Here is a 56749-nt window from a genome sequence, read left to right as displayed (position 1 = left end):
TGCTCCTGCGCAGCGGCGATCAGCGCCGTGCCCACGCCAATGTAAGCCTGGCGGGCGGCGTGCTGGTAATTGGTTTCCGCGTCGCGCTGCGGATAGCTGTTCAGCAGCTGCTGGCGGTAGGCTTCCCAGCCCTCGTTCCGGATGCCGCGTTCTTCGTTCACCAGGTCGAACATCTGGTTGATGCGCTCGGCGGTGTAATTGTCCCAGGCGGCAAACACCAACAGGTGCGAGCAGTCGGTGACCTGGGCCTGGTTCCACGCGTGCGGCTTGATCTGCTCGCGCAGCTCGGGGTTGGTCACCACGAACACTTCATACGGCTGCAGGCCGCTGGAGCTGGCCGTCAGGCGCACCGCTTCCAGGATGCGGTCGACTTTCTCTTGCGGAACCGCCTTCGATGGTTCCATCTTCTTGGTGGCGTAACGCCATTTCAGCACTTCCAGCAGATCGGACATGGGGACTCACTTTCTTGTAGGTTGATCTAGCCCCTATATCTAGGCGGCCACAGCCATTTCAAGTCTATTCATTAATGAAGTTTTCGGCTCACTGGCATGCATCCTGCTGTACCACTAACGGCGCTGTTGCCAATGTCTGTAACCGGGGTTGGAAATGAACACTGAAATTGTACGAAAGACCGTCTCCACCGCACTGGTGGCCGCATCGATCCTCGCTCTGGCGCCTGCTGCCCACGCAGCCGCCACCAACGCCAACAAGGACGACCGCCCGTCCTGGCTGCTGGGTGCGCTGAGTATCGTCGTGGCCATCGCCGTACGGCGCAAGACTGTCAACACTGACATGTAAAAAAACCGCCGAAAGGCGGTTTTACATGCAAATTTGACACGTGACTTACATAATGATTCCCTAGGCACAATATTTCACTGGCGGATGCGCGTCCGCTATGCGAGACTCACCATATCTGCTATTGAAAGGCGGTTCGGCAACGCAAGCGCCGTTCCGTCCCCGGAAAGATATGGAAAACCACGCCGCCGAAGTCACCAGCCCGCCGCAAGACGTCCCGCAGTTCAAGCATTACCAAATTCTCGCGCGCCTGGGCGCCGGCGGACACGGCGAAGTGTACGAAGGCTGGGACAGCCGGCTGCGCCGCAAGGTGGCCATCAAGCGCCACCGCGCCCTCGACCCGCTGCGCGACCCCGCCAGCCTGGTGAAAGAAGCGCGCATGACCGCCTCGCTGCACCACCCGGCGTTCGCGCAGATCTACTCGATTGAGCAGGACGACGAAGGCTGGGCCATCGTCATGGAGCTGATCGCCGGCCAGACCTGGCGCCAGCTCGCGCAGGACAAGGAACACCCGCTCGACCTGGCCACCGTGCTGGGCTGGATGGTCCAACTGGCCGAAGCCATGGAAGCGGCGCACGAATCCGGCCTGGTGCACGGCGACCTGAAGCCCTCCAACCTGATGCTGGACCCGGCCGGCAAAGTCCGCATCCTCGACCTCGGCCTGGCCTTCCACGACGATGCGCAAGCCACCACCTCGGTCATGCAGCTGGAGCAGCAAGGCACCATTGCCTACATGGCGCCGGAAGTGCTGCTGGGCGCCCAGCCGGGGCGGCAGTCGGACATCTACGCCATGGGCGTGATCCTGTTTGAATTGGCCACTGGTGCCCGGCCCTTCGGCACCATGAGCGGCTTGGCATTGGCTGCGGCGCAGATGCAGTCCTCGTCTGCAGACTGGACTTTTCCCGATACGCTGCCTGACGAAGTGGTCCAGTTGATTCGCGCCATGACGGCCCGCCGCATTGATCACCGCTTATCAGCTATGCGACAAGTGGGGCAACGCATCATTACGTGCATCCATCAGCTGGAACTCAACTCAACCGGCACTGCGGTAACAGGGCGCACTCAAGGCAGCGGCAATAACAGCTGGGCCAAGTTTCGAGACAAGATCAGCGTCAGGCAGCGCATGGCGCACTTGCTGCCTCGTCGCCGCAGGATTATTGCCGCTGCGGTGTTGGCGATAGGCGCAGGCGTGGGGGGATGGCAGTTGATGACCAAGACTCCGCTACTCGGGACAACCGTTCCAACCTTTTCCAAGGCCCAAGCTATCTCGCGTGCACTGACGGCCCTGCAGCAGTACGAACAGCCTGAGCAACTGGAAGCGGCTGCGCGTGACTTCAGCGCCATTTTGGAAGCAGACCCTGAAAATGCCGCTGCCGTGGCTGGCATGTCCATGGTACATAGCTTTCGCTATGCCAACGATACGCAAGATGAAACCTGGTTGCAACGTGCGGCGGCCAGCGCCCAGCAGGCACTAAAACTGGACAGTCAACTGGCGCTTAGCCATGCCGCTCAATGTTGGGTGCTGGCCAAGCAAGGTCAACAGGAGGAATCGCTGGCTGAGTGTGAGCGCGCGCTGGCATTGGAGCCCGGACATTTTTTTGGCACTTTTGGAAAATCCCAAGCTTTAACCCGACTGCGACGCTACGACGAAGCCCGCCAATGGATCGAACAGGCGATCAAACGCAATCCCGGTCAACGCATTTTTGCGGATTCCCTTGGGGCGGTCTTTTTCGAGCAAGGCAACTACGCAGAGGCAGAACGTGCATTTCGACACAGCATTCAATTGCAGCCGGATTCTGCGTTCGCTTATGCCAGCCTGAATGCCGCCCTCCTGCGCCTAAACCGCAGTGACGAAGGCCTGCGCGTGTTGCAGCAAGGCTTACAGATCCGCCCAAATGGCGTGCTTTACACGAGCTTAGGAAACGCCTTGTTCGCTCGCGGCGACTATGTTGGGGCGGCCGACGCATTCGAACGCGCAGTTACCCCTCCGACCGGCAATCCCAATAGCTACTTACGCTGGGCCAATCTCGGCGATACATTACTCTGGATACCCGGCCGCGCATCACAGGCGCGAGAAGCCTATCAAAAGGCACTTAAACTACTTGAACCTCGCCTGCAGCGCACTCCCAAAGACGCAACCTTGATGTCACGCATGGGATTGTATTCTATACGAGCTGGGGATGCCGAGCGGGGCGTGGGATTGCTAGAAAAAGCTACTTCCGCAGCTCCGACCAGCCCGGATATCCACTTCCGAGCGGGCTTGGCATACGAATTGCTTAAAAAAAGAGAACCTGCGCTTGCCGCACTAGCGCAAGCTAAAAAGAACGGCTACCCGGCCAGTGCAATCGAGTCCGAGCCAGACTTGGTAGAACTGAGACGGGACCCCCGCTACCTGTCCCAATCAACAAATGGAGCCCAACCATGAGCAACAAGAGAAAACCAGGGGACGTTGTCCTCACCGTCATCTTTGATATTGACCAAGATAGCCAGTTGCTGCAGTGGTCTTTCACGATTGACGGCGAACCTATCTCTGGCAAAGGCGTAGAAACTGGGCTGCTAGCCTTCGTCACAGGAGATACGCTCAAACTCGTAGCCATTGCAAAGAGCAAGAACGGAAAGCTGAACCGTGTCACCATTGACGACTGCTTCATTATCACAACGCCGCGCGTGATCACCCGCCGCGAGGACATGGAAAACGCAGGCCAGTTCGCTCCACCATCACCTTTTGCTCGTCAAAATGCGGTAGTCAACTTTGGCACTGGCGCATTTGAGGGGAGTAATGAGGAAGCAGTATGGGTGCCGCCCGTGCAGTTTGATTGCTCAAATCTGGGCCGATGGGAACTGTCCTTCATCATGACCACAACGATCCACCGTACTGGCGATATGCTCGGTCACGAAGAGCGCCGTGTGTTCGGATTTGATCCAGAGTGTGAAGTAGGACCGGGCGGCTAAATGTCGGCCATAGCCGGTACGAAGCAGGCCTTAGCGCCTCGGCACCTATTCTGAGCTGCGCGGCGCAGCGGTCGACAGCGCGGTGGCTTGGCCCATGCACTTTCACAGCAGCGCTCGCCGCACCACCTGCACGCAGCACCTCGGTGCCTGCTTTAAGCTGCAAAGCGCAACGCCCTTTAACTATTCCAAGGAATTAGGTATGCAACACGCACAACAAGAACCAATCTTCTCCAGCATCCGCAAAATTTTTGCTGGCGAAACGCCAGTGCAGAAGCCGGTGGCTGAAATGCGCCCATTGACCCAAGACGAACTGCGTGCAGTGGCTGGCGGCCCAGAATGTGAAGTCGGCAGCGGCCTCTAAGCCATCAACTAATGCCCAACGCCCCTAGGTAACGCCTTAGCGCCTCGGCAGGTGTTCTGAGCTGCGCGGCGCAGCGGTCGACGGCGCCGTCGCAGGCCGCGAGCGCGGTGCGCAGCTCTTCTTCGGCGATCCGCTCGGGTCGCCGGATCTGCGGATGTTCATCCAGCAGCTTGTACATGGTCGGACGGGAAATCCCCAGCGACTGCGCGGCGCTCAGTATGCGCCAGCCGTTGCCGTCCATCGCGGCCAACACCTCTTCATGATCCGGCATCGTCCGCCGCCCGCGCCGCGCTTCCGCCGGCACCGGCGCACCGCTTCCTGCCGTGCTGGCGCCTGCCTGGCCTGCCCCGCCGTAGCCAGCGCGGGCCTGTCCGGCACTGTATGCCGCACCATCCGCCCCGCCCTCGTCATGCTGCGCCGCTGAAGCAGCCAGCCTGGCCGCGCTGCCCTGCGGCGCCGACACGCTGCGCGTGAGCGCCGTCAGCAGCGGCACTTCCCCCATCCGCACCGACAGCAGCGCGCGCCGCACCACCTGCGCCAGCTGGCGCACGTTGCCCGGCCAGTCGTAGCAGGCGCAGTCGCTCACCAGTGCGAACGGGAATTCCTCCGCCGTCGCCCCGCCCTCGGCCAGGAAGTGCTGGATCAGCACGCCGATATCCTCACGCCGCTCGCGCAGCGGGGTCATGGGGATCACATAGCTTTCCAGGCGCCGCAGCAGCGCGTGGTTAAACGAGCCGCCGTACAGGTCCTGGTCGGTGGCGGCGATCAGGCGCGCGCTGCTGTGGCGGTCTGCCGGCGCGCCCACGGGACGGTAGTCGCCGCTTTCCAGCACGCGCAGCAGCATGGGCTGCACCACGGCCGGGGTGTTGCCGATTTCGTCCAGGAACAGGGTGGCGCCGTCAGCCTCGCCGAACAGGCCGATGCGCACGGTCTGCGCGCCGGTGTAGGCGCCCTTGGCGGCGCCGAACAGTTCCACCGCCGCCAGCGATTCGTTCAGGGTGGCCATGTTCACCGCCACCAGCGGCGCGCCAGAACGCGGCCCCATGGCGTGGATGGCGCGCGCGGCCACTTCCTTGCCGCTGCCGGTTTCGCCCAGCAGCAGCACCGGCATATTGGTCTGCGCGGCGGCGCGGATCTGCTCGCGCATCATGATGGCGGCGCTGCCCACGCCCAGCAGCCCGGCCACCGGGTTGTGGCGCGGCAGCGAGGTGGCCCAGTGCAGGCACAGCAGCACGGCGCGGCCCAGGCCCAGCACGGTCCCTTCAGCCACGCGCTCCGGTCCCAGGTGCTGCACGGCGCGCACTTCCTCGCCGTCCAGCTCGAAGATCATGCGGCTGTCCGGCGGCGTCACTTCCACGCCGCCGTCCGGCGTGCGGGCGATGCGCAGCGGCTGGCGCGAGATGCCGCCGTAGCCCAGCGGCAGCCGGTCCTTGCCGGGCCGGCTGAACATGGGCATGAAGCGGCCCAGCTCGATCACGCCGTCGCCGCTGCCGTCCAGGTACTGTTCGCCGATGCGTGCGGCGTCGGGATGCCACAGCACCGTGAGCGCCAGCACCGGCCCGCCGTTGACTTCGGCGTCGCGCAGCGGGGAGGTCAGCGTGTAATCGGTATCGTTCAAGCCTGCAACCAAAGTCTTCTCCTAGTGTAAATGGCAATGTAAAGCCCGCCGCTTGACATGTCAATTAATGAAACGGAATGGTTGCAATATGCAAATCACGCGGTTTCCCCACTCTTGCGCGCAGGCATGGGGATTGCTATTGACATTCAGTAACGATGAATTGCAGGAGCAACAAGATGAAAACACGCAGTGAACTGACCAGTATCCCCATGAACAGCACCTACCAGGACGGCCTGTGCACCGAGGTCGCCGTGGTCGGCGCCGGCGCGGCCGGATTGTACAGCGCCTGGCGCCTGGTGACCGACGGCGGCCTGCCCGGCTCCCAGGTGCAGCTGTTCGAAATGGACGACCGCATCGGCGGGCGGCTGGAGTCGGTCGTCTTGCCGGGCATGGACGTGGTGGGCGAACTGGGCGGCATGCGCTACATGTCCTCGCAGGCCATCGTCGCCACCCTGATCGAGCAGGTGTTCAGCCACGCGCTGGAAAGCGTGCCCTTCCCCATGGGCGACAACGCCCACCTGTTCGCCTTCCTGCGCAAGCAGTACCTGCGCGCCGACGCGTGGAAGCGCGCCCAGGCCCGCGGCGACCGCCAACTCACCCGCTACATGCTGAGCGAGGCCGACATCGGCTACAGCGCCGACCAGCTGTTCAACAAGGTGGTGTACGAAGTCCTGACCGCCGACCCGTGGTTCAACGCGCGCTACGCCGACAAGGTGAAGCACTACGGCGCCTACGACTACACTTTCGAGCTGACCGCCGAGGACTGGAGCCGCATCAAGCCGCAGCTGCGCTACTGCTTCGCCGGTCCCTACCAGGACGCGCTGGTGAACGAGCTGGGTTTCTGGAACATGCTGAAGGACCGCGTGGGCCAGGAGGGCTACAACTACCTGGCCGACGCCGGCGGCTACTACTCCAACACCATCAACTGGAACGCGGCCGAAGCCCTGCCCTACATGGTGGGCGACCTCTCCAACGCCGGCACCGAGTACAAGACCATCGCCGGCGGCTACGACGGCCTCGCCTACGCCCTGGCGGACGCCTACCTGGCCGAGCCGGGCGGCTGCATCTGGCGCGAGAACCAGCTGCTGGGCTTCACGCGTTCGAGCAAGCCGGGCTACCGCTACACGCTGCATTTCCTGAACCGCCCCGGCCGCGCGCCGTGGGCCGTGCACGCCAACAGCGTGGTGCTGGCCATGCCGCGCCGTGCGCTGGAACTGCTGGCGCAGGACAGCTTCTTCTTCCGCAACGAGGAATTGCAGCGCAACCTGGCGGCCGTGATCCCCGAACCGGCCTACAAGATCCTGATGGGCTTCGAGCAGCCGTGGTGGCAGCAGAGCTTCGGCGCGCAGTCCGGCCACTCCATCACCGATCTGCCGCTGCGCCAGTGCTATTACTTCGGCACCGATCCTTCCAACAGCCACTCGCTGCTGCTGGGCAGCTACAACGACATGCGCGCCACGCCGTTCTGGCAGGTGCTGGCGCGCCATCCCGAGCCGTTCAAGCCGCGCGCCACGGCGCTGGTGGCGCCCGCGCAGCTGGAGGGCCTGCAGAACATGCAGGCTTCGCAGCGCATGGTGAACGAGGTGATGAAGGAGCTGCGCGAACTGCACGGCAGCGGCGTGAGCATTCCCGATCCCTACGTCACCTGGTTCAAGGACTGGTCGGCCGATCCCTACGGCGGCGGCTACCACGCCTGGCAGGCCGGCTACGCGGTGGACCGCGTGATGCCCTTCATGCGCAAGCCGGACCGCGCGGAAGCCATCCACATCGTGGGCGAGGCCTATTCGGACCAGCAGGGCTGGGTCGAGGGCGCGTTCTGCGTGGCCGAGCGCATGCTGGAAGAGCACTACGGGCTGCGCCGTCCGCTCTGGCTGGACCCGCGCTATCACCTCGGTTACTAAGGAGTGGACATGCAGGTAGCTTATCAGGTTGAACTGGACCCGCAGCAACTGGAGCTGCGCGTGCAGCTGCACATCTCCGGGCTCACGCCGCGCGAAACCACGCTGCTGGCGCCCGCCCTGGCGCAGGGCGATTATGACTTTGAACAGTTCTGCCGTGCCGTGGCCGACGTGCGCGCGTTCGACCCGGGCACGGACCGGGATATCGAAATGCAGCGCCACGGCTGGTCCTGCTATACGGTGCAGCAGCGCTCGGACAAGCTGGGAATTGCCTACCGCCTGTCCGCGCTGCCGCTGGGCACGGGCGGCGCACCAGCCGTAGCCGGCCGCGAGCGCGGTTTGGGCCGCATCGCGCCGGCCGGCTGCTATCTGCGGCTGGCGCCGCACACCGGACCTTGCCGGGTGCTCTACTCGGTGCCGCGCGGCTGGGCCGTGCGCCATCCTGCCGGTGCATTGGCGCTGGGAAAAAACTACTGGGAATATGCGAACTACGAGCAGCTGCTGGCCGCCCCGGTGTCGTTCGCGGAGGAACGCCACGTGCAACTGGCGCACGCGGCCGGATAGTACTTATTTATAGGCCGGATAGTACTTATTTATAGAAAGCTTCGACCTTGCCGCTCAGCTTGATCAGCATGGGGCGGCCCTTGCGGTCCAGCGATTTGCCGGCGGCAACCTTGATCCAGCCTTCGCTGATGCAGTATTCCTCGACATCCAGACGCTCTTTGTCGTTGAACTTGATGCCGATGTCGTGCTGCAGCACTGGCAGGTGGTGATGCGGGCTTTTCGGGTCGACCGACAGGCGGTCCGGCAGTGGTGGTGGGGTGGTGGTATCGTTCATAGGCCCTAATTATCCACTAAAAAAAGTTTCCCGCCTAGTTGATCCAGATCAAGTTCCCCCGCTGCAATGCGCGGCGCGCTCCGCTATCGTGAAGGTCAGGTCCGGCGCGCGGCCACCGCCGCCCGGCGCCTGCGGGAGACAGCAATGAAACTGACATTTCTGGGCGCCACCGGTACCGTTACCGGCTCGCGCTACGTGCTCACCAGCGGCAGCGAGCGCATCATGGTCGACTGCGGGCTGTTCCAGGGTTACAAGGCGTTGCGCCTGCGCAACCGCGAACCGCTGCCGGTGGCCCCGGGCCAGCTGAGCGCCGTGGTGCTGACGCACGCCCACCTGGACCACAGCGGCGGCCTGCCGCTGCTGGTGCGCGACGGTTTCAAGGGCCCCATCTACTGCAGCGAGGCGACGCGCGACCTGTGCCGCATCCTGCTGCCCGACAGCGGCCGCCTGCTGGAGGAGGAAGCAGCCTTTGCCAACCGGCGCGGCTACAGCAAGCACAATCCGGCGTTGCCGCTGTACACCGAAGCGGACGCGCTGGCGGCGCTGGAGCGCCTCACCCCGGTGCCCTTTGGCCACACTTTCCGCGCCGGCAGCGCCTTCCAGGCCACCTTGCGGCACGCCGGCCACATCCTGGGTGCGGCCATGGTCCGCATCGAAGCGGACGGCGCCAGCGTGGTCTTTTCCGGCGACCTGGGACGCCAGCACGATCCGCTGATGGCCCCGCCCGAACATTTCGAGCAAAGCGACTACCTGGTCATGGAATCGACCTACGGCGACCGGGTGCACAATCCGGAGGATCCAGCCGTGCTGCTGGCGGCCACCATCAAGGCCACGGCCGCGCGCGGCGGCGTCACCGTCATTCCGTCCTTCGCCGTGGGCCGCGCGCAAACGCTGCTGTACTACATGCAGCGGCTGAAGGCGGCTGGCGAACTGCCGCCGCTGCCGGTCTACCTGAACAGCCCGATGGCGGCCGACGTGACCGCGCTGTACCGCCGCCACCGGCACGACCACCGGCTCAGCGTGCACGACTGCGAAGCCATGAGCCACGCCGCCACGATTGTGAACAGCGTGGAGCAATCCATCGATCTGAACCGCCGCCGGCTGCCGATGGTGATCATCGCCGCCAGCGGCATGGCCACCGGCGGGCGCGTGCTGCATCACCTGAAGGCGTTCGCGCCGGACCGCCGCAACACCGTCCTGTTTGCCGGCTTCCAGGCCGGCGGCACGCGCGGCGCGGCCATGGTGGACGGCACCGACGCCGTCAAGATCCATGGCGAATATGTGCCAGTGCGGGCCCAGGTGCTACAGATCGACAACCTGTCGGCGCATGCGGACCAGGGTGAACTGCTGACCTGGCTGGGCGGCTTCCGCGCAGCGCCACGCCGCATCTTCCTCACCCACGGCGAACCGCCGGCGGCCGAAGCGCTGCGCCAGCAGATCGCGCGCCACCTGCACTGGCAGGCAGAGGTGCCCGGATACGGCGACGAGGTCGAACTGCCGCCGCTGCCACGCGACAATGGGGCACCGCCAACCTCGCCGCGTACAACTGTCGGCTTGGGGCGCTCACGGCCCTCTTGAATCGCGCACCAAGGCCCGTCTGCATAGGCCAGAAGACTCGTTCGGCAAGGCTTAGCGGCTCCGCAACAGACGCTCGGCCGCCCGCGCCAGCTGCGGCGCCACGTCGATGCCGTTGCTGACGTGTGCCACGGTGTTGCAGCTGATGATGCGCGCCGGCCCTGCACGGCGCAGCGTGGCCAGCGCGTCGCTCCCGAACAGGGCGTGCACCACCACGCACACCGGTGCGGCCAGGCCGGCCTGCTTCAGCAAGCGCACCGCCGCGGCCATGGTGCGGCCGCTGGAGGCCATGTCGTCGATCAGCACCGGCGTGGCGGCGCCGATGTCGCCCAGCTTGGCGGCGGTGTCGGCCACGCTCACGTCGCGGTCGCCGTGCCGCTGCTTCTCCAGCGCCGTCCAGGGGCACCCTGCCAGGCGCGCCACTTCGCCCACCCACTGCGCGCTTTCGCTGTCCGGCCCCACCAGGTAGGGCCGCGTCACATTGGCCGCCAGCCACAGTGCGATGGCCGGCGCCGACGGCACCGCCTCGGCCGCCAGCGTGTAGGCGTGCCCCAGCGTGGGGTGGCGGTGCAGGTGGGGATCGACCGTGGCCAGCCAGTCGGCGCAGCCCGACAGCAGGCGCGCCACGTGCAGCGAGGTAACGCCCTGCCCCGGCGCGAACGCGGCGTCCTGCCGCATATAGGGAAGATAGGGCAGCACCAGGCCCACACTGCGCGCGCCGAGCTCGCGCGCCACGCTGGCGCACAGGTAGAGCGCGAACAGGCCGGCGTCCGGCCCGTCCGGCGTCGCCACCAGCACCACGTCGCGCCCTACCAGCGCGGCGCCGAAGCGCGGACAGCATTCGCCGTCGGGAAAGCGGTGCAGCAGCAGCGGCGCCGTATCGCACCGCCAGTCGGCCTGCAGCCTGGCCGGCCACGCCTCGGCGCCGGGCAAGGCAAACAGCAGCGGCATCATGGCGCTTCCTCCAGCGTGATCATGTGTTCCTGGCTGCGCGCATAGGCCAGCGCGTATGCCAGTTCGCCCGGCGATTCAGCGTGCAAGGTCAGCAGCGGCTGGCCCACGTCCACCATGGCGCCCAGCGGCGCGTGGAACATCAGGCCGGCGGCGGCCGCCTTGGGCGCGCCGGCCAGCTTGGCGCAGCGCGCCAGGGCGCGGTTGTCGATGGCGGCCACGCGGCCCGCGTGCGCCGCACAGAGATCCTGCGTGTAGGCCGCACGCGGCGGCTCGCGCAAGCCGCCCTGGGCCGCGCAGATGGCCTGCAGCTTGCGCCAGGCCGCGCCGCTGTCCAGCACTTCGGTGGCCTTGGCCAGGCCCCAGCCCGCCGCCGCCTGGCCGCTCGCTTCGAGCAAATGGCCTGCCAGCAGCAGGCCGCGCCGCCGCAGGTCCTGCGGCGCGCCGGGCTGGTTCTGCAGCACGGCCAGCACGTCGAAGGCCTCCAGTGCCGGGCCGATGCCGCGCCCCACCGGCTGGGAGCCATCGGTCAGCTCGATGCTCACGGCCAGCCCGAGCTGCTCGCCGACCCAGCGCAATCGCTGCGCCAGCGCGCTGGCCGCCTCCAGCGAGCGCACCTTGGCTGTGCGCCCCACCGGCATATCGACCAGCACGTGGGTGGAGCCGGCCGCCACCTTCTTGGACAGGATGGAGGCCACCAGCAAGCCGTCGCTGTCGAGGCCGAGCGGGCGCTCCACGCGGATCAGCAAGTCGTCCACCGGGCTGAGCGCCATGGCGCCGCCCCAGGCGATGCAGCCGCCCTCCCGCTCCACCACGCGGCGCATGGCGGCCGCGTCCAGCGCCACCGGCGCCAGCGTTTCCATCACGTCGGCCGTGCCGGCCGGCGAAGTAATGGCGCGCGAGGAGGTTTTCGGTATCACCAGACCGCACGCGGCGATGATGGGCACCACCAGCAAGGTGGTGCGGTTGCCCGGCAGGCCGCCCACGCAATGCTTGTCCACCACCAGCGGCGCGTCCCAGCGCAGGCGCTGGCCGGCCGCCACCATGGCGGCGGTCAGCGAGCAGGTTTCGGCAGCGTCCAGCCGGTTGCCGGAGCAGGCCGCGATCATGGCGGCCAGTTCGATATCGGAGTAGCGCCCGGCGGCGATATCCGTCACGATGGCGCCGGCCGCATCGCGCTCCAGCGGACGGCCGAAAATCTTGGCGCGGATGGCGCCGAACGAAGGCAGCGGCGGCGCGTGCGCCAGGTGCACCAGCGTGCCCTCGGCCGCCTCCAGCGCGCGCCAGGCCGCCTCGGACACGCCCGCTTCATCCAGCTCCAGCAGCGGCGCCACCGCCACATTCAGCGTCGCCACCACGCAGCGGCCGCCGTGGCGGATTTCCAGCCGCGACTGCGCCTCGAAACCTTCGGCTTTGCAGATCGGGCTATCGCTGCGCAAATACACCACCGGCTGCTGGTACGTGTCGATGCCCAGCCGCCGCAAACGCAGCCCGGCCCCTGCCATGTCGCTTTCCGTTATTCCTGCTAGCATGCCTTTCCCCTACACAGTTGCGCATGCTTCCAAGATAACGGCCCCAGCGCCAGAAAGCAGCCGCACGACTTGACCTGGATCAAAGCACCCTGCAATAGCACCGGCGCGGTAACATGGCAGCCATGCCAGCACGCCTTTTTCCCGTTGTTTTATCCGCCTCTGTCCCATGCAAGGCGCGGTCGGCCCTGCTCGGCGCGGCATTGGCCTGCGCTGCGCTGCATGGCGCGGCGCCAGCGAGCGCGGCCGAGCCGGGGCTAACCGGCTTGATCAATGCATACCGCGCCGTGCCGCAGCAGTGCGGCGGCCAGGCCGCGGGGCCCTTGCCGCCGCTGGCGACGCCTTCCGCCCTGTCCTCGGTCCGGCTGGGCACCGGGGCCTTCATCGAACTGGCGCTGGAGCGGGCCGGCTATCCGGTTGAGCAAGCGGCCGCCATTTTCGTGAGCGGGGCGCCGGACGCGGCGGGCGCGATGGCCGTGCTGCGCGAAAAATACTGCCGCCAGTTGCTCAGCCCGCAATTTACGGCGCTGGGCGCGTCGCGGCAAGGCGACGCATGGCAAGTGCTGCTCGCCGAGCCGCAGCGCCCGATTCCCCTGCCCGATCCGGTTGCGGCCAACGCCGCCGCGCTGGCTGCCGTGAACGCCGCGCGCGCGGCGCCCCGGCTGTGCGGCGCGCGCCTGTTCGGCGCCGCCAAACCGCTGTCCCTGAACCCAGCACTGACCCAGGCGGCGCAGGCGCACAGCCGCGACATGGCCGCGCAGCGCTACTTCAGCCACCAGGCGCGCGACGGCAGCTTTGTGGCCGAGCGCGCGGCGCGCGCCGGCTATGCCTGGCGCTCGATAGGCGAGAACATCGCCTCCGGCATCAATACCGCCGAGGAAGCCGTGGCCGGCTGGCTGGACAGTCCCGGCCATTGCGCCAATGTCATGAACCCCGCATTTACCGAAATGGGCGTCGCGTATTCGCTCAATACCGAGCGCCGGATAATGTATTGGACGCAGGTAATTGGTGCAGCGCGATAAGCGTAATGCGTTCGAATCAATCAATTGGTTGATTGATTCGAACGCCGTTATGCCCTTCCGATATAGCTTTTCCCCAATTCGATATAGCTAAACAGGGCAAAAACAACAATGCTGCTCATTGCTGTGATTATTTCCTGAGCGCTAAACACACGTCCGTTTTCCGACAATAAACTCTGTTCAAACTAATAAATCCTTACATGGGAGACGGAGAGAAATGCACATCATCGCCAACGGCCAGCTTCGGCCAAAACGTTTGAGCTACGCAATTGCCCTGGCACTGGCAAGCAATATCGCCCTTGCCCAGGACGCCCCGAAAACCGAGACCCCCGCCAAAGACACGGCCATTCAGAAGGTGGTCGTCAGCAGCACCCGCGCATCGCAGCAAAGCGGTATCGACCGCAAGAAGAATGCCGCCACCGCGCAGGATTCCATCGTGGCCGAAGACGTCGGCGCACTGCCGGACCGGAATATCGGTGAAGCCATTTCCCGCATCGCCGGCATTGCGCTGGACCGCGGCGATTTCGGCGAAGGCGTTTCTGTGGCGGTGCGCGGCAATAGCGCCGACCTGACCCGCGTCGAGATCGACGGCCAGGGCGTGCAGTCCGGCGGCGGCACCGACATGAACGGCGGCGGCAGCGGCCGCGGCGTGGAATTCCGCGAAATGTCATCCGACCTGATCAAGAGCGTGGACGTGGTCAAGGGCTCCACCGCCGACATGACCGAAGGTTCGCTGGGCGGCGGCATCATTATCAAGACGCGCACCGGCCTGGACTTCAAGAAGCCGTTCTACTCGCTGCGCGTGGCTGCGGCGCAAAACTCGCTGAACGAGAAATGGACCCCGGACACCAACCTGATCCTGGCCAACAAGTTCTTCGACGACCGCCTAGGCGTGCTGCTGAACGTGTCCACCTCGCAGGCCAACAACGAGGGCCACTCGCAGCAGGTGGCCACCAGCGCCAACCAGGGCTACGCCCGCGCGCTGGACTTCGACAATTCGCCGAACAAGACATTCTCCTTCAATCCGAGCACCGTCAACACGTCCGATCCGCTGTCGACCACCACCTTGCTGGCCAGTCCGCTGACCGGCGGCGGCTTCTTCAACGCCGCCTCGCCGCTGGACCTGGTGACGCGCTCGGCCAACGCCAAATCCAAGGCCGACTGCTACGCCACCTTCCCGAACCTGACCACGGCGCAGCAGAACGCCATCAACGGCACCACCGCGCGCAACGCAGCCATCAACCAGCGCGGCAACGAGCTGATGACCTGCCTGAACCAGTGGAACGACTACACGCCGTCGCTGGTCCGCTACATCGAGAAAAAACAGATCGACAAGCGCCGTTCGGGCGACCTGCGCCTGGACTTCAAGGTTAACAATGAGCTGACCGTGTACGCCAAGGGCAGCATCCAGCGCCGCCGGGTGGACGATAATTATCTGGTGTATGGCCTGGGTGGCCTGTCGACCAATGCGGGCGTCACCAACTCGCCAACCTACAACGGGCCAACCTTCACCGACTCCGCCAGCGGCGTGCGCAGCGCCGTGCCTGGCTCGGGCTATTTCCTGTATGACACGCCCAGCTTCCGCAGCAACACCTTCCCCGCGACGGGCACGGTGGCCAACGTGGATCCGCGCTCGGTGGTCATGGACGCCAACCACCACGTAACCAAGTTCACCATCAGCGACGGCAGTGCCGGCGTTGACCAGATCCACAACATCATCGAAACCAGCAGCCGCTATCTGCAGGCCGGCGGTACCTACCGCAATGGCCCTCTGCTGGCGGAATTCTTCGTCGGCGACGCGAAATCGGACTTCACGCGTGGCGACAAGCGCACCAGCTGGAGCTACAACTACGGTCCGGCCACGCTGAGCGTGCTGCCAAACGGACTGTGGACTCACAGCTTCCCGCAGGGCAGCAGCTTCGACCAGTCCAATCCGGCCAACTATGCCGTCGCGCGGCCGGCGGTCGCCAACCTGGCCGCCGTACCGGCCTCGGCCACCGTACCGGTGGCCATCCCGGCCTATACCATCGCCCAGCAGCCACTGCTGACCCAGGCGCCGTCGCTGCAGTTCACGCCGCGCGGCAACGAAGGCGGCGAGCGCACCGCCAAGCTGGACCTGACCTACGCGCTGAGCGACCAGGTGCCCTTCCTGTCCCGCATCAAGACCGGTATCAACCTGCGCGACACCACCGGCGAGAGCTGGAACCCGAACGGCGGCTACGTCGTCAAGAGCGCCGTAGGCACCTTCGGCCAGGCCGGCTACGTTCCGGCGGTCAACATGCCGCAATCCATCATCCGCTCGTCGTTCATCGGTTGCGAGAACACCGCCGGCTCGCTGGGCGCTGGCGGCTCGCCGTGCAAATACGGCTATAACCCGAACACCAATACCGCTACCGCGCTGTCCGGCCAGGTTGTAGTGAACCAGAAGCAGTTCCAGGACATCATTACCGCCGCCATGAACGGGCAGCAAAGTACCCGCTTCTTCAATGGCGCCAAGGACCGGCCGGCGGACCTGGTGGAGGGCTGGACCACGATCGACGTGGAAAAGGTATTCGCCATGACTGGCGTACCCAACGTCAACTATGACTGCCTGAAGGAATGCACGGCCAGCGACGGCAAAGTCTACGCCCAGCCTTCCAACAAGTTCTCTGAAAAAGTGCGCTCGGGTTACCTGATGACGGACTTCACGGTAGACCGAGTGCCGTTCACCAGCAAGGCGCTGCCATTCAACTGGGAACTGGAAGGCAACTTCGGCTACCGCATCGTCAACACCAAAGTGAGCGGAACCGGTATCCTGGGCTTCCAGACCATCTTGAAAAACGCGGCGTTCAACCCGAGCAACCCAGACGCAACCACGGGCGTCAACTCCAGCACGCTGATCATACCGACCTCGCTGAACGCCAGCACCACCGACTACATGCCTTCCCTGAACCTGGCATTGTGGGCCGTGCCGGACCAGGTGGTGTTGCGCTACAACCGCGCCAAGACCGTGGCCCGTCCACCGGTAACCTCGCTGCTGCCGTCGGGCACCTGCACCTATGACGAGCGCAAGATCGATACCATCAGTGGCACCGAACTGGACCAGACCTGCACCGGCACCATGGGCAATCCGGCCTTGCGCCCCCAGACCAACTGGAACCAGAACTTGAGTCTTGAGTGGTACCCGAACCGCGACAGCACGTTCAACGTGTCCTACTTCAACCAGAAAGGCAAGATCGGTCCAAGCGAAGTGGTGGGCCGCAGCGACGTGAAGCTGTTCTCGGGCACCGACCTGGTTGATCCGGTTACCGGCAAGTCGCTGGGCGATCTGGACTTCAACTACCGCACCTACGACAACGGCGTGGCGACCACCCGCAAGGGTATCGAGTTCCAGAGCAAGACCGCCTTCACGTTCCTGCCGTCGGTCCTGAAGTACACCGGCCTGGACGCGAACTACACCAAGCTGCGCTCGGCTGTTTCTGCAGTCAACGTGGTGGACCTGATCACCGGCACCCCGCTGCCGCCGGCCCGCGAGTCGAAGTACTCCTACAACGCCTCGCTGTGGTATGACGATGGCGCGTTCTCGGCCCGCCTGGCGTTGCAATTCGTGGCGCAGCAGTTCACCTGCATCGCCGCCTGCGGCAACAACACGGTAAACAATTACCCGAGTTCGCCGGGCGTGACCCGCGTGACGGTCACCCCGTTCAACCCGGGCTCGCCTAACTTCAAGGACTCGACCCGCTTCATCGACGCCAAGATCGCCTACCGCTTTGCCAACGGCATCGAGATCTTCGCCGAGGGCCGCAACCTGGGCAAGGCCACCACCTCCAACAGCCAGGGTCCATACACCCCGTTCGCCGATGGCACGCCTAACCTGCTGGACTACGCTTATGCCGGCCGCCGCATCATGGTGGGTATGACAATCCGCAACTAAGTTCGTTGTTGTTCCTTTCAACCCGGCCGCGTGCCGGGTTGTTTTTTTTCAGAATGCCTATACTTACAGTCACTAAACACTGAAAGGGAACTGGCATGAGCAATACGACTGAAACCGCGCTGCTGGCAGGCGGCTGCTTCTGGGGCATGCAGGACTTGATTCGCCGCTATCCGGGCGTGCTGGCCACGCGCGTGGGCTACTCCGGCGGCGACGTAGCGAACGCCACCTACCGCAACCACGGCACCCACGCCGAGGCCATCGAAATCGTGTTCGATCCGGCCACCATCAGCTACCGCAAGATCCTGGAATTCTTCTTCCAGATCCACGACCCGAGCACGCCCAACCGCCAGGGCAACGACCGGGGCACCAGTTATCGGTCCGCCATCTTCTACACTAGCGCGGAACAGAAGCGCGTGGCCGAAGAAACCATCGCGGTCGTGGACGCATCCGGCCTGTGGCCGGGCAAAGTGGTGACCGAGCTGGCGCCTGCCGGCCCATTCTGGGAAGCCGAGCCGGAGCACCAGGACTATCTGGAGCGCTTGCCCGACGGCTACACCTGCCACTTCATCCGCCCCGACTGGAAACTGCCGGCGCGGACCTAAGACCGGCGCTGGAGGCAGGCCGGGCTACTGCTCCGGCATACCGCGCAGGTGCTCGATATCGGCCACCGCGCTCTTCCAGCTGGCTTCGTCGCCCAGGGCGGCGAGCGTGTCCAGCGGCAGCTCGATTTCCTTCAGCAGCTTGCCTTCCAGCGATATTTTGTAGCGCAGGCTGCTGTATTCGATGTCATACGATTTGCGCAGCCCTTGCTGCCTGACGTAACTTTCTTGTGACATGGCCATGATGATCTCCCAAAGTAAGAACGATAGGCTGCCTTAAGCATAGCAAAATACGGGCGGGGGCGTCGCCGCGTCTTGTCGGCCTAGTCCGACATGGAATTAGGAAGTACGGCGGTATATCCAGCCGGGGAATCCGATTAGCATCAACGGATAACCTCGCAAAAGGAGAACCTCATGCTTAACCGACTCATCACCATGGCCGCAGCGGCGGCAGGCGGCTACCTGCTAGCCAAGCAACTCAAAAAAGGCAAATCCGCGCGGGGAGCATCGTCCGTGAAGGAAAGCATCACCGTCAGCGTGCCGGTGCGCACCGCCTACGGCCAATGGACCCAGTTCGAGCAGTTCCCCACCTTCATGGACAGCGTGCATGAAGTGCGCCAGCTGGACGACAAGCGCCTGCACTGGAAGGCCGACGTGCTGGGCAAGCCGGTGGAGTGGGACGCGGAGATCACCGAACAGATCCCGGACCAGCGCATCGCCTGGCGCAGCACCACCGGCAAGCTTAACAACGGCGTGGTGACGTTTGACGCCCTGTCGGACAATCGCTGCCGCATTACCCTGACCATGACATACCAGCCCGAAGGCACGCTCGAAGCCATCGGCGACGCCATGGGCGCGGTGCGCCTTGAAGCGTCCGGCAACCTGAAGCGCTTCAAGGAGATGATCGAGCAGCGCGGCCAGGAAACCGGCGCCTGGCGCGGCACCATCGAAGACCAGGGCCACGCGCCGACCGCGCATTGATACTGTCAGGGACAGTTGCCGATGACGTAGTAGCCGGCCGAGGTTTGCGCCAGCGTGGTGGTGTAGAAGATGTTGTACAGCCCCATGTTCTGGTTGGAACCCTTGGCCAGCGCGTAACCGCCGCTGTTGACGGCGCGCCCGGCCGTTACGTGGGCGTAGTTGCTGGCCGTGGTGGCGCTGCAGACGTAGCCGCCGCCCGTGGTGGTGGCGTTCACCGCAGCCGAGGCGGCGCCCGCCGCGCCCCCCGTATCTACCGCCCGCACCGTGTAGCTGTAGCCAGTGCCCGCCGCCAGGCCGGTGTCGGTGAAGGCCAGCGCGGTCAGCAGGCCGGCGTTGGCCTGCGTGCCGCCACGGTACACATGATAGCCTGCCGCGCCGGACACGCTGTTCCACGCCAGCGCCACGCTGCTGCTGGTCACGCCGGTGACGTTCAGTCCCGCCGGCGCCGGCAGCGCGCCGCCTCCCCCACCGGACGACACGCGGTCGACCATGCCCTTGATGGCCGCCATCTGGCGCCCGCTCTTCTTGGCGTAGTTGGCGTCGTCATAGCCCCACCAGTCCCAGCACCCGTTCGGATTGCCCGCGCTGCTGGGTGCGGTCTGCGGGTACAGCATGACGATGTTGTTGGTGTCCGCCCACTTGTTGTAGCCGGTGCTGCGGTAGTACTGGTCCTGGATCTTGGTGGCATCTTGCTGGCAGCCGTGCACCACCACGTGCAGCTTGCATTGCTGGCCGCTGGCGCAATTGGCCGGCACGTAGGCCCAGCCGCTGGAGGCCATGCCGTGCGAGGCGGGGCTGGCGATAAACTCGCCCTGGTTGAATTCCACGAAGCTGCCGCCCAGCGCGCCGCTGTTCTTCGCGTTCAGCGGGCCGTAGATCCACTTCAGTATCTCGCCGGCCAGGTCGAAGTTGCAGTTGTTGATGTAGGGGCTGGCCTTGGTGCTGCAGCCGCTGCCGAAGTAGTCGGTCACCATGGCGTGCTCGGAGGCCAGGTTGTTCTTGTAGAAGATACTGGCGGCAGCGATGTAGTTCTTGTAGTAGGTGTCCGCCTCATTCATCACCAGCTGCTTGACGGTGCTGTCGATGGTGCCGGAATACAGGTAGACCCTGGAATTGGCCAGGTTGCCGGTGGGGTCGATCAAGCCTTGGCTGGCCCAGCTGTTGGTGGTCGACACCAGCGTGGCCGTGGCCGGCTTGCTGAACGCGCTGGCGGCCATGCAGGGACCGGCCGCGTTGGAGAGCACGCCTTGGGCGCAGTAGAACGGACCGCCGGCCACGACGCCGGCACCCGCCTTGAAGGTGGCCGAAAACGCCACGTGCAGCTGCACCGCCATGAAGCCGCCCGAGGACAGGCCGGAGACCGAGGTCTTCTCCGGGTCGATGTTGTACGACGGCAGCGCCACGGGTGCGGCCTGTGCCGCCGCGCCCGTGACACCGAGGACAAACAGAACCATGCTGCGCATGCGGAAGCGTCCAGCGAAATTCGTCATTGCGAGTCTCCTTTATCGTTAGCCCCCGAGCGCGCTGCCCCCGAAGGGAGAGCCGATAGTAATAGGAAATATTGCGAATTCGTTAGACCTGGCAGTTCCACTAGTAGTTCTACTGTTGCGCGGCTATCGCTTCCTCTTTGCTAGCGGCCTTGCTGGCTGCTTCAAGTTGCGCCAGGCGTATCCGCATCTGCCGCTCTTCGCTCCAGCGCTGGGTTTCATCGCGCACCACGGCCACGATGGCGGCCACCTTGCGCGCCTCGTCGTACAGCATCGCCACCGTGAACGCGATCGACAGATTGCGCCCGTCGCGGTGCAAGGCGGGCACGCGCAGCACGTCGTTGCCATAGCGCGTTTCGCCGGTGGCCATGGACTTGTTGTAGCCGTCCCAGTGGCGTTGCCGCTGGCGCTCGGGAATGATGATGTCCAGCGACTTGCCCAGCGCTTCCTCGCGCGTAAAGCCGAACATGCGCACCGCCGCATCGTTCCAGACGATGATGGCCCCGGCCGCGTCGCACACCACCACGGCGTCGCCGATGCCTTCCACCAGCTGCTTGTAATCGATAGTCTGCATTACTGACCTCCAAAAAGAACGAGGGCGGAACCGGTCCGCCCTCTTGTTGGCTTAACGTGACTTTATACGGCTTTGGCTTCGTGCAGCGCGGCGATTTCGCGCGAGCTGTAGCCCAGCGTTTCCAGCACCTCATTGGTGTGCTCGCCCAGCAGAGGGGAGCCGGTGATTTCCACTTTCAGGTCGGAGAACTTGATCGGGCTGCCCACGGTCAGGTACTTGCCGCGCTCCTTGTGGTCCACTTCGGCGATGGTGCCGCTGGCGCGCAGCGACTCGTCGTTGGCCAGTTCCTTCATCGTCATCACCGGCGCACAAGGAATGTCGAACTTGCGCAGGATGTTCACCGCTTCGAACTTGGTCTTGTCCGCCAGCCAGGCTTCGATGGTGCCGAAGATGTCGAAGATCTTGTCCTGGCGCGCCGAGGCGGTCATGTAGGCGGGATCGTCGATCCACTCCGGCTTGCCGATGGCGCGGCAGATTGGCGCCCACGCATGGCCCTGGATGGTGAAGTAGATGTAGGCGTTCTTGTCGGTTTCCCAGCCCTTGCACTTGAGCACCCAGCCCGGCTGGCCGCCGCCGCCGGCGTTGCCGCCGCGCGGCACCACGTCGGTGAAGCTGCCGTGCGGGTATTGCGGATACTCTTCCAGGTAGCCCACCCGGTCCAGGCGCTGCTGGTCGCGCAGCTTCACGCGACACAGGTTCAGCACGCTGTCCTGCATCGACACGGCCACCTTCTGGCCCTTGCCGCCGTTGCGGTTGCGCGCGTGCAGCGCGGTCAGGATGCCGATGGCCAGGTGCATGCCGGTGTTGCTGTCGCCCAGCGCGGCAGCGCTCACGGTGGGCGGGCCGTCGTCGAAGCCGGTGGTGGAGGCGGCGCCGCCGGCGCACTGCGCCACGTTCTCATAGACCTTCAAGTCTTCGTAGTGGTGGCCGTCGCTGAAGCCCTTCACGGACGCGACGATCATGCCCGGGTTCAGTTCCTTGATGTGCTCCCACGTAAAGCCCATGCGGTCCAGCGCGCCGGGGCCGAAGTTCTCCACCAGCACGTCCGACTGCTTGATCAGGCGCGTCAGCACTTCCTTGCCTTCGGCGGTCTTGGTGTCCAGGGTCAGCGACTTCTTATTGCTGTTCAACATGGTGAAGTACAGCGCATCCACCCCGGGAATGTCGCGCAACTGCGAGCGGGTGACATCGCCCGCGCCGGGGCGCTCGACCTTGATCACGTCGGCGCCATACCAGGCCAGCAGCTGGGTGCATGCAGGGCCGGCTTGCACGTGGGTGAAGTCGATGATCTTGATGCCTTCTAACGGTTTGGTCATGTTAAGTCTCCTGGTGTTGTTCGATGTTTGACGCGGATTTACTTCTTGCCTGCGGTGCTGGGATTCAGGTTGGTGAGGCGGCCGCTTTCGGTGCCGGCGGTTTCGTCGATGACGGCGTTGATCAGCGCCGGCTTGCCCGCCGCGATGGCCTCCGTCAGCGCCTTGGTCATTTCCTCCGGCGTGGTGACGTGGTAGCCGATGCCGCCGAACGCCTCAATCATCTTGTCGTAGCGGGCGTTCTTCACGAACACGGTGGGCGCCACATCCTTGCCGCCGGTAGGGTTTACGTCGGTGCCGCGATACACGCCGTTGTTGTTGAAGATGATGGTGGTGACGGGAAGCTCGTAGCGGCAGATGGTTTCCAGTTCCATGCCGGAGAAGCCGAACGCGCTGTCGCCTTCAATCGCCACCACCGGCTTGCCGCTGGTGACGGCCGCCCCGATGGCGAAGCCCATGCCGATGCCCATGATGCCCCAGGTGCCCGAGTCGAAACGCTTGCGCGGTTCGTACATGTCGATGATGCTGCGCGCGAAGTCGAGCGTGTTGGCGCCCTCGTTGACCACGTTGATGTCCGGCCGGGTTTTCAGCACGTCGCGGATGGAGCGCAGCGCGCTGTGGAAGTTCATCGGCGACGGATTTTGCGCCAGCATGGCGGCCATCTTGGTCAGGTTCTTGTCCTTGCGCTCGGCGATGGAACCGGTCCAGGCGGGATCGGGCTTGCCGTGGCCGCCGCTGCGGATGCCTTCCAGCAGCGCCGTCACGCAGGAGCCAATGTCGCCGATCACCGGCGCGGCGATGGCCACGTTGCTGTCGATTTCAGTCGGCGAAATATCGATCTGAATGAACTGCTTGGGCACGCCCCAGGTCTTGCCCTTGCCGTGCGCCAGCAGCCAGTTCAGGCGCGCACCGATCAGCACCACCACGTCCGCCTCGGCCAGCACGTAGGAGCGTGCGGCGGAAGCCGACTGCGCGTGCGTGTCCGGCAGCAGGCCCTTGGCCATCGACATCGGCAGGTAGGGAATGCCCGATTCCTCAACGAAGGCGCGGATGTCGGCGTCGGCCTGCGCGTAAGCGGCGCCTTTGCCCAGCAGGATCAGCGGCTTCTTGGCGCCCTGCAGCAGCGACAGCGCGCGCTGCACCGCGTCCGGCGCGGGGATCTGGCGCGGCGCGGCGTCCACCACTTTCACCAGCGAGCGGCGGCCGTGTTCGGCGTCGATCACCTGCGCCAGCAGCTGCGCCGGCAAGTCCAGGTACACGCCGCCCGGGCGGCCCGACACGGCGGCGCGAATGGCGCGCGCCACGCCGATGCCGATGTCCTCTGCCTTGTTGATGCGGTACGACGCTTTGGCGTAAGGCTTGGCCGCGTTCAGCTGATCCATTTCCTCGTAGTCGCCCTGCTGCAGGTCGACGATTTCGCGTTCGCTGGAACCGCTGATGAGGATCATCGGGAAGCAGTTGGTGGTGGCGTTGGCCAGCGCGGTCAGGCCGTTCAGGAAGCCCGGCGCGGACACCGTCAGGCAGATGCCCGGCTTCTGCGTCATGTAGCCTGCGATGGCGGCCGCGTTGCCAGCATGCTGCTCGTGGCGGAAACCGATAAACCGCATACCTTCAGCCTGCGCAAGGCGCGCCAGGTCGGTGATAGGGATGCCCACCAGGCCGAAGATGGTGTCGATATCGTTATGCTTGAGCGCATCCACTACCAGGTGGAAGCCATCGGTCGTTTCGTCAGACTGCGTGCTGTTGGTTGTCATGAGTGTCTCTTATATTTGGTTTAACAAAGGTGTTGAAGCCATCATAGCGACGCCCTTTGTTTTCTCTCATTGACCGCGGTCAAGATTCAAAGGAAGATGTCCAACATTTCCAGATCAGTAATCAGAACTAGGATCAGAGCAAGGTCATGACGCTGCTAGCCAATCACCCCGAACGCAACATCCTGCGCGTGCAACTGCGCCAGAACATCGTGCTGAAAGAACTGCGCGAAAGCGAGATGGCGGCCCTGGAGCCTTACCTCACCGTAGTGGACTACAACAAGGGCGACCTGCTGCTGAACCAGGGCGTGCACGAGATGGAGCAGTACTTCATCCTGGACGGCATCCTGAAGCGCGTGGTCACCAACCAGGAAGCCAAGGAGATGATCCTGCGCTTCGCCGCCGAGCGCGACATCGAAACCAGCTACGCGGCCTGGCGCCTGAAGACGCCCACGCCGTACAGCATCGTGTGCGTGACGAAAGCGCGCGTGGCCAAGCTGGCCATGCCGCAGTGGGTGGCGTTCTTGGAAAGCCACTCGCAGCTCAAGCAAAGCTTCGAATATGAGGTGATGCATTTGATGAGCGAGATCATGGGCCACACCATCACCCTGCATCTGCTGGACGCGCCGGGCCGCGTGCACCGCTTCGTGCGCAAGCACAGCGAAATGTTCGAGCGCTTGCCGAAAAAGCAACTCGCGGCCTACCTGAATTTATCACCGGAAACATTGAGCCGCCTGAAAAACCAGGGCAAGATTTAGCGCCTGTTTTAGCGCCTGTTGCGCCGCAGCGCAGCAAAAACTTGACCGCGGTCAAGAATCCCGAAAACAGATTTATCGCGTTTTCGTGGGTTTTTCATAGGCAATATTCATCAGATTGATACCTGTTATGCGCTGCCTCAATTGGCGGCGCGGTATCGGGCTGCCTATACTCATTTCATACCAACGCGGCGCCAACGATTTTTAACTTCATAGGGAATCAATCATGACCACCATTACCAATAAGCAAACCCATACTGCTGAACAAGCCCAGCCTTTCAGCCTGATGTTCATCATCGAGACCATCTTCGGCGTGCATCTGCGCGAACAGCTGGACGCCAACACCGCCGGCGACAAGAGCGACGCCAAGTACACCTGGGGCATGTAATCTGTGTGCAGTGCGGAAGGCAAAACGGACGTCCTTGTGGAACGTCCGTTTTTTTATCAGGCCGCCATTTTTTGTAGCCTGAGCTGCCCTCTCTCCTCGGTCATGGTCCGTTCCAGCAATTTGACCAGCGCATAGACCGCGTCAATATGAGGTGTGGCGGTATCGGTAAACCGCCCCAGTTCAACCACCGAGCCGACCAGCGCGTCGATTTCCGGCCCGCGTCCCGCCTCGACATCCATCAGCATCGACGTCTTGTGCCGCCCCACTTTCTCGGCGCCGGCAATCCGCTTGTCCAGCGTCACGCGGAACGTCACGCCCAGCTTGTTGGCCACCGCTTCCGCTTCCTTCATCATGTCCGCCGCCAGCGAGCGCGCCACCGGATACTGGCAGATGCCCTCCAGCGTGGCATGGCACAGCGCGCTGATCGGATTGAAGGTGAGGTTCCCCCACAGCTTCAGCCAGATCTCGGAACGGATGTTGTCCAGCACCGGCGCCTTGAAACCGGCCCTGGTGAAGCACTCCGAAATGGCCTGCACGCGCGGCGTGGTGGACCCATCCAGCTCGCCCAGCGGAAAGCGCTCGCCCTCCACATGCCGCACCACGCCGGGCGCCACCAGCTCCGAGGCCGGATAGACCACGCAGCCAATCACGCGCGACGGCGGGATGCGCACCGCCAGGCTGCCGTCCGGGTCCACGCTGTGCACCGTGCGCCCTTCCAGGTGGCCGCCGTGCTGGTGGAAGTACCAGTACGGTATGCCGTTCTGCATGGTGACCACGCAGGTGTCCGGCCCGAACAGCAGCGGCAGCTGGTCCGCCACCGCCGCCACCTGGTGCGCCTTCAGCGCCAGGATTACCACGTCCTGCGGCCCTGCTTCGGCGTAATCGTCGGTGGCCGCCACATTGGTGGCCACCTGTTCGCTGCCGTCATGCTCGATCAGCTTGATGCCCTTGTTGCGGATCGCCAGCAGATTGGCGCCCCGCACCAGAAACGTCACCTGCTCGCCTGCCAGGGCCAGCCTGGCCCCCACCAATCCTCCTATTGCCCCCGCCCCTACTATGGCGATTTTCATTTTCAGCTCCTTGGTTTTTACTCAAAACGGTTGCTGAGCTTTCCAATGCCGTCGATCTCCACCTCGACTATGCTCCCCGGCCGCATCGAACCGACGCCGACCGAGGTGCCGCACAGGAGGATGTCGCCCGGATCCAGCGTCATGTCCTTCGAAATCTTGCTCACCAGCTGAGCGGCGGAGAACACCATGTCGTTGATGGGGTAGTCCTGCCGCACTTCGCTGTTGAGGATGGTCCGCACCACCAGCATGGCGGGATCGAGGCCGGTGGCGATCACCGGGCCGAAAGGGCAGAAGGTGTCGAAACCCTTGGCCCGCACCCACTGCGGAAAGGTCGGATCACGCTTGATGATGTCGTTGACGGTGACATCATTGGCGCAGGTGTAGCCGAATATGTAGTCCGTGGCGTCGGCCTCGGACACGTTGAAACAGGTCTTGCCGATGACGATGGCCAGTTCGCCCTCGAAGGCCACCTTGTCCTCGCACAGCGGCTTGCGGATAGTGGCGCCGGGCGCCAGGTAAGAGTTCGGCGTTTTCAGCAGGTACAGCGGCTCCAGCGGCGGCTCGATGCCGAGCTTGCGGCCGAGCGCGTGGAAGTTGTTCCACATCGCCAGCACCTTGCCCGGTACCACAGGCGTGAGCAGTTTTACTTCGGACAGGTGCAGCGTGAAATCGGTGGGCGAAGGCGCGTCGAACATATCGCCCTGGTAGATGCGGATTTTGTCGCCTTCAACGGTACCGAAGCGCACCGTGTCGAAATGTTGAAAGCGCAGCCAGCGTTTGATCATGTTGTTCTCGCTTGTTCTTGCTTGCTCGATGGCGCCGGCCACATCGCCGGCGCCATCGATTGCTCGCTAGTTGGCCAACCGCGCAGCAGCGGCCAGGGACTTGTCATCCGCCTCGGCAACCGGCGTGACGGCGGTATCCATGAAGCGCTTGCGCATCGGACGCAGCACCCACCAGGCCATGAAGGCAGCCACCGCATTCAGGCCGCAGCCCACGAAGAACACCGCTTCCCAGCTGCCGGTGGCAGCCGTCAGGACGCTCGACAGCGGCACGAAGATCGAAGCCGTTCCCTTGGCCGTGTACAGCAGGCCGGCATTGCCCGCCGCGTTCTTGGTGCCGAAAGTATCGGCCGCAGTGGCAGGGAACAAGCTGTAGATCTCACCCCAGGCGAAGAACACCAGGCCGGTAAGGATGACGAACATGATAGGATCGCGGCCCCAGTAGTACAGCGCCAGGATGCCCACGGACTCCAACGCAAAGGCGATGAACATGGTCTTCTCGCGGCCAATCTGGTCCGACACCCAGCCGAAGAAGGGACGCGTCAGGCCATTCAGCACCCGGTCGATGGCCAGGGCGAACGTCAGCGCCGGCAGTATCATGCCCATGATGTTGAAGGTTACGCCGTCGATCTTGAAGTCCTTGGCGATCGGGCCCATTTGCGCGGTGGCCATCAGGCCGCCGGCAGCCACCAGTACGAACATGGTGTACATCACCCAGAACACCGGCTTGCGGATGATCTGCGACGGGCCGAAGTCCGCCTTGGACTGCTGCACCTTGGTCTGCTTCTGGATCTTGTTCGGCACGTGTGCCGGTGGACGCACCATCAGCAGCGCCAGCAGCATCACGATGGCGCCCTGGCCGATACCGAAGGTCAGGAAGGTCGCTTCGTAACCGCTTTTGGCGATCATCATCGAGATCGGGATGATGGTGGCCGCTGATCCGGCCCCGAATCCCGCCGCCGTCAAGCCGGCCGCCAGGCCCCTCCGATCCGGGAACCATTTCAGAGCCGAGCCCACGCAAGTGCCGTACACGGCGCCGGCGCCAACGCCGCTAATGGCCGCCGCGATGTAGAGCATGGTCAGCGAGTCGGCATAGGAGTTCATGATCCAGCCCAGCGCGCACAGCAAGCCGCCGAACAGCACCACGGGACGTGGTCCCCACTTGTCGACCGCCCAGCCTTCCACTGGCACCAGCCAGGTCTCGGTCAGGATGAAGATGGTAAAGGCAACCTGGATGGCGGCCTTGCTCCAGCCGTGTTTGTCGGCGATAGGATTTACAAACAGGGTCCAACCGTACTGCAGGTTGGCGATCATGGCCATACAGATAATGCCCATGATAAGTTGCAGCCAGCGGTACGAAGGAGGCCTGATCACCGGCGCAGTGTCATCGTCATGCTTCATTTCGTTATCTCCATATAATTATTTAGTTTGGACCGTGTCTGGTTGACCGTTGTCACGAGACGATTGTGGAAGAAGCAAAAACCGATATCCTTGACCGCGGTTAAGATTCGACATTCTTTCATTTTTTTCAAGCAAAAAATAGCAACGTTACACAGCCGCTCAAAAGCCCACTTCGCCGTGCCGAAGGTTGTGTTGAACGTTGTGTTGGACAGCGTGCTGCACGCTTTGCAGCTCCCCCTGCCGCACCTGCGCGCCAGCCCCGCCGCACCCCGCGCCGGCGGTCTCCAGGCAGCGCGCCATCACCTTCTGGATCGCGTTCACCAGGAACTCCGCGTCGTACACCTTGAGCATGTGCGGATGGTGGTTCTCCACGTAGCGGCGCAGGTGCGAGCGCTGGCTCTCCACACCCATCTGGCCGGCGTAATCGCCGCTGCCCCAGAACCAGCGCAAACCCAGTTCGGCAAAGGCGGCGTTGTAAGCCTGGCGCTGCGCATCGGCCAGGTTGGCGGTATCGATCTGCATCATGGTCTGCTCCCCTTCTGTTGGAATAATGTCGGTTGACTAAGTCCATCGTAGGGCCTGACAATGATTAGTAATAGTTAAAGGTTTTTGGCATATCCATTCACGATACTGAATACATGGGATAACGATGAAACACGCCACCCTGCGCCAGCTCAAAGTGTTCGAAGCGGTGGCGCGCCACCTGAGCTTTTCGCGCGCCGCCGCCGAACTGCACCTGACGCAGCCGGCCGTATCAACCCAGATCAAGACGCTGGAAGGCCACGCGGGCCTGGAGTTGTTCGAGCAGATGGGTAAGAAGGTCTACCTCACGCCGGGCGGCGCCGAGCTGCTGTACCACAGCCGCGCCATCATCCAGCAGTTCCAGGAAGCCGAAGACGCGCTCACCCAGTTTCGCGGCATCGCCGGCGGCAAGCTGAATGTGGCGGTGATCAGCGCGGGCGACTACTTCTTCCCGCGCCTGATGGTGGAATTCGCCCGCCGCCATCCCGGCGTGAAGCTCAACCTCACGGTGCACAACCGCGCCGAGCTGCTGGAACGGCTCTCCAGCAACCAGACCGACCTGGCCGTGATGGTGCGCCCACCCCAGCAGGCCGACGCCGCGCACGCTGCCTTTGCGCCCCACCCTTACGTCATCGTGGCACCGCCGCAGCATCCGCTGGCGGGCAAGCGCCGCATTCCCGTCGAGCGCATCGTGCAGGAGCCGTTCGTGGTCCGCGAGCGCGGATCGGATACCTGGAATTCAATGGAGGACGGCTTCGGCGCCCACCTGGAGCGGCTGAACGTGGCGATGGAGATCCGCAGCACCGAGACCATCAAGCAGGCCGTCATCGCCGGCATGGGCGTGGCGTTCCTGTCGGCGCACACCATCAGCCAGGAGCTGAAGGCGGGCAGCCTGGCGGTGCTGGATGTGGCGGGATTTCCGGTGATGCTGAATTGGTACGTGGTGCACCGCAAAAACAAGCGCCTGCCGCCGGTGGCGCAGGCGTTCAAGGACTTTCTGCTGAGCGATGGTGCGACTTTGATCGAGCATTATCTAGCTCCGGCTTAGATATGCTGTGCGGAAAACAAGCCAGCCCTGAGTGCTCCCGCCGAACACCAGGTTATTCGGCGATAAAGACGCCAGGAGGGACACTAAATCTCTTTGCGAAATTCCGAATAACGTGCAGAGGCAACAATGACGAATTGGCCTTATGGCACGCGGTGAATCTCGTATCGATGACTTGCACAACTCTGGCGGCGAAAAGGGGAACTTCAGCTCGTCAGTGCGCGCACATGGGCGGCGACGCCGCCTGTCAGGCCGGCCATGCTGTAGCCCCCCTCCAGGATAGATATGATGCGACCTTGCGCACTCTCCGCGGCCACTTCCATTAACTCCCGAGTAATCCAGTGGAAGTCCGCATCCACCAATTGCAAGCCAGCCAGCGGATCGTCGCTATGGGCGTCAAAGCCGGCGGAAATGACGATCAACTCCGGCGCCCAGTTGCGCAGCGCGGGTATGAGCTCGTGCCGGATGCGGTCGCGGAACATGGGCGAGTCGCAGCCGGGCGGCAGCGGAACGTTGAGGATGTTGTTGCGGCTGCCCGTTTCGCTGCGCAGGCCGGTGCCGGGGTACAGCGGCGACTGGTGGCAGGAGGCGTAGAACAACCCTGGCAGCGGCGCAAACGCGGCTTGCGTGCCGTTGCCGTGGTGGACGTCGAAATCAACCACAGCCACCCTCTCCAGCTCGTACGCACGGCTGGCGTGGGCGGCGGCGATGGCGGCGTGGTTGAAGATACAGAAACCCATGGCGCGGTCCGGCTCGGCGTGGTGGCCGCAGGGGCGCGTGGCGCAGAACACGTTGGCGGCTTCGCCCAGCATCACGTCGTCCACGGCGGCGCAGGCGGCGCCGATGCAGCGCATGACGGCGCGCCAGGAGCCTGCCGAGAGCATGGTGTCGCCGCCGTCCAGCGGCACGGCGCCGCGCGCGGGCAGCGCGTCCAGAATGGCGTCGTAGTAGTCGGCGTCGTGTATCAGTTCGGCCTGGGCGCGCGTGCCCATAGGGGCTACCTGCCAGTCCAGCGCGGCGAACTCGGGGGCCTTCAGCGCTTCCAGCACCAGCGCCAGCCGCTGCGGCGATTCGGGGTGGCCCTCTCCCGGCTGGTGGTCGTAGCAGTCGACGTGGGTGTAGACGCGGGTGCGCTGTTTCATGAAGGGCCCAGGTTAGTCCAGCAGGAACAGGTTGTCCGAGCCGGTGTCGCGGATGATGGCGAGCGCCTGCGCGCTGCCGGTGAGGAAATGGTCGGCCGTCTCCGGCGCGCTGCCCGGGCCGGCCATGCTGGCGGCGCACGCGGCGTCGGCCACGCTGTGCGGGGCGATCTGCAGGGCGATGCCGTGCGGCTTGAGCGCGGCTGCGGCGTAGCGCAAGTTGTGCACCAGGGTCTGGCGCGCCAGGTCGGGCAGCAGCTCGGGCGGCAGCAGCCCGGCCAGGCAGCGCAGCTGGCGCGTGCCCAGGGGCCGGGCGTAGCGGATAGCCTCTTCCACGCCGTAGCGGAATTCGCTCACGCGCGCGGGGTGGCAGGCGATGCCGCGCTCGCCGCTTTTCCAGTCGCCGGCAGGCAGGCAAAAGCGCATCAGCTGCAGGCCATGGCTGCACAGCCGGTGCGCTATCTGCTCCACCGGACAGGAGTACGGGAACATGAATTCCACGCGGCCGTAGCCGGCTTGCGCGGCCGCGTCGAAGCGGTCGAGGAACGGCAAGTCGCTGAACAGGCGGTTCAGGTGGGCCGCCGGTTTGAGCGCGGTACCCGCCGCTGCGCCGAAGCCGGCGCAGGGTGCGGGAATGGCGCCGGCGCTGGCCTCAGCGCTGGAGGTGGCGTGCTGCATGATGCTCTGCCCTGGCCAGCGGCTCAGATCACGCGCTCGTCGCGCAGCGCGTTGATCTGCAGGTCGTTGTAGCCCAGCTCGCGCAGCACTTCGTCGGTGTGTTCGCCCAGCAGCGGCGAGCGGGTGATGTCGGTGGGGCTGTCGGAGAGCTTGATGGGGTTGCCCACCGTGAGGTATTTGCCGCGCTCGGGGTGGTCTACTTCCACGATGGTGCCGCTGGCGCGCAGCGACGGTTCTTCGGCGATTTCCTTCATGGAGAGGATGGGGCCGCAGGGGATGTCGAACTTGTTCAGGATGTCCATGGCCTCGAACTTGGTGTGCTCGCGGGTCCACTCTTCCACCGTCGCGAAGATGGACATCAGGCGCGGCAGGCGCGCGCGCGGGGTGGCGTATTCGGGATCCGTGATCCAGCCTTCGCGGCCGATCACGCGGCAGATGGCGGGCCATACCGGTGCCTGGGCGATGAAGTAGATGTAGGCGTTGGGGTCGGTCTCCCAGCCTTTGCATTTGAGGATCCAGCCGGGCTGGCCGCCGCCGGAGGCGTTGCCGGCGCGCGGCACGGAGTCGCCGAAGGTGCCTTCGGCGAACTGGGGATATTCCTCCATGGTGCCGGTGCGCTCCAGGCGCTGCTGGTCGCGCAGTTTTACGCGGCACAGGTTGAGCACCGCGTCCTGCATGGCGGTGTCCACCTTCTGGCCCCGGCCGGTGGCATTGCGCTGGTACAGGGCGGTGACGATGCCGAGCGCCAGGTGCAGGCCGCTGCCGCTGTCGCCGATCTGGGCGCCGCTGACCACGGGTGGGCCGTCGTCGAAGCCGGTGGTGGCGGCGGCGCCGCCGGCGCATTGGGCCACGTTTTCGTACACCTTGCAATTCTGGTAGGGGCCGGGGCCGAAGCCTTTCACGGACGCGACGATCATGCGCGGGTTGAGCTCCTGGATGCGCTCCCAGCTGAAGCCCATGCGGTCCAGGGCGCCGGGGGCGAAGTTCTCCACCAGTACATCGCAGTCGCGGATCAGGGTTTCAAGCACCTGCTTGCCCATGGATTTCTTGGTGTCCAGCGTGATGGAGCGCTTGTTGTGGTTCAGCATGGTGAAGTACAGGCTGTCCACCCCTGGGATGTCGCGCAGCTGGCCACGGGTGGCGTCGCCCTCGCCTGCGCGTTCCACTTTAATCACGTCGGCGCCGAACCATGCCAGCAGCTGGGTACAAGTCGGCCCCGATTGCACATGGGTGAAATCGAGGACGCGCACCCCGTCTAATGCTTTGCTCATAAACGTGTCTCCAGGTAGATATAGTTTTTTGATAGATAGTATGGCATGCAGTTCGCACCGCGAGATAGTCCCATGATAGGCAGTGCCGCTTTCAACGCGCATTGACCCCGGTCAAGATTCGCAAGATGGCCATATTGCGAAAATTGACTGCGGTCATGGGGATTTTCCGGGGCCGCGCCTACCATCGGTTTCCTCTATGTCTAGAAGGGGGAACCATGCGCGCTATCGAAATTACGCAGCCGGGCGGGCCGGAGGTGCTGCAGTTGTGCGAGCGTCCGCGCCCGTCGCTGTTGCCGGGGCAGGTGCTGATCAAGGTGCATGCGGCGGGGATCAACCGGCCGGATTTGTTGCAGCGCATCGGGAAGTATCCGGTGCCGGAGGGGGCGTCCGATCTGCCGGGGCTGGAGGTGGCGGGCGAGATCGTGGCGGGGCATGTGGGGGACAGCGGCTGGCATATCGGCGACAAGGTGTGCGCGCTGGTGCAGGGCGGCGGGTATGCGCAGTACTGCCCCGCGCAGATCGAGCTGTGCCTGCCGATTCCGGAGGGCTGGTCGATGCTGGAGGCGGCTTCGCTGCCGGAGACGTTCTTTACGGTGTGGAGCAATGTGTTCGATCGGGCTGCACTGGCGCCCACGGAGACCTTGCTGGTGCAGGGCGGGACGTCGGGCATCGGGGTGACGGCGATCCAGCTGGCCAAGGCCTTGGGGCACCGGGTGTTCACCACGGCGGGGTCGGATGAGAAGTGCCGGGCGTGCAGCGAGCTGGGGGCGGACTTGGCGATCAATTACCGGACCGGGGATTTTGTGGCGGCGGTGAAGGATGCCACCGGCGGGCGCGGCGTGGATGTGATCCTGGATATGGTGGGTGGCGATTATGTGCCGCGCGAGTTGAACTGCCTGGCGGATGATGGGCGGCTGGTGTTTATTGCGCTGCTGGGCGGGGCCAGGGTGGAGGTGCCACTGGGGCAGATTTTGCTGCGCAGGTTGAGTGTGACGGGATCGACGTTACGCCCACGGCCGGTGGCGTTCAAGGCGGCCATTGCGCGCAAGCTGCGCGAGAAGGTGTGGCCGTTGATCGAGGATGGCTTGATCAGGCCGGTGATATATCGGACGTATCCGTTGGAGCAGGCGGCCGAGGCGCACGCGCTGGTGGAAACCAGCGCGCATATCGGGAAGGTGATGCTGCAGGTGGCGTGATTCCGGCGGGGCGGCGGGGCTGGCATGGCGGGTTACGGCGCGGGGCGCCTGACCTGCCCTACGGTCCATCGGACCAAGGGGCCAACTAGCCGATGGCGGCGCGCATCCGTAGGGCGGGTCAGGCGGCGGCAGCCGCCGTAACCCGTCATTGAGCCGCCGACGACGTGTCGGCAGGTTACGAGCCGGCGGTGGCAGCGGCGCCGCGCGCGGGCGCGGGCGTCAGCCGCACGGTATTGGCCTGGATAGAGGCCAGAACAGGCGGCGCCAGCCCCTCACCGCCATGTTCGGCCACATGCGCCAGCAGCTGGCGCCGCATCGGCGGCGCCCAGTAACGCTGCAGGTGGTTGGCGATCTCGGTGCTGGCTTCCTCCTGGTCCGGGTAGGACGCGAAGAAGGAGCCGATCTGGTTGGCCATGGTGACCAGGTGGTGAATGTTCATGGTCTCTCCTTCGTTATGCCGGCTGCGCGGTGGCAGCATCCTTGTGCGCCATCTGCTCTTCGTGGAAGCGCGCGAATTCCAGCTGCCAGTCGGACTGCTGCTGCACCGGCATCACTTGCACCGCCGTCACCTTGTATTCCGGGCAGTTGGTGGCCCAGTCCGAGTTCTCGGTGGTGATCACGTTGGCGCCGGATTCCGGGAAGTGGAAGGTGGTGTACACCACGCCAGGCTGCATGCGCTCCGTTACCAGCGCGCGCAGCACGGTCTCCCCTGCCCGGCTCTGGATGCCCACCCACTGGTCGTCCTTGATGCCGCGCTCCTGCGCGTCGTGCGGGTGGATCTCCAGCCTGTCCTCGGCGTGCCAGCGCACGTTCTCGGTTCGGCGCGTCTGCGCGCCCACGTTGTACTGCGACAGGATACGGCCGGTGGTCAGGATCAGCGGGTACATGCGCGTCACCTTCTCGTCGGTCGGCACGTACTGGGTGATGATGAAGCGTCCCTGTCCGCGCACAAAGCGGTCGATGTGCATGGTCGGCGTACCTTCCGGCGCGGCGTCGTTGCACGGCCACTGGATGCTGCCCAGCTTGTCCAGCTTGGCGTAGCTCACGCCGCTGAAGGTCGGCGTCAGGCGCGCGATTTCGTCCATGATCTGCGACGGGTGCGCGTAGTTCATCGGGTAGCCCAGGCGGTTCGACAGCTGTACCGTCACTTCCCAGTCGGCGTAGCCGGCCTTGGGCGCCATCACCTTGCGCACGCGCGAGATGCGGCGCTCGGCGTTGGTGAAGGTGCCGTCCTTCTCCAGGAAGGAGGAACCGGGCAGCAGCACGTGGGCGTACTTGGCGGTTTCGTTGAGGAAGATGTCCTGCACCACGATGCACTCCATGGCTTCCATGGCGGCGATCACGTGCTGGGTGTTGGGGTCGGACTGCACGATGTCCTCGCCCTGGCAATACAGGCCCTTGAAGCTGCCGTCCAGCGCCGCTTCGAACATGTTGGGGATGCGCAGGCCGGGTTCGGCCTGCAGCTCCACGCCCCATGCGGCTTCGAACTGCATCCGCACGGTGGTGTCGGACACGTGGCGGTAGCCGGGCAGCTCGTGCGGGAAGGAGCCGATGTCGCACGAGCCCTGCACGTTGTTCTGGCCGCGCAGCGGGTTCACGCCCACGCCTTCGCGGCCCACGTTGCCGGTGGCCATGGCCAGGTTGGCAATGCCCATCACGGTGGTGGAGCCTTGCGCATGCTCGGTCACGCCCAGGCCGTAGAAGATGGCGCCGTTGCCGCCGGTGGCGAACAGGCGGGCCGCAGCGCGCACCTGTTCGGCCGGCACGCCGGTGACCGCTTCCATGGCTTCCGGCGAGTTCGATTCCTGCGCCACGAACTCGCGCCACTGGTTGAATGCGCGCAGTTCGCAGCGCTCGGCGATGAAGTCTTCAGCCAGCAGGCCTTCGGTCACGATCACGTGGGCCAGCGAGCTGACCATGGCGACGTTGGTGCCGGGGCGCAGTTGCAGGTGATGCTGGGCACGGATGTGCGGCGACTTCACCAGGTCGATGCGGCGCGGATCGATGACGATCAGCTTGGCACCCTGGCGCAGGCGGCGCTTCATGCGCGAGGCGAACACGGGGTGGCCGTCGGTCGGGTTGGCGCCGATCACCATGATGACGTCGGACTTGGCCACGGACGCGAAGGTCTGCGTGCCGGCCGATTCGCCCAGGGTCTGCTTCAGGCCGTAGCCGGTGGGCGAGTGGCAAACGCGGGCGCAAGTGTCCACGTTGTTGTTGCCGAACGCGGCGCGCACCAGCTTTTGCACCAGGTAGCCTTCCTCGTTGGTGCAACGCGAGGAGACGATGCCGCCGATGGAGTCCTGGCCGTGCTTGGCCTGGATGCGCTTGAATTCGGAGGCCGCGTAGTCCAGCGCCTCGTCCCAGGACACTTCCTTCCAAGGATCGGTGATTTTGGAGCGGATCATCGGCTTCAGGATGCGGTCCTTGTGGGTGGCGTAGCCCCAAGCGAAGCGGCCTTTCACGCACGCGTGGCCTTCGTTGGCCTTGCCGTCCCTGGTTGGCACCATGCGCACCACTTCGCTGCCCTTCATTTCCGCGTCGAGCGAGCAACCCACGCCGCAATAGGCGCAAGTGGTGGTCACCTTGTGTTCGGCCTGGCCCAGCCAGATAACGGTTTTCTCTTGCAGGGTGGCGGTCGGGCAGGCCTCCACGCAGGCGCCGCAGGACACGCACTCCGATTCCATGAACGATTCGCCCTGCCCGGCCGATACGCGCGACTCGAAGCCGCGCCCGGAAATCGTCAGCGCGAAGGTGCCCTGGGTTTCCTCGCAAGCGCGCACGCAACGGTTGCAGACGATGCACTTGGACGAGTCGAAGGTGAAGTAAGGATTCGATTCATCCTTCTTCAGCTTCAGGTGGTTGGCTCCTTCATAGCCGTAGCGCACTTCGCGCAGGCCGGTCACGCCGGCCATGTCCTGCAGCTCGCAGTTGCCGTTGGCCGGGCAGGTCAGGCAGTCCAGCGGGTGGTCGGAGATGTACAGCTCCATCACGCCCTTGCGCAGTTCCTGCAGCTTGGACGTCTGGGTGCGCACCACCATGCCCTCCTCCACCGGCGTGGTGCAGGAGGCCGGATAGCCGCGCCGGCCTTCGATCTCCACCAGGCACAAACGGCAGGAACCGAACGGCTCCAGGCTGTCGGTGGCGCACAGCTTGGGGATGTTGGTGCCGCTTTCGGCGGCGGCACGCATCACCGAGGTGCCGGCGGCCACCGTCACGCGCTGGCCGTCGATGGTGAGCGTAACGAAGTCGGTGGCCAGGCTGGGGGGGGTGCCGAAGTCGCGGCTGATAATGGTCTCGATCATCTATGTCTCCTAGGCGGCGCGCTGGTCTGCGCAGACCTGGCCGAAATCTTGCGGGAAGTGGTTCAGGGCCGACAGCACGGGGTACGGCGTCATGCCGCCCATCGCGCACAGCGAGCCATGCAGCATGGTGTCGCACAGCTCGCGCAGCAGGATCACCTGCTTGGGACGCTCGCTGCCTTCACGGATCTTGTCGATAACTTCCACGCCGCGCGTGGAGCCGATGCGGCATGGCGTGCATTTGCCGCACGATTCCACGGCACAGAATTCCATCGCGTAGCGGGCCAGCTTGGCCATATCGGCGCTGTCGTCGTGCACCACGATGCCGCCGTGGCCGAGCACTGCCCACAGCGAAGCGAACGCTTCGTAGTCCAGCGGTGTGTCCCATTGCGACTCGGGCAAATAAGCGCCCAGCGGGCCGCCCACCTGCACCGCCTTGATCGGGCGGCCGGAGGCGCTGCCGCCGCCGTAGTCGAACAGGATGTCGCGCAGCGTGACGCCGAAGGCCAGTTCGATCAGGCCGCCGTGCTTGATGTTCCCGGCCAGCTGCACCGGCAAGGTGCCGCGTGAACGGCCCATGCCGTAGTCCTGGTAGTAGGCCGCTCCCTTGTCGAGGATGAGCGGCACAGCTGCCAGCGACAGCACGTTGTTGATCACGGTGGGCAGGCCGAACAGGCCGGACAGCGCAGGCAACGGCGGCTTGGCGCGCACCACGCCGCGCTTGCCTTCGATGCTCTCCAGCAGCGCAGTCTCTTCGCCGCAGATGTAGGCGCCGGCGCCCTTGCGCACTTCCAGCTCGAAGGCGCGGCCGGAGCCCAGGACATTGGCGCCGAGGTAGCCCGCCTGCACCGCGCTGTCAATCGCGTGGTTCAGGTTGGCGATGGCGTGCGGGTATTCGCTGCGCACGTAGATGTAGCCCTTGTTCGCGCCCACCGCCAGCCCGGCGATGGTCATGCCTTCGATCAGCATGAAGGGGTCGCCTTCCATCACGATACGGTCGGCGAAGGTGCCGGAGTCGCCTTCATCGGCGTTGCAGACAATGTATTTTTGCACGCCGGCTGCTTTCAGCACGGTGTTCCACTTGATCCCGGTTGGGAATGCGGCGCCGCCGCGGCCGCGCAGGCCGGAGGCGGTGACGGCGGCAACGATGGCGGCCGGCTCCATCGCAAGCGCATTGCGCAGGCCCTTGTAGCCGTCGTGCGCCTCGTAGTCGGCCAGCGACAGCGGATCGGTAATGCCGGCGCGGGCGAAGGTCAGGCGGCTTTGCCTGGCCAGGTAAGGAATCTGCTCCACCAGGCCCAGGGCCAGGGTGTGCTTGCTGTCGCCCAGGTGGAAACCGGCGTCGAACAGTGCGGGCACGTCGGCCGCGTCCACCGGACCGAAGCCGATGCGGCCGTCGGCCGTGCCCACTTCCACCAGCGGCTCCAGCCACAGCAGGCCGCGCGTGCCGTTACGCACGATGTCGATGTCGATGCCACGGCACGCCGCTTCGGCGGCGATGGCTGCCGCCACGTCGTCGGCGCCCAGCGCCAGCGCGGTGGAATCGCCGGGAATGTAGATGCGGATGCTCATGCTGCTTCCTTCACTTTGGCCAGCAACGCGTCGAAGCGCGCCGGGGTGACGCGCGCATGCAGCGCTTCGTTGATCATCATGGACGGCGCGGTGGCGCATTGGCCCAGGCAGTACACCGGCTCCAGCGCGAATTCTCCGTCCGTGGTGTGCGCGTGCAACTTGCAGCCCAGCGCGTGTTCGGCGTGCGCCAGCAGTGCGTCGCCGCCCATGCTCTGGCAGGCTTCTGCGCGGCAGATCTGCACCACCTTGCGCGCCGGCGCTTCGGTGCGGAAGTAGTGGTAGAAGGTGATCACGCCATGCACTTCGGCGCGCGACAGATTGAAGGTGGAGGCGATCTCTTCCACCTGCTCGGGCGGAATATAGCCGATGGCATCCTGGATCGCGTGCAGGACCGGCAGTAGCTGGTCCTGCGCACCACTGCTGGCGGCAAGGATGGCGCTTGCCTGGGAAATACGCTGCTGCATAATGCCTCCGTCGTTTTTATTGTGTGCCGAGTGCCGCGAATACTTAGTGCAAGTTATGTTCTATAAAACATATATTTCGCTTAATATTCACGCATAAACCTAGGCTATCACTGTAAAAACACCAACGCAATATGAAGGATTTTGCATATGTTCAAAGTTGAGATACGCCCGGACTGGGTGCTGCGCCATCCGAACGGGCAGGCCGTACCGCTGCCGGTGCTGCTGGACCTGCTGGCGGCGGTGCGCAGCACGGGCAGCATCAGCCAGGCCGCAAAGGACTGCGGCATCTCCTATCGCCACGCGTGGGGGCTGCTGAACCAATTCAACGAACAATTCGGCGCGGAGCTGGTGCACAAGTCGCGTGGATCGGGGACGGTGCTGTCGCCGCTGGCCGACAAACTGATCTGGGCCGACAAGCGCATCGCCGCCCGGTTGAGCCCCATGCTGGACAGCCTGGCCTCCGAGCTGCAGCAGGAGCTGGCCAGCCTGCTCGACGAGCGTCCGCCCGCCCTGCGCCTGACCGCATCGCACGGCTTCGCGGTAGCGGCGCTGGTAAGCCGGCTGGAGCAGCAAGGCCTGCTGGTGGACCTGCAATACCGCAGCAGCACCGAGGCCGTGGCAGCCCTGGCGCGCGGAGAGTGCGACCTGGCCGGCTTTCACCTGCCGGTGGGCGAATTCGAAGGCGCGGCGGCGGCCAAGTACCGCCCACTGCTCGATCCGGCCCGCCAGATGCTGATCCACCTGGCCTATCGCATGCAGGGCATCTTTACCGCAAAGGGAAATCCGAAGGACATCCGCACGCTGGACGACCTGGCGCGGCAGGACGTGCGTTTTGTGAACCGCCAGCGCGGCTCGGGCACGCGGCTGCTGCTGGAACTGCTACTGGACGGCCACGGCATTGCGCCGGACCGCATCAACGGCTTCGAGAGCGCTGAATTCACGCACGCGGCGGTGGCCGCCTACGTCGCCAGCAACATGGCCGACGCCAGCTTCGGCGTGGAAACCGCCGCCCGCCGTTTCGACCTCGATTTCGTGCCGGTGGTGCGCGAGCGCTACTTTTTCGCGTGCTCCCGCGAGGCGCCGGCTGCGCCACTGGTCGCCGCCGCGCTGGCAGTCATGGAAAGCGACGAATTCAAAGCCACGCTGGCCGCCCTGCCCGGCTACGACGGCGCCATGAGCGGCCAGCGCCTGGCGCTGCAATCTTTGTTCTGAGCGGGTGCGGCTGTATCCGGTTTCAGCGCCCTTATCACTGGCGCAGCGCAGGCCGCCAGCTTGTTAAGCAAGCGGCGGCGTTTTACAAAAAATGATTGCGCTATCTTTTTTGTGTTATGGAATGGTAAAGCCACTTCAAAACACAAAGGTTCGCGCATGAAATTGCTGTACGCCCTGGTTTCAAGCTTTGCAATCGCTTGCCTGTCCGTGTCGCCGGCGGCATTGGCGATCGGTCAGAAGAAGTTCGTGGATTCCGGCCCCGCTGCGGGTGTCGAGCTGATCGCGCGCGGAAAGATGGCTTCCATTCATCTGGATGGCGACGACTACCCCGGGGTGCTGCGTGCGGCGCGCGATCTTCAAAGCGACATCGAAAAGGTGGGTAGCCAGCGCCCTTCCTTGAGCCTGCAAAAGACACCCGGCGCAGTTAGCGGTCAGGACGTGATCCTGATCGGCACCATAGGCCACAGCCGCCTGATCGATCAACTGATCGCACAGAAGAAGCTCGACACCAGCTCAATCAAGGACCTGTGGGAAGGCTACGTGGTGCAGGCGGTGAAAGCACCAATGCCCGGCGTGGCGCGCGCCCTCGTGATCGCCGGCAGCGACAAACGCGGCACTATCTTTGGCATCTACACGCTGGCCGAGCAGTTGGGCGTGTCGCCATGGTATTGGTGGGCGGACGTGCCGGTTCCCCGCAAGGACCGCGCCGTCGTTCCATTCGGCACGCTGGTGAGCGACCGCCCCGCCGTGAAATACCGTGGCATCTTCCTGAACGATGAGGCGCCTGCGCTGACTAATTGGGCCAAGGACAAATTCGGCGGATTCAATCACCAGTTCTATGAAAAGCTGTTCGAACTGATGCTGCGAATGCGCGCCAATTACCTGTGGCCGGCCATGTGGTACTCGGCGTTCAACGACGACGACAAGGAAAACGCCCGGCTGGCCAACGAAATGGGCATCGTCATGGGCACCTCGCATCACGAGCCGATGATGCGCTCGCAGCAGGAATGGCACCGTTACGGCAAAGGACCGTGGGACTACGAGAAAAACGGCGATGCGTTGCGCAAATTCTGGGCCGAGGGTTTACGCAACAGCCATGACTACGAGCAGGTGATCACGATGGCGATGCGGGGTGACGGCGATGAGCCTATGTCCGAGCAGGCCAACGTTTCCCTGCTTCAGGGCATCGTGAACGACCAGCGCAAGCTGATTGCAGCCGAATGGAACAAGGACCCGGCCCAGGTACCGCAACTGTGGGCCCTGTACAAGGAAGTGCAGGAATATTACGACAAAGGCATGCGCGTGCCGGACGACGTGCTGCTGCTGATGTGCGACGACAACTGGGGCAACATCCGGCGCCTGCCGACGGCGGAAGAACGAAAGCGCAGCGGCGGCGCCGGCATTTACTACCATTTCGATTACGTTGGCGTGCCGCGCTCCTATAAATGGCTCAACGTAACCCAGATTGCCAAGGTGTGGGAACAAATGAACCTGGCCAGCGACTTCGGAGCTGACCGCATGTGGGTTGTGAATGTCGGCGATCTGAAGCCCATGGAAATACCGACCGAATTCTTCCTCACCTACGCCTGGGACCCGAAAGCCTGGCCGGCCGAGCGCCTGGGCGGCTATCTGAACCAGTGGGCCGCGCGCGAATTCGGCGCTGTCCACGCGGGCGACATTGCCGATATCGTCAACCAGTACACGCGCTTCAACGCGCGGCGCCGCCCGGAGCAGCTCGACCCGGCGACCTACAGCCTGGTGAACTATCGGGAGGCGGAGCGCGTGGTGAGCGCCTACAACGGCCTGGCCGAGCGTGCGCGGCGCGTCGCCGCAGCCTTGCCGGCTCAGCAGCGCGACGCGTTCTTCCAGCTGGTGGAGTACCCGGTGCGCGCTTCGGCCAACGCGCTGGACATGTATGTCAGCGCCGGCATGAACCGCCTTTATGCGAACCAAGGCAGGATTACCGCCAACGACATGGCCGCCAAGGTGCGCGCGCTGTTTGCCAACGACGCGGAACTGGCGCGCAAGTACCAGCAGGACATCAGCGGCGGGAAGTGGAAGCATATGATGTCGCAAACCCGTTTCGGCTATACCAACTGGGACCAGCCCTATCGCGACGTGATGCCGGCGGTGAGCGAATTGCGCGCTCCCGTAAATGGCGAGCTAGCGGCCCCCAACGGCATCCACCCCAGCGACCAGATGGGGATAGCCGTCGAAGGCAATGCCGTATCATGGCCAGTATTCCCCATCAAACCGCTGGTGCTGCCACAGCTGGACGTGTTCCAGAAGCAGGCAGGCCGCATTGAACTGTTCAACCGTTCAAGCGCGCCATTCTCGTTCAGCATTTCCGCCAACCAGCCATGGGTTCGCCTGAGCACAAGCGGCGGAACCGTTGAGAAAACACAGCTGGTAGAAGTCGACGTGCAATGGGACCAGGTGCCGCTGGGCGACAGCCGCGCGGAATTGACGGTGACAGGGCCGGACAAAGCCAGCGTTAAGGTGGCCGTTCCCGTCCACAACCCTGCCGCGTTGCGGCCGGAACAGGCCACCGGGCATGTGGAGGCGCACGGCGTGATCGCCATCGAAGCGGAGCATTACACGGCAGCGCCGAGCGCGCCCGGCCGGCGCTGGCTGAAGATTCCGGACTATGGCCATACCTTGTCCGGCATGACCGTGTCGCCCGCACAGGCGGGGGCACTTGAGCTGCGCGATGGCATGCAGCTGCAATATACCGTGAATATCTTCAACCCCGGCAAGCTCGAGGTTGAAGCGGTATTGGCCCCGACGCTGAAATTCTCCCCGGGAGGCGGCTTCCGCTACGGGATCTCCTTCGACGATGAAGCGCCTCAGGTGATCAATATCCACGCGGATGAATCGGAAGAACAGTGGCGCAAGATCGTGTCAGACGGTGTGGCCAGGTTCTCCAGCACGCACATGGTGAGGTCCGCTGGCAAACACACGCTGAAATTCTGGGCCCTGGACCCGGGCGTCGTGCTGCAGCGGCTGGTGGTCAATACGGGCGGCCTCAAGCCAAGCTATCTGGGGCCGCCGGAAAGTCCCTACTTCCCGGCGCGCGGCACGGCCCGTTGACCAATCAGGCTTGCCGCTTCAGCTCAGTGGCCGGGGTTTGGAACTCCACCATGCGCGCTTGCCAGGCAGCGTCCACCTGGTCCATCGCCGCCAGCTTGACGTGGCCGTAGCCGCGCACCTGTTCCGGCAGTTGCGCCAGCCTCAGCGCGGCGGCTTTATTGTGTAGCCCGAGGCAAGCGGACAGCTCGTGCACGAACGCCAGGTAGCGGTCGCGCAGCGCGCGTTCGCGGCGCCGCTCTTCGGTGTAGCCAAAGATGTCCAGCGGCGTGCCGCGCAGGCATTTCAGGCGCGCCAGGCCGCCGAAGCCTTTCATCATCCAGCCGCCGAACGCCATCTTGGCTGGCACGTCCGAACCCGGCTTCTTGCGCGCCAACAATGGCGGCGCCAGATGGAAGCCGAGCTTGTAGTCGCCTTCGAATTGCGCCGCGATCTGCTCGCGGAAGCTCGGGTCGGCGTGCAGGCGCGCCACTTCGTATTCGTCCTTGTAAGCCATCAGCTTGAACAGGTTGCGCGCCACGGCCTTGCTCAGCGTGCGCTTCGCCCCATCGCCGTCCAACGCGACCTCTTTCAGCTCGACGGCCGCCACCGCGTCGGCGTAAACACGGGCATAGGCAGCATTCTGGTACTTGCTCAGCCAGTCCGCGCGGAAGGCCACCAGTTCCGGCAGCGATTTGGGCGCGGCGAACTGGATCACCTGCTGTTGCGGCTGCGCCAGGCGGGACAGCGCGTCCTGGTCGGCTGCGGCCAGGCGGCCCAGCATAAAGGCGCGCTTGTTCATGTCGATGGCGACGCCGTTCAGCTCAATCGCCCGCATCAGCGCTTCCAGGCCGGCCGGCACCAGCCCCTTTTGCCACGCATAGCCCATCAGCAGGATATTTCCGCCGATCGGATCGCCGAGGAAGCGCGCCGCGATTTCCTGCGCGTCCAGCTGCAGCAGATTGGCGCCGCCCGCTGCCGATGCCAGCTTCTCGAGCAAGCCGTCCTTGTTGATGGAGGCGTCGCGGTCGCGGGTGAATTCCGCCGTCGGGATCTCGCGCTCGTTGGCCACCACTTGCGTGTGGCCGCGCCGCATCACGGACAGGCTGTCCGGCATCGCCGCTACCACCAGGTCGCAGGCGAACACCGCGTCCGCCTGCTGCAAGTCGATACGCACTTGGTTCAAGGCCGACGGCGACGCGGCCACGCGCACATGCGACAGCACCGCGCCGCCCTTCTGCGCAAAACCCATGAAGTCCAGCGTGGACGCGCCCTTGCCTTCCAGGTGCGCGGCCATGGTGATCAGCGCTCCGACGGTGACGATGCCGGTACCGCCCACACCCGCCACCAGGATTTCGAACGGCTTGTCCAGCGCGTGCGGCGCGGGCGCCGGGTAGCGGCCCAGCGCCTGTTCCAGGTCCGCCAGCGTGAGGGCCACGCTGGCCGGTTTGCGCAGCGTGCCGCCCAGTACCGAGACGAAGCTCGGACAGAAGCCTTCTACGCACGAGTAATCCTTGTTGCAGGACGATTGCTCGATCTGGCGCTTGCGGCCCAATTCCGTTTCCAGCGGCAGGATGGACAGGCAGTTCGATTGCACGCCGCAGTCGCCGCAGCCTTCGCACACGGCCGGGTTGATCACCATGCGGCGCGCCGGGTCGGGGAATACGATTTTTTCCGGCTTGTTCTTCTTGCGGCGGCGGCGCTTTTCGGCCGCGCAGGTCTGGTCGTACACCAGCACCGTCACGCCGGCGATCTCGCGCAGCATGCGCTGCATGGCATCGAGCTCGCTGCGGTGGTGCACCGTTACGCCGGCCGGCAGCGCCACGCCGGTGTAGTTCTCCGGCTGGTCGGTCACCACCACCACCTTCTTCGCGCCCTCGCTCACCACCTGCTGCACGATCTGCGGCACGGACAGCGTGCCGTCCACCGGCTGGCCGCCGGTCATGGCCACCGCGTCGTTGTACAGGATCTTGTAGGTGATGTTGGTGCGCGCGGCGATCGCCTGGCGGATCGCCAGCGAACCAGAATGGTAGTAAGTGCCGTCGCCCAGGTTCTGGAATACGTGCTTCTCGCCCACGAAACGCGAAGAACCCACCCAGCTGATGCCCTCGCCGCCCATCTGCGCCAGGTAGTTGGTGTCGCGCTTCATCCAGGTGGCCATGAAGTGGCAGCCTATGCCCGCCATGGCGCGGCTGCCTTCCGGCACGCGGGTGGAGGTGTTGTGCGGACAGCCGGAGCAGAAGTACGGGGTGCGCTTGATGCCATCGGCGCTGTTGGACAGCAGCTCGGCGGCGCAAAAGTCCGGCAGCATGCGCTGCAGGTCCAGCGCCGGGAAGCGCGGCGCCAGCCATTGCACGATGGCCGGTGCGATGCGCGATGGCCGCAGCTCGCCCAGCGCGGACAGCAGCGCGTGGCCATGCTGGTCGGTCTTGCCGATGACGGCCGGACGTTCGGACTGCGGCAGGTTGTAGAACAGGTTCTTCACCTGCTGCTCGATCACGGCGCCCTTCTCTTCCACCACCAGGATTTCCTGCAAGCCGTCGGCGAACGCCGCCAGGCGGGTGCGCTCCAGCGGATAGGTCAGGCCCGGCTTGTACAGGCGCACACCAAGTTCCTCCAGGCGGCTCAAAGGCAGGCCAAGGCGTTCCAGCGCTTCCAGCAAATCGAGATAGGCCTTGCCGGCGCTGATGATGCCGATGGTTGCACGCGGTGCTGGCACCACCAGGCGGTCGATGGAATTGGCGCGCGCGAAGGCTTGCACCGCTTCCAGCTTTTCCGCCGCGCGCACTTCCAGCGCCAGGCCCGGCAAGTCCGGCCAGCGGTTGTGCAGGCCGTCCGGCGGTGCGGTGTAGCCGGTGGGCGTGACATACTGCGGCAGCGGCGGCAGCTCCACCACGGCGCCGCCTTCCACGGTTTCCGAAATGGCCTTGAAGCCGGACCAGGCGCCCGAATAGCGCGACAGCGCCCAGCCGTACAGGCCGAATTCCAGGTACTCCTGGATGTTGGCCGGATTAATCACCGGCATGCTCCATGCGATCAGCGCCTGCTCGCTCTGGTGCGGCATGGACGAAGACACGCAGCCGTGGTCGTCCCCCAGGATCACCAGCACGCCGCCGCGCGGCGAGGAGCCGTACACATGGCCGTGCTTGAGCGCGTCGCCCGCGCGGTCCACGCCCGGGCCTTTGCCGTACCACATGGCGAACACGCCATCGACCTTACGGGTGGGATCGGCTTCCACCTGCTGCGAACCGAGCACCGCCGTGGCGCCCAGTTCTTCGTTAATCGCGGGCAGGAATTCAACGTTGTGCTGCTCCAGCAGCTTGGATGCGCGCCACAGTTCCTGGTCCACCGCGCCCAACGGCGAGCCACGGTAGCCGCTGACGAAGCCGCCCGTGTTCAGGCCTTGCGCGTCGTCGCAGACCTTCTGCATGCACAGCAGCCGTACCAGTGCCTGGGTGCCGGTCAGGAACACGCGGCCATGGGCCCGGGTAAGATTGTCGGAGAGAGCGTAGTCGGGGTCCGCAAGCGCGGGCTGCATGGTGGCCGGCAAGGTCATGGAATTCATTGTTTTGTCTCGCGTTAAGGACTTATAGTGCGAGAAATGATATGGCGCACAGACCGAAATATTACTCCTATTCTTACGCCTGGAAGCATTAGAATAGGTTTTTTCTTTCTCTAAACCGCCCAAAAATGAAAAATGATTCCCTGGACGCGGCCTCGCTCAAGATCTTGTCTGAACTACAAAAAAACGCGCGTATCTCGTCCAACGAACTGGCCGAGAAAATCGGCATGTCGGCCAGCCCGTGCTGGCGGCGCCAGAAGGAGCTGGAGGACAACGGCTACATCATCCGCTACACGGCGCTGGTGGACCGGCGCAAGCTGGGGCTGTCGGTGGTGTGCATGGCCAACATTACGCTGGCGCGGCACGAGGAAGGCGCAGTGAAGAATTTTGAGGAAGCGATGCGCTTGCGGCCGGAGGTGGTGGAGTGCTACGAGACCACCGGCAATGCCGACTACCTGGTGAAGATCGTGGTGGCGGACATGGACGGCTACCACGACTTCCTGCACAACGTGCTGGTAAAGCTGAACGGCGTTTCGCAGGTGAACACCAGCGTGGCGCTGCGCGAAGTGAAATACGAGACCGCCCTGCCGCTGTAGGCAGAAGCTCAGAGCGCCGTGCGCATTTCTTGCAGACTCACTTCGGCGATATCGCATCATCCGCGCCGCTGTGGGCGCACAACGCCCAGATGGTCAGCGGTTTCCTCGGTCATGGCCACACCGCGCCGCTGATGGCAGCGGCAACGCCTTATGCGACCGTCAACGCCGCTTTCCCCGCTGCCTGAACCTGGCGCCCCAGCATGAACACGCCAACCACCTCGGATAAAGCGCGGCCCGGTCCCTGCGGGCGCAAGCAAGTGCGCTGATGTAGAGCTGCCCTTCGCCGCTGCATCGCTGTGCCCCGTCTTCAGAGAACAGGCTGTGCCGAGCAACACGGCCTGGGAAGTGCTTATGGTCGACTTGCGGCGCTCCGCGCCACGCGGAAGCCGAGATCGTCGATGGAAAAGGTCGGGTGACTGCGGCGGCGGTTGGCGGCCAGGCAGCCGCGCTCCTTGTCGGCCCAGCCGCCGCCGCGAAACACGCGGTAGTCGCCGTAGACTTCGGGATCGTACAAGTCGGTGCACCATTCCCACACGTTGCCCAGCATATCGTGCAGGCCCCACGCGTTGGGCAGCTTCGTGCCGACGTCGTGCGTGCCGCCGCCGGAGTTGTCTGCGTACCAGGCGATAGCGTCCAACTCGCCGTAGCGCGCGGCGCTGCTGCCCGCGCGGCAGGCGTATTCCCATTCGGCCTCGGTGGGCAGACGGTAGCCATCCGCCCCGCTGACGGCGGCGGCGCCGCTGCCGTCGGCGTGCAGCGCATAGCTGGCGCGCAGCCCTTTGGACAGCGACAGCCGGTTGCAGAACCGGACCGCGTCGAGCCACGAAACGCCGACCACCGGGTGCTGCTCCGCCCTCACCGGCGAGGGCCACGCGCCCGTGACGGCGGCGTACTGCGCCTGCGTGACCGGGTGGCGCGCGAGGTCGAATCGGGCTATCGCGGCAAGCCAGTGGCGGCCGGTCCTGTCGTCCTTCATGGCGATGGTGCCGGACGGGATGGCGATGAGATCGGGCAGCACTATTGCCCGCCCGCTGGATCCACCATGGCGGACAAGTAGATGGCGGTGAACTCGGGCGGGAAGCGGCGCGCGCGGCCGGCACTGATGTCCACGCAGATCAGCTCCCAGCGGCCGCGCAGCACGGTGGCCTGGTCGCTGTCGCGGATCAGCTGGAAGCGCCGCTCCATGGTCATTTTGCCGTCGCTGGCGGTGAGCCAGGTCCCCAGCGTGAGCGGCTCGCCGAGGCGCGTGGCCTGCAGGTAGTCATAGGAGGCGCTGCGGATGGCCATGGCGCGGTCGAGGCGGTGGTAGTCGGCCAGCGCCAGCCCCAGTGCTTCGGAATGGGACCAGCCTATCGCCTCGCACCAGCGCACGTAGACGGCGTTGTTGGTGTGCTGCAGGCCGTCGATGTCTTGCGCTTGCGGCTGTAGCGGCAGGGTGTAGGCTTGCGGATAATCCCAGGGCATGGCGTCTCAGTGTGGTCCGTGAGCCGCCATTATAGGGGGCATCCGCACGATCGATGCGCCCGGGCCGCGCCGGGCGCCGCTTACGCCGCCACCGGGCGTGGCATGACGTGCTGCGCCGCGAGACCGACAATCCGCACCAGCGGCACTTCCACCCAGCGGTGAAAGGCCGCGCCGGCGGCCAGGCTGGCGCCCCAGGCGATCGCCATGCCCGCCGCCTGCCAGTACGGTTCCGCCGGCGCGAAGCGGGTAAAGGCGGCGTTCACGATCAGGCTGACCGGGAAGTGAATCAGGAACACCGCGTACGAGGTTTTGGCAAGGTAATTCACCAGCCCCCATGCGCGGCCTGCCTCGCCTGTCAGCTTCGCGCGGCCGAAAGCGAACAGCGCGCAGGCCACTGCCAGCGCCACGGCGATGCGGACGCGGAACTCCAAGACCAGCGCGGCCAGCGTCGGCAGCACCAGCATCGCCAGCAGCAGCGCCACCGCGCCCGGCTTGCGCCTTGCGTCGCTGGCCCACCACGCCAGCACGCCCAAGCCATAACTGCCGAAGAAGTACGGCGCCCAATTGTCCCAGTCGCTGTCCAGGTTGAAGTACAGCAGCGAACTGCTGACAGCGGCCAGCATCACGGCCGGCATCAGCCAGGTGCGCAGGCCGTCGCCGCCCAGGCGGCCGGACAGCCATAGCAGCAGCACCATGCCTGCGTACAGCTGGAAGTCGATGGCGACGTACCACGCGCCGGCCGACAGCGATTCATAACCCAGTACGCTGTGCAACAGCAGCGCGTGCGCGCTCAACTGGCCAAAACTGGCGGGTGCGGAAATGGAGTCGTGCGTCATCCAGGCGCTGGCCAGCGCGTTTGCGCCTGCCGCCAGCAGCGTGGCGGCAAGGAACGGCGGGGCCAGCTTGGCATAGCGGCGCCACGCGGTGTGCAGCGGCGTGGCGATACCGGGCCGGCCGGCCGGCGACAGGGATTTGGCGGCCAGGAAGCCCCCCACCACCAGGAACACTTGCACGGCGATGCGCGCATGGTCGTTGAGCCAGCCCATCAGCTCGGGCATCAGCGCCTGCGCGTGGTCCGACATGGGGCCGTAGAACGCCAGATGATGCAGCACGATCAGCTGCGCGGCGACGGCTTTCAACAGGTTGATCAGGCCAAACTGTGCCGGGGCCGCTGGGGCCGGACCCGTGCGTACTGCTACATTCATTGCCATCCCTTGCTAGCGTTTACATTCCAACAATGCTTCTACACGCAAGACTGGCTGGCGGTGATATTGCGGACCGGGCGGTATGATAGCCGAAGTGGCCACATACCGCCCACACTGCCCGCCACCTACTCTTGCACCGGAATGGCGAGCGGCTTGGGCGGGTAGCTGGCCAGCACGATGGAGGTGGTCACCGGGCCCAGGCTGGCAAGGTCGTCGATGGCGCTTTCCAGTTCGCTCATCTCCGCCACCGTCACGCGCACGATAAAGCAGTCCTCGCCGGTGATCCTGTCGGCGCCCACGATGGCGGGCATGGCCTGGAACTTGGCGAGGCAGTCGTTGATACGGCTGTGCGTGGTTTTCAGCCGGATCAGCGCGCTGATGCCAAGTCCGGCGCGGCGCGCGTCGATGCGGGCGCCGTAGCCTTCAATCACGCCGGATTCCTCCAGCCGCTGGATGCGCGCCGTCACGGCCGGCTGCGACAAGCCAATCCGCTTGCCGATCTCGGTATTGCTGATGCGGGCGTTGGTCTGGAGCAGCCCGAGGATGCGGCTGTCGAGTCGATCCACTACCGGCTTTGTTTTCATTTGCGAACCCCTTGGTTTTCCTTCGAAATCCTGCCGAATGGTGATGAATTCAATGATTTCCCACTGTAGCCACCGCAGCATAGTTGGCATACTGGGGCTCGTCAATCACTCTCACCGGCCGCCATGCATACTCCTGTCCTGATCATCCCCGGCATCAACAACTCTGGCGAAACCCATTGGCAAAGCCTTTGGCAGCGCCGCAATCCCGGCTTTGAGCGGCTGGAAGTCGAGGATTGGGATTATCCCGAATGCGGGCATTGGAGCGACGCGATCGGGCGGGCGGTGCGGCGGCTTGGTCCACGCACGGTTATCGTGGCGCATAGCCTGGGGTGCCTGGCTGTGGCGCATTGGGCGGCACGGGCCACTATCGTGGCCGGTGGGGCGCTGCTGGTGGCGCTGCCGGACCCGCATGGGCCGGCCTTCCCATCCGAAGCACGCGGCTTTGCGCCGCTGCCGCAGATCCGCCTGCCCTTCCCCAGCATCATTGTCGCCAGCGGAGACGATCCCTATGCGAACACAGGGCTCACAGAACGCTGCGCGCACGGGTGGGGCAGCCAGGTTCACCATGCGGGAAACCACGGGCATTTGAACGCGGCGAGCGGGCTGGGGGAATGGCCGGCGGGGTGGGACTTGCTTGAATCTTTGCGGACCCAGGTGCCGCCGGCGCAGGCAGCGGTCAGCGCCGCGCCAGGGGCAGCAGCAGCGTTGGCCGCCAAGTCAACGTGAACGCGACCGCCATGGCGGCGGCCGCCCCAAGAACCACCCAAAGCACGCTGCCAAAGCCCGCGCCGTCCCGCCAGAGGCAGAGCAGATAGGCGCCGGCCAGCAGCCCGAATCCAAACGGGCGCAAGCGGCCCCGGTGCGGCGACACCTCGCCCTCCTGTCCGCTGGCGCGCGCCCAGTGTTCCGGCATGGCCAAGGCCAGGCAGGCGAAGCCGCAGTAAGCCACCAGGCAGGCTGCGGCCAGCAGCAGCGCGGGCATCATGACTGCGCCCCTATCGCAGGTGCGCCGGACTGCACGCCTGGCCCCTGTCCCGCATTGGCGTGAACGTTGGCATTGGCACCGGCGCTCGTGCTGGGGCTGGGCCCGGCGTTGTCCTTGGCGCCAGCCTTGGCAGCCAGCCGTCTCGCCGTCCACGCGGCAAGCAGCGCGAGCGCGACGAGCAACCCGTCCATGCCGGCCACGGCCCACTTGCCCGACCACAGCGCACGCAACAAGTGATCCCCTGTAGTAGTGGCATTCAGCAGCACGCAAGCCAGCGCCAGCGCACAGATGGTCCAGGCCTGTTCACGCCAGGCGGCGGCGGGCCGCCACCAGCCGTGGGCGAAGCTGCCCAGCCACACCAGATAGAACATCCACTGCTCCAGCGCGGCACGCTCCTGCCCTGCGAAGCTGGCCCCAAGCGGCAGCAGCCGGTTCGCTGCGAAGAAGGCCAGCGTTGCGATCACGATGCCGGTGACGCTGCCGATGGCCAGCCCTTCGACTACGCGCACGCCGGCCAGGCCCTTCTTCGCGTGCCGGCTGCGCCGCGCCTCAAGCCAGAACAGGAAGCCGGTGGCGATCAGCACGCAGCCGGACAAGCCGGCGAGAAAGTACAGCCAGCGCAGCGGCCAGTGCTGGAACTGGATGAAATGCAGGCCCGAGACGAAGCGCTGCACGCTCCTGACCGGCGCCGCCTCGAAGCGGTGCAACACCTCGCCAGTGGCCGCGTCGAAGTAGATCTGGTCGAGATTCATGGTGATGTCGCGCGCGTAGGAGCGGCGCAGCTCGACGTAGCTGTTGGCGTCCCCCGGATGCCACACGCGCACGAAGTAAGGGCGACCGCCGCGCCACTCCTGCTCCGCCCGCAGCGCCATCGCGTCCAGCGATGCCAGCGTTCCCGGCGCCTTGGCTTTGGGGCGGCTGTAGCGGCCCAGGTCCTCTGCGGTGTACGCGGCCTTGGCCTGCTTGCCTGCGCCATAGACGCCCCAATGCGCTTGCGGGAAGTAGATGCCGATGAAGATAATCAGGCCCGAGAGCGTCATCACGAAATGGAACGGCAGCCCGATCACGCCGGTGAGGTTGTGCAGATCCAGGCTGCTGCGCTGCAGGCGCTTGTGCGGACGGAAGGTGAAGAACTGCGAGAAGATCTTCTTGTGGATGATGACGCCGGAAACCAGCAGCACCAGCATCGCCATCGCGGCCAGTCCCACCAGCCACTCGCCCACGTCCATCCACTTCAGGTGCAGGCTGAAATGGAAGGGGAAGATGAAGCCGCTGCCGGCCTTGGTGCCCTGGTCGGGAATGAAGGCGTGGCGCGCCGGGTCGATCTGCCGCACCGTGCTGTCTCCCGTGCCGTCCCGGTAGGAGAAGCGCAGCACCGGTACCCGTTCGGTCGGCAGGTCAACGCGCCACTGGCTGGCTTTTGCAGGCACCACAGTGCCGGCCAGCGTGGCGATGCGGTCCAGCGAGTAAGCGCCTTGCTGCTGCGCGGCCAGGCGCGTATCCGGCATCATCCAGCGGTCGATCTCGCGGTCGAACACACTCAGGCTGCCCATCCAGAAGATGGCGAACAGCAGGCTGCCGATCACCACGCCGGCCCAGGTATGCAGCCAGGCCATGGACTTTGTGAAGTTCTTTTCCACTTATCCCCCCTGCCGTACAAGTTGCAGCACGGCCGCCATGACGGCAGCAGCCCCCATCAACACCAGCCAAAGCCGCGCCGTGCTTTTCACGCTGAAGGCCCATAGCAGCAGCACCAGGTAGCCGATGAAACCGAGCATGGCCGCCAGCACCACCGCTTCCGATCTCACCATGCCAAGGCGCGCCAGCACGGCAGCAACGGTGACCACGGTGAGCGCGGTCAGCGCGTAGCCGCCGCCGACGGCGCCCAGCACGCGCAGCAACAGATCGATACGCGGTCTTTGGCTCATGGCGTGCCTAGAAGCCGAGCGAGTAGCCCAGCGTCACGCTGCGCCCCCGTCCCGCGAAATAGCGGCTCGGCTCGACCAGCGCGCTTTGCGAGTAGTAGGTGATGTAGTCGCGGTCGAACAGATTGGCCACGCCCAGGCGCACTTCGCCCCGAGGCAGCTTGTAGTTCAAGCTGGCGTCCACCAGCGTATAGCCCGAGAATTCCTTGGCCGGATCGTCGAAGCTCTGCTGGAAGGCGTGCTGCGCCTGCACGAAGGACGCCACCTTGCCGCTCCAGTTCGCGGTCCAGGCGGCGATCAGCCGGTTAGGCGCCACGTTCAGGCCGTCGAGCTTCGCATCCAGGCTGCCGTTGTTGTCGCTGTCGTAACGGCCCTTGGTGTAGGCATAGGACAGCTTGGCGCGGTGGACGGCATCGAGACGGTAGCCGACGCTGGCGTCCACGCCGCGCAGGCGGGTCTTTTCGCGCGACATCATGAACACGCCGTTCACCGGCGCCACGCGCGCGCCGAAGTCGGAATCGGACTGGAAATAGCTGGCATCGAGTTCCCACGCGCCTTTGCGGGCGCGCACGCCCGCCTCCACGCCCTCGGTGAGGATGGGCTCGAGATTGCGCATGCTGCCGATGCTCTGGCCCGGCGTGTTGATCGAGCGCAGCGCCCTGCCGATGTCGGGCAGGCCCATGCCTTCGGAATAGTTCGCGAACAGCGTGACGTCCTGCACCGGCGTGTAAACCGCGCCCGCGTTGAACAGGGTTTCCTTGAACTTGATGGCGCCGCCCTGCACCAGTACGCTCTTGTATGCGGCCAGCGTGGTGTAGCTGTCCACGGTCAGCTCGGCGTCCTCCTTGCGCACGCCGCCGTGCAGCGTGAGCTGGTCGAGCAGCTTGAACTCGCCCTGCGCGAACAGGGAGAGGTTGCGGTACTTCGACTCCGGCACAAAGGTCCGCCCGGTGCCGTACAAGTCCTGCTTGCCCTCGTCGGTGAGGGTGTCGAAGCCGGCGGTGATTTTCAGGCGCTTGTCCAGCAAGTCCGATTTGCTGAGCCCAAACTTGCTGCCGAACTTGGAGGCCACCGAGCGCGACTGGTCGTACAGCGTGCCCCTTGGCGCGATCGCCACGTCCTGGAAGGTGGCGGAGTTGTCGGCGCCGAACAGGCCGACGAATTCCTGCTTGAACAGCAGCGCGGACAGTTCCATGCCGGCCAGCTCGTCGTGGTTGTAGGTCACGCTGGAGGTCCACACGTCATTCCAGGCCGGCGTGCCCGGCGGCGTGCCTTCGACCGAGGTGGAGGGCGTGCCCGTTTGACGGTTGCCGGCCACGCCGACGTAGCTGGCCTTCGATTTGATCTTGTAGCGGTTCACGGCGAGCTGCAGGCGCTGCTTGTCGTCCAGCTGGTAACCGAGCTTGCCGATCACATCGTAGCTGCGCGAGTCCATCAGGTCGCCCTGCGTCACGTCCACGCCGATGGCCCGGCCCGCGCCGTCGCGATACAGGCCCTGGTCTTCGTAGGCGAGCGCGAACAGGTAGTCAAGTTTGTCCGTGCGGCCGCTGGCGCGGTAGCTGGACTTGTAGCCCATCACGTCGGAGCCCAGGCCGGAGGTCGGCGTGGTGGCCTGCACGTCGATATGCTGGCTGAAGTTGCCCTTGTCGGGCCGCCGCGTGATGATGTTGATGGTGCCGCCGGTGGCGCCCAGGCCGTTGACAGCGTTCGGTCCGTGGATGACTTCAATCCGCTCCACCATGGAGAAGTCGATGGTGTGGGCCTCGCGGCCGGTGGGCCGCACCGGGTTCGATTGCGGCACGCCGTCGATCAGGATCAGCGGCGTGCGCCCGCGCAGGGTTTCGCCGGAGCCGTTCATCTTGCCGCGGCTCGGCGTGTAGGACGGCAGCACGCTGCTCAGCACATCCGAGGAATTGGTCGACAGCGCCAGCTGCCGTTCGATTTCCTCTTTGCGGATGATGACGATGGTCTGCGGCGCCTTGGCCGCCTCCATGTTGGAGCGGGAGGCCGAGACGATGACGGCTTGGGGGGCTGGCTCGCCGGTGGGGGGTTCTTGTGCTTGGGCTGCTGCTGTTGCTGCTGCCATCCACAGGGCCGCCGGCAATGGACGGAGCTGGAACGGCGTGATCCTGGACGACTTCACTGATACCTCTCGTTGGACGTGGGACAACGATGGCTGGCTGGCACGGTATCCTGAAAGGTGCGGGGCTGGCTAAATGAAAATGGTTCTCATTATCGCTCCAGGGACGGGGGATGTCAATCGAGGCTTTGAGCATGCACTTTGATTGGGCGGGGGACGCGCGCCCTCGGCGCGCGGCGCTTCCCGCGCTGCGGGAAGCAGATGGGCGATTCGGATAGCCTCGCCCCCGCCAGGGGGCTCCGTCTTCGAATCCCACCGTCTCTGTCCGAAC

50 protein-coding genes (1 of these 50 cut by a window edge) are annotated in these 56749 nt (G+C 64.8%); 20 read left to right on the top strand and 30 right to left on the bottom strand.

The window, feature by feature from the left end:
• Nucleotides 1-452, bottom strand: the 5' portion of a protein-coding gene (locus tag AC6H42_RS27390; protein ID WP_057155429.1) for an NAD(P)H-dependent oxidoreductase. Its footprint begins 187 nt before the window's first position; 452 of the gene's 639 nt are visible here — the first part of the coding sequence; it begins with the start codon at nt 450-452; its stop codon lies off the left edge, out of view.
• Between the two features lie 154 nt (nt 453-606).
• Between AC6H42_RS27390 and AC6H42_RS27385 the strand changes: the two genes are divergently transcribed.
• The 4 genes from AC6H42_RS27385 (at nt 607) to AC6H42_RS27370 (ending at nt 4108) form a co-directional block, all read left to right on the top strand.
• Nucleotides 607-798: a hypothetical protein gene (locus AC6H42_RS27385; protein ID WP_057155430.1), complete on the top strand. Its 192-nt coding sequence runs from the start codon at nt 607-609 to the stop codon at nt 796-798.
• A gap of 169 nt (nt 799-967) precedes the next feature.
• The gene (locus AC6H42_RS27380) at nt 968-3220 is read left to right on the top strand and encodes a protein kinase domain-containing protein (protein WP_497549392.1); all 2253 of its coding nucleotides are present in this window, start codon (nt 968-970) and stop codon (nt 3218-3220) included.
• Complete coding sequence (locus AC6H42_RS27375) at nt 3217-3747, top strand: hypothetical protein (RefSeq protein WP_057155432.1); 531 nt, start codon at nt 3217-3219, stop codon at nt 3745-3747. The genes AC6H42_RS27380 and AC6H42_RS27375 overlap by 4 nt, the downstream gene beginning before the upstream one ends.
• Before the next feature lie 94 nt (nt 3748-3841).
• Nucleotides 3842-4108, top strand: a complete 267-nt coding sequence (locus tag AC6H42_RS27370; protein ID WP_157200931.1) for a hypothetical protein — start codon at nt 3842-3844, stop codon at nt 4106-4108.
• Between the two features lie 4 nt (nt 4109-4112).
• Here AC6H42_RS27370 and AC6H42_RS27365 read toward each other — a convergent pair whose 3' ends face one another.
• Nucleotides 4113-5726: a sigma-54-dependent transcriptional regulator gene (locus AC6H42_RS27365; protein ID WP_497549391.1), complete on the bottom strand. Its 1614-nt coding sequence runs from the start codon at nt 5724-5726 to the stop codon at nt 4113-4115.
• A 176-nt stretch (nt 5727-5902) separates the two neighbouring features.
• Between AC6H42_RS27365 and AC6H42_RS27360 the strand changes: the two genes are divergently transcribed.
• Together AC6H42_RS27360 and AC6H42_RS27355 are read left to right on the top strand one after the other, a co-directional pair.
• Nucleotides 5903-7627 carry a flavin monoamine oxidase family protein gene (locus AC6H42_RS27360; RefSeq protein ID WP_057155434.1) on the top strand — a complete coding sequence of 575 codons (1725 nt, stop codon included), beginning with the start codon at nt 5903-5905 and terminating at the stop codon, nt 7625-7627.
• A gap of 9 nt (nt 7628-7636) precedes the next feature.
• On the top strand, nt 7637-8188 hold the full coding sequence (locus tag AC6H42_RS27355) for a M61 family metallopeptidase (RefSeq protein WP_057155435.1): 552 nt from the start codon (nt 7637-7639) through the stop codon (nt 8186-8188).
• A 25-nt stretch (nt 8189-8213) separates the two neighbouring features.
• On the opposite strand, the gene AC6H42_RS27350 is transcribed toward AC6H42_RS27355, so the two are convergent.
• Nucleotides 8214-8462, bottom strand: a complete 249-nt coding sequence (locus tag AC6H42_RS27350; protein ID WP_028833860.1) for a DUF3297 family protein — start codon at nt 8460-8462, stop codon at nt 8214-8216.
• Nucleotides 8463-8606: 144 nt separating this feature from the next.
• Here AC6H42_RS27350 and AC6H42_RS27345 point away from each other — a divergent pair, with 144 nt between their 5' ends.
• On the top strand, nt 8607-10040 hold the full coding sequence (locus AC6H42_RS27345) for an MBL fold metallo-hydrolase (RefSeq protein WP_497549390.1): 1434 nt from the start codon (nt 8607-8609) through the stop codon (nt 10038-10040).
• A gap of 51 nt (nt 10041-10091) precedes the next feature.
• On the opposite strand, the gene AC6H42_RS27340 is transcribed toward AC6H42_RS27345, so the two are convergent.
• Both AC6H42_RS27340 and AC6H42_RS27335 read right to left on the bottom strand, forming a co-directional pair.
• The gene (locus AC6H42_RS27340) at nt 10092-10991 is read right to left on the bottom strand and encodes a ribose-phosphate diphosphokinase (protein WP_497549389.1); all 900 of its coding nucleotides are present in this window, start codon (nt 10989-10991) and stop codon (nt 10092-10094) included.
• Nucleotides 10988-12520, bottom strand: coding sequence for a thymidine phosphorylase family protein (locus AC6H42_RS27335; RefSeq protein ID WP_497549388.1), 1533 nt, complete (start codon nt 12518-12520; stop codon nt 10988-10990). Before AC6H42_RS27335 ends, AC6H42_RS27340 begins: the two co-directional genes overlap by 4 nt.
• A gap of 263 nt (nt 12521-12783) precedes the next feature.
• Here AC6H42_RS27335 and AC6H42_RS27330 point away from each other — a divergent pair, with 263 nt between their 5' ends.
• From AC6H42_RS27330 to msrA, 3 genes are all read left to right on the top strand, one after another.
• The gene (locus tag AC6H42_RS27330) at nt 12784-13539 is read left to right on the top strand and encodes a CAP domain-containing protein (RefSeq protein WP_229418174.1); all 756 of its coding nucleotides are present in this window, start codon (nt 12784-12786) and stop codon (nt 13537-13539) included.
• A gap of 253 nt (nt 13540-13792) precedes the next feature.
• Nucleotides 13793-17449, top strand: a complete 3657-nt coding sequence (locus AC6H42_RS27325) for a TonB-dependent receptor (protein ID WP_229418175.1) — start codon at nt 13793-13795, stop codon at nt 17447-17449.
• 95 nt (nt 17450-17544) lie between these two features.
• Nucleotides 17545-18051, top strand: coding sequence for a peptide-methionine (S)-S-oxide reductase MsrA (msrA, locus tag AC6H42_RS27320; protein WP_497549387.1), 507 nt, complete (start codon nt 17545-17547; stop codon nt 18049-18051).
• Nucleotides 18052-18075: 24 nt separating this feature from the next.
• Here msrA and AC6H42_RS27315 read toward each other — a convergent pair whose 3' ends face one another.
• A complete protein-coding gene (locus tag AC6H42_RS27315; RefSeq protein ID WP_057155440.1) occupies nt 18076-18291 on the bottom strand; it encodes a hypothetical protein in 216 nt (71 codons plus the stop codon).
• A gap of 171 nt (nt 18292-18462) precedes the next feature.
• Here AC6H42_RS27315 and AC6H42_RS27310 point away from each other — a divergent pair, with 171 nt between their 5' ends.
• Nucleotides 18463-19029, top strand: a complete 567-nt coding sequence (locus tag AC6H42_RS27310) for an SRPBCC family protein (protein WP_057155441.1) — start codon at nt 18463-18465, stop codon at nt 19027-19029.
• A gap of 5 nt (nt 19030-19034) precedes the next feature.
• Here AC6H42_RS27310 and AC6H42_RS27305 read toward each other — a convergent pair whose 3' ends face one another.
• The 4 genes from AC6H42_RS27305 to oxc form a co-directional block, all read right to left on the bottom strand.
• Entirely contained in the window at nt 19035-20519 is a 1485-nt protein-coding gene (locus AC6H42_RS27305; protein WP_497549386.1) for an extracellular catalytic domain type 2 short-chain-length polyhydroxyalkanoate depolymerase, read from the bottom strand.
• A 109-nt stretch (nt 20520-20628) separates the two neighbouring features.
• Nucleotides 20629-21090, bottom strand: coding sequence for a PAS domain S-box protein (locus AC6H42_RS27300; protein ID WP_057155442.1), 462 nt, complete (start codon nt 21088-21090; stop codon nt 20629-20631).
• Between the two features lie 62 nt (nt 21091-21152).
• Nucleotides 21153-22406 carry a formyl-CoA transferase gene (gene frc / locus AC6H42_RS27295; protein ID WP_057155443.1) on the bottom strand — a complete coding sequence of 418 codons (1254 nt, stop codon included), beginning with the start codon at nt 22404-22406 and terminating at the stop codon, nt 21153-21155.
• A gap of 38 nt (nt 22407-22444) precedes the next feature.
• Nucleotides 22445-24157 (bottom strand): oxalyl-CoA decarboxylase, encoded by a 1713-nt coding sequence (oxc, locus tag AC6H42_RS27290; RefSeq protein WP_057155444.1) that lies wholly within the window; start codon nt 24155-24157, stop codon nt 22445-22447.
• A 146-nt stretch (nt 24158-24303) separates the two neighbouring features.
• Between oxc and AC6H42_RS27285 the strand changes: the two genes are divergently transcribed.
• Both AC6H42_RS27285 and AC6H42_RS27280 read left to right on the top strand, forming a co-directional pair.
• Nucleotides 24304-24912, top strand: coding sequence for a Crp/Fnr family transcriptional regulator (locus AC6H42_RS27285; protein WP_057155445.1), 609 nt, complete (start codon nt 24304-24306; stop codon nt 24910-24912).
• A gap of 223 nt (nt 24913-25135) precedes the next feature.
• Nucleotides 25136-25297 carry a hypothetical protein gene (locus AC6H42_RS27280; RefSeq protein WP_157200932.1) on the top strand — a complete coding sequence of 54 codons (162 nt, stop codon included), beginning with the start codon at nt 25136-25138 and terminating at the stop codon, nt 25295-25297.
• A gap of 56 nt (nt 25298-25353) precedes the next feature.
• On the opposite strand, the gene AC6H42_RS27275 is transcribed toward AC6H42_RS27280, so the two are convergent.
• From AC6H42_RS27275 to AC6H42_RS27260, 4 genes are all read right to left on the bottom strand, one after another.
• Nucleotides 25354-26367 carry a 2-dehydropantoate 2-reductase gene (locus AC6H42_RS27275; protein WP_057155446.1) on the bottom strand — a complete coding sequence of 338 codons (1014 nt, stop codon included), beginning with the start codon at nt 26365-26367 and terminating at the stop codon, nt 25354-25356.
• 17 nt (nt 26368-26384) lie between these two features.
• Complete coding sequence (locus AC6H42_RS27270; protein ID WP_497549385.1) at nt 26385-27152, bottom strand: fumarylacetoacetate hydrolase family protein; 768 nt, start codon at nt 27150-27152, stop codon at nt 26385-26387.
• Nucleotides 27153-27218: 66 nt separating this feature from the next.
• Entirely contained in the window at nt 27219-28550 is a 1332-nt protein-coding gene (gene oxlT, locus AC6H42_RS27265) for an oxalate/formate MFS antiporter (RefSeq protein ID WP_057155448.1), read from the bottom strand.
• A 159-nt stretch (nt 28551-28709) separates the two neighbouring features.
• The gene (locus AC6H42_RS27260; RefSeq protein ID WP_157200933.1) at nt 28710-29075 is read right to left on the bottom strand and encodes an HAD family hydrolase; all 366 of its coding nucleotides are present in this window, start codon (nt 29073-29075) and stop codon (nt 28710-28712) included.
• 118 nt (nt 29076-29193) lie between these two features.
• Here AC6H42_RS27260 and AC6H42_RS27255 point away from each other — a divergent pair, with 118 nt between their 5' ends.
• Nucleotides 29194-30120 (top strand): LysR family transcriptional regulator, encoded by a 927-nt coding sequence (locus AC6H42_RS27255; protein WP_497549393.1) that lies wholly within the window; start codon nt 29194-29196, stop codon nt 30118-30120.
• A gap of 203 nt (nt 30121-30323) precedes the next feature.
• Here the strand turns inward: AC6H42_RS27255 and AC6H42_RS27250 are convergent, their stop codons facing one another.
• The 3 genes from AC6H42_RS27250 to frc (AC6H42_RS27240) are packed head-to-tail and all read right to left on the bottom strand — an operon-like array spanning nt 30324 to nt 33205.
• Nucleotides 30324-31259, bottom strand: a complete 936-nt coding sequence (locus AC6H42_RS27250; RefSeq protein WP_497549384.1) for a histone deacetylase family protein — start codon at nt 31257-31259, stop codon at nt 30324-30326.
• Between the two features lie 12 nt (nt 31260-31271).
• Nucleotides 31272-31934 carry a TIM barrel protein gene (locus AC6H42_RS27245; RefSeq protein WP_497549383.1) on the bottom strand — a complete coding sequence of 221 codons (663 nt, stop codon included), beginning with the start codon at nt 31932-31934 and terminating at the stop codon, nt 31272-31274.
• A gap of 23 nt (nt 31935-31957) precedes the next feature.
• Nucleotides 31958-33205 (bottom strand): formyl-CoA transferase, encoded by a 1248-nt coding sequence (gene frc / locus AC6H42_RS27240; protein WP_497549382.1) that lies wholly within the window; start codon nt 33203-33205, stop codon nt 31958-31960.
• Between the two features lie 215 nt (nt 33206-33420).
• Between frc (AC6H42_RS27240) and AC6H42_RS27235 the strand changes: the two genes are divergently transcribed.
• Nucleotides 33421-34401 carry an NAD(P)H-quinone oxidoreductase gene (locus AC6H42_RS27235; RefSeq protein ID WP_497549381.1) on the top strand — a complete coding sequence of 327 codons (981 nt, stop codon included), beginning with the start codon at nt 33421-33423 and terminating at the stop codon, nt 34399-34401.
• A 175-nt stretch (nt 34402-34576) separates the two neighbouring features.
• Here AC6H42_RS27235 and AC6H42_RS27230 read toward each other — a convergent pair whose 3' ends face one another.
• Genes AC6H42_RS27230 through AC6H42_RS27215 form a run of 4 tightly spaced genes read right to left on the bottom strand, consistent with a single transcriptional unit; the run spans nt 34577 to nt 39739 of the window.
• The gene (locus AC6H42_RS27230; protein ID WP_057155457.1) at nt 34577-34840 is read right to left on the bottom strand and encodes a formate dehydrogenase subunit delta; all 264 of its coding nucleotides are present in this window, start codon (nt 34838-34840) and stop codon (nt 34577-34579) included.
• 13 nt (nt 34841-34853) lie between these two features.
• A complete protein-coding gene (fdhF, locus tag AC6H42_RS27225) occupies nt 34854-37706 on the bottom strand; it encodes a formate dehydrogenase subunit alpha (RefSeq protein WP_497549380.1) in 2853 nt (950 codons plus the stop codon).
• Nucleotides 37707-37715: 9 nt separating this feature from the next.
• Complete coding sequence (locus AC6H42_RS27220) at nt 37716-39275, bottom strand: formate dehydrogenase beta subunit (protein ID WP_497549379.1); 1560 nt, start codon at nt 39273-39275, stop codon at nt 37716-37718.
• Nucleotides 39272-39739: a formate dehydrogenase subunit gamma gene (locus tag AC6H42_RS27215; protein ID WP_057155460.1), complete on the bottom strand. Its 468-nt coding sequence runs from the start codon at nt 39737-39739 to the stop codon at nt 39272-39274. The genes AC6H42_RS27220 and AC6H42_RS27215 overlap by 4 nt, the downstream gene beginning before the upstream one ends.
• A gap of 147 nt (nt 39740-39886) precedes the next feature.
• Between AC6H42_RS27215 and AC6H42_RS27210 the strand changes: the two genes are divergently transcribed.
• A complete protein-coding gene (locus tag AC6H42_RS27210) occupies nt 39887-40951 on the top strand; it encodes a substrate-binding domain-containing protein (protein ID WP_497549378.1) in 1065 nt (354 codons plus the stop codon).
• Between the two features lie 60 nt (nt 40952-41011).
• The gene (locus AC6H42_RS27205; RefSeq protein ID WP_497549377.1) at nt 41012-44041 is read left to right on the top strand and encodes a glycosyl hydrolase 115 family protein; all 3030 of its coding nucleotides are present in this window, start codon (nt 41012-41014) and stop codon (nt 44039-44041) included.
• Nucleotides 44042-44045: 4 nt separating this feature from the next.
• Here the strand turns inward: AC6H42_RS27205 and AC6H42_RS27200 are convergent, their stop codons facing one another.
• Nucleotides 44046-47582, bottom strand: a complete 3537-nt coding sequence (locus AC6H42_RS27200; RefSeq protein ID WP_497549376.1) for an indolepyruvate ferredoxin oxidoreductase family protein — start codon at nt 47580-47582, stop codon at nt 44046-44048.
• 125 nt (nt 47583-47707) lie between these two features.
• Between AC6H42_RS27200 and AC6H42_RS27195 the strand changes: the two genes are divergently transcribed.
• Nucleotides 47708-48175 (top strand): Lrp/AsnC family transcriptional regulator, encoded by a 468-nt coding sequence (locus AC6H42_RS27195; protein ID WP_056404476.1) that lies wholly within the window; start codon nt 47708-47710, stop codon nt 48173-48175.
• A 29-nt stretch (nt 48176-48204) separates the two neighbouring features.
• On the top strand, nt 48205-48360 hold the full coding sequence (locus AC6H42_RS27190; protein WP_497549375.1) for a hypothetical protein: 156 nt from the start codon (nt 48205-48207) through the stop codon (nt 48358-48360).
• Nucleotides 48361-48524: 164 nt separating this feature from the next.
• Here AC6H42_RS27190 and AC6H42_RS27185 read toward each other — a convergent pair whose 3' ends face one another.
• The 4 genes from AC6H42_RS27185 to AC6H42_RS27170 form a co-directional block, all read right to left on the bottom strand.
• A complete protein-coding gene (locus AC6H42_RS27185) occupies nt 48525-49193 on the bottom strand; it encodes a formylglycine-generating enzyme family protein (RefSeq protein WP_497549374.1) in 669 nt (222 codons plus the stop codon).
• Nucleotides 49193-49639 (bottom strand): acyl-CoA thioesterase, encoded by a 447-nt coding sequence (locus AC6H42_RS27180; RefSeq protein ID WP_497549373.1) that lies wholly within the window; start codon nt 49637-49639, stop codon nt 49193-49195. The genes AC6H42_RS27185 and AC6H42_RS27180 overlap by 1 nt, the downstream gene beginning before the upstream one ends.
• A gap of 80 nt (nt 49640-49719) precedes the next feature.
• Nucleotides 49720-50844 carry an acyltransferase family protein gene (locus AC6H42_RS27175; RefSeq protein ID WP_497549372.1) on the bottom strand — a complete coding sequence of 375 codons (1125 nt, stop codon included), beginning with the start codon at nt 50842-50844 and terminating at the stop codon, nt 49720-49722.
• Between the two features lie 125 nt (nt 50845-50969).
• A complete protein-coding gene (locus tag AC6H42_RS27170) occupies nt 50970-51428 on the bottom strand; it encodes an Lrp/AsnC family transcriptional regulator (RefSeq protein WP_497549371.1) in 459 nt (152 codons plus the stop codon).
• A 123-nt stretch (nt 51429-51551) separates the two neighbouring features.
• Here AC6H42_RS27170 and AC6H42_RS27165 point away from each other — a divergent pair, with 123 nt between their 5' ends.
• On the top strand, nt 51552-52154 hold the full coding sequence (locus AC6H42_RS27165; protein ID WP_497549370.1) for an RBBP9/YdeN family alpha/beta hydrolase: 603 nt from the start codon (nt 51552-51554) through the stop codon (nt 52152-52154).
• Here the strand turns inward: AC6H42_RS27165 and AC6H42_RS27160 are convergent.
• From AC6H42_RS27160 to AC6H42_RS27145, 4 genes are read right to left on the bottom strand one after another with little or no spacing between them, the layout of a single operon-like run.
• Complete coding sequence (locus AC6H42_RS27160) at nt 52105-52413, bottom strand: DUF3325 domain-containing protein (RefSeq protein ID WP_497549369.1); 309 nt, start codon at nt 52411-52413, stop codon at nt 52105-52107. The genes AC6H42_RS27165 and AC6H42_RS27160 overlap by 50 nt on opposite strands.
• A complete protein-coding gene (locus AC6H42_RS27155) occupies nt 52410-54053 on the bottom strand; it encodes a PepSY-associated TM helix domain-containing protein (RefSeq protein WP_497549368.1) in 1644 nt (547 codons plus the stop codon). The genes AC6H42_RS27160 and AC6H42_RS27155 overlap by 4 nt, the downstream gene beginning before the upstream one ends.
• Nucleotides 54054-54341: a hypothetical protein gene (locus AC6H42_RS27150; protein WP_497549367.1), complete on the bottom strand. Its 288-nt coding sequence runs from the start codon at nt 54339-54341 to the stop codon at nt 54054-54056.
• Between the two features lie 7 nt (nt 54342-54348).
• Nucleotides 54349-56481: a TonB-dependent receptor gene (locus tag AC6H42_RS27145; RefSeq protein WP_497549366.1), complete on the bottom strand. Its 2133-nt coding sequence runs from the start codon at nt 56479-56481 to the stop codon at nt 54349-54351.
• Nucleotides 56482-56749: the final 268 nt, after the last annotated feature.

It is taken from the genome of Massilia sp. NBRC 108631, from assembly GCF_059704565.1.
This window is presented reverse-complemented; position numbering and strand designations above follow the sequence as displayed.

What these genes read in the sequence shown, in the direction of transcription:
- AC6H42_RS27305 (WP_497549386.1), bottom strand. Translation starts at nt 20,519, where the DNA reads ATGACGAATTTCGCTGGACGCTTCCGCATGCGCAGCATGGTTCTGTTT.
- AC6H42_RS27260 (WP_157200933.1), bottom strand. Translation starts at nt 29,075, where the DNA reads ATGATGCAGATCGATACCGCCAACCTGGCCGATGCGCAGCGCCAGGCT.
- AC6H42_RS27360 (WP_057155434.1), top strand. Translation starts at nt 5,903, where the DNA reads ATGAAAACACGCAGTGAACTGACCAGTATCCCCATGAACAGCACCTAC.
- AC6H42_RS27170 (WP_497549371.1), bottom strand. Translation starts at nt 51,428, where the DNA reads ATGAAAACAAAGCCGGTAGTGGATCGACTCGACAGCCGCATCCTCGGG.
- AC6H42_RS27285 (WP_057155445.1), top strand. Translation starts at nt 24,304, where the DNA reads ATGACGCTGCTAGCCAATCACCCCGAACGCAACATCCTGCGCGTGCAA.
- AC6H42_RS27230 (WP_057155457.1), bottom strand. Translation starts at nt 34,840, where the DNA reads ATGAACATTCACCACCTGGTCACCATGGCCAACCAGATCGGCTCCTTC.
- AC6H42_RS27280 (WP_157200932.1), top strand. Translation starts at nt 25,136, where the DNA reads ATGACCACCATTACCAATAAGCAAACCCATACTGCTGAACAAGCCCAG.
- AC6H42_RS27160 (WP_497549369.1), bottom strand. Translation starts at nt 52,413, where the DNA reads ATGATGCCCGCGCTGCTGCTGGCCGCAGCCTGCCTGGTGGCTTACTGC.
- AC6H42_RS27180 (WP_497549373.1), bottom strand. Translation starts at nt 49,639, where the DNA reads ATGCCCTGGGATTATCCGCAAGCCTACACCCTGCCGCTACAGCCGCAA.
- AC6H42_RS27335 (WP_497549388.1), bottom strand. Translation starts at nt 12,520, where the DNA reads ATGCTAGCAGGAATAACGGAAAGCGACATGGCAGGGGCCGGGCTGCGT.
- frc (WP_057155443.1), bottom strand. Translation starts at nt 22,406, where the DNA reads ATGACCAAACCGTTAGAAGGCATCAAGATCATCGACTTCACCCACGTG.
- AC6H42_RS27340 (WP_497549389.1), bottom strand. Translation starts at nt 10,991, where the DNA reads ATGATGCCGCTGCTGTTTGCCTTGCCCGGCGCCGAGGCGTGGCCGGCC.
- AC6H42_RS27195 (WP_056404476.1), top strand. Translation starts at nt 47,708, where the DNA reads ATGAAAAATGATTCCCTGGACGCGGCCTCGCTCAAGATCTTGTCTGAA.
- AC6H42_RS27215 (WP_057155460.1), bottom strand. Translation starts at nt 39,739, where the DNA reads ATGCAGCAGCGTATTTCCCAGGCAAGCGCCATCCTTGCCGCCAGCAGT.
- AC6H42_RS27200 (WP_497549376.1), bottom strand. Translation starts at nt 47,582, where the DNA reads ATGAATTCCATGACCTTGCCGGCCACCATGCAGCCCGCGCTTGCGGAC.
- oxc (WP_057155444.1), bottom strand. Translation starts at nt 24,157, where the DNA reads ATGACAACCAACAGCACGCAGTCTGACGAAACGACCGATGGCTTCCAC.
- AC6H42_RS27370 (WP_157200931.1), top strand. Translation starts at nt 3,842, where the DNA reads ATGCACTTTCACAGCAGCGCTCGCCGCACCACCTGCACGCAGCACCTC.
- AC6H42_RS27245 (WP_497549383.1), bottom strand. Translation starts at nt 31,934, where the DNA reads ATGCAGCACGCCACCTCCAGCGCTGAGGCCAGCGCCGGCGCCATTCCC.
- AC6H42_RS27345 (WP_497549390.1), top strand. Translation starts at nt 8,607, where the DNA reads ATGAAACTGACATTTCTGGGCGCCACCGGTACCGTTACCGGCTCGCGC.
- AC6H42_RS27380 (WP_497549392.1), top strand. Translation starts at nt 968, where the DNA reads ATGGAAAACCACGCCGCCGAAGTCACCAGCCCGCCGCAAGACGTCCCG.
- AC6H42_RS27235 (WP_497549381.1), top strand. Translation starts at nt 33,421, where the DNA reads ATGCGCGCTATCGAAATTACGCAGCCGGGCGGGCCGGAGGTGCTGCAG.
- msrA (WP_497549387.1), top strand. Translation starts at nt 17,545, where the DNA reads ATGAGCAATACGACTGAAACCGCGCTGCTGGCAGGCGGCTGCTTCTGG.
- AC6H42_RS27375 (WP_057155432.1), top strand. Translation starts at nt 3,217, where the DNA reads ATGAGCAACAAGAGAAAACCAGGGGACGTTGTCCTCACCGTCATCTTT.
- AC6H42_RS27355 (WP_057155435.1), top strand. Translation starts at nt 7,637, where the DNA reads ATGCAGGTAGCTTATCAGGTTGAACTGGACCCGCAGCAACTGGAGCTG.
- AC6H42_RS27220 (WP_497549379.1), bottom strand. Translation starts at nt 39,275, where the DNA reads ATGAGCATCCGCATCTACATTCCCGGCGATTCCACCGCGCTGGCGCTG.
- frc (WP_497549382.1), bottom strand. Translation starts at nt 33,205, where the DNA reads ATGAGCAAAGCATTAGACGGGGTGCGCGTCCTCGATTTCACCCATGTG.
- AC6H42_RS27165 (WP_497549370.1), top strand. Translation starts at nt 51,552, where the DNA reads ATGCATACTCCTGTCCTGATCATCCCCGGCATCAACAACTCTGGCGAA.
- AC6H42_RS27250 (WP_497549384.1), bottom strand. Translation starts at nt 31,259, where the DNA reads ATGAAACAGCGCACCCGCGTCTACACCCACGTCGACTGCTACGACCAC.
- AC6H42_RS27270 (WP_497549385.1), bottom strand. Translation starts at nt 27,152, where the DNA reads ATGATCAAACGCTGGCTGCGCTTTCAACATTTCGACACGGTGCGCTTC.
- AC6H42_RS27315 (WP_057155440.1), bottom strand. Translation starts at nt 18,291, where the DNA reads ATGGCCATGTCACAAGAAAGTTACGTCAGGCAGCAAGGGCTGCGCAAA.
- AC6H42_RS27275 (WP_057155446.1), bottom strand. Translation starts at nt 26,367, where the DNA reads ATGAAAATCGCCATAGTAGGGGCGGGGGCAATAGGAGGATTGGTGGGG.
- AC6H42_RS27385 (WP_057155430.1), top strand. Translation starts at nt 607, where the DNA reads ATGAACACTGAAATTGTACGAAAGACCGTCTCCACCGCACTGGTGGCC.
- AC6H42_RS27300 (WP_057155442.1), bottom strand. Translation starts at nt 21,090, where the DNA reads ATGCAGACTATCGATTACAAGCAGCTGGTGGAAGGCATCGGCGACGCC.
- AC6H42_RS27350 (WP_028833860.1), bottom strand. Translation starts at nt 8,462, where the DNA reads ATGAACGATACCACCACCCCACCACCACTGCCGGACCGCCTGTCGGTC.
- oxlT (WP_057155448.1), bottom strand. Translation starts at nt 28,550, where the DNA reads ATGAAGCATGACGATGACACTGCGCCGGTGATCAGGCCTCCTTCGTAC.
- AC6H42_RS27210 (WP_497549378.1), top strand. Translation starts at nt 39,887, where the DNA reads ATGTTCAAAGTTGAGATACGCCCGGACTGGGTGCTGCGCCATCCGAAC.
- AC6H42_RS27310 (WP_057155441.1), top strand. Translation starts at nt 18,463, where the DNA reads ATGCTTAACCGACTCATCACCATGGCCGCAGCGGCGGCAGGCGGCTAC.
- AC6H42_RS27150 (WP_497549367.1), bottom strand. Translation starts at nt 54,341, where the DNA reads ATGAGCCAAAGACCGCGTATCGATCTGTTGCTGCGCGTGCTGGGCGCC.
- AC6H42_RS27175 (WP_497549372.1), bottom strand. Translation starts at nt 50,844, where the DNA reads ATGAATGTAGCAGTACGCACGGGTCCGGCCCCAGCGGCCCCGGCACAG.
- fdhF (WP_497549380.1), bottom strand. Translation starts at nt 37,706, where the DNA reads ATGATCGAGACCATTATCAGCCGCGACTTCGGCACCCCCCCCAGCCTG.